Genomic DNA, 57,021 nt, shown 5'->3' on the forward strand with positions numbered 1-57,021 from the left:
TTATCCTTCTCACTGTTTCCCTTCCTCCGAAGCGGGATGCAAAAGTAGGAAAAATATCGCTACAGCCAAACATTATCGGCAATTCATTTGTATGCGTGTGATAACACCCTAATTTTCAGACAGAAATATTTCAGGACAGGCAGACTTGAAACAAATCCATGTCTAAAATGATTCGCGCTTTCTCCTGACTTTGGTTTGGGTAAGTCCCCGTGTAACTACCGCTTGCGATAAAAATCACCTTGTTTTTCCACTGCCACTGCAAAATATCTGGCAAAATAGGTCTTAATTGTACATCAGAGCGATATAAGTAAGAAATCCGTACATTGTTTTTCCGCCTTTTACGCCAAAATAGCGCAGTCGCAGCGCAGATATAGCGCACAGATAGCGCTGTGATGTATAACTTTAGATAAATATCCTATAGACTTCATTGCAAATCAATCAGTTTATACACAAGAAAATCTTTTAAACTGATTACAATAATATCTTTTGCAATGGGGTAAGTCTCACTTTGCGGCGTAATGATGAATTTATATTTAGGTTATAAATCCTGAACACAACTTATAGATCCCTTAGAAACCACAGGAGAGTTTGATAATTTAATTTCAATACAAGCCACCGCTGTTACTCCCTGAACAAGAACCAAATCACATTCAGCTCCTGTTTGAGTGCGATAAAAAAACATTTCTGTATAATCTGGTTTACACTGATAGATCTGTTCAATGACATATCCTTCCCATGACCCACCGGCTACCGGATGCCCTAATAAACTATCTATTGAAGGGATATTTAATAACCTGTGCAGTATACCCGTATCCCTGATATAGGTTTTGGGCGATTTCACCAGCCTTTTTTTAGCATTCACGAACCATGGCTGCAATCGCCTCACCATATTGAATTTCGTCTATAATCACTGTGGAGTTTTCAAATTCCGTTAAGTAGGCATAGGCATCCTGCAGCTTAGCTTGATCTATAGGATTTTCCAAATCATGATAGACAGTCCCATGATCGGTTGTGCGCAGTTGTCTCGCCAGGGTTGTTTTGCCAACCTAACGCGGGCCCAGTATTGCTATCGCGGGTGACTTATTTAATGTTCGCTGGATTTCTGATTGAAGATTTCTCTTAAGCATCATCAAACATTACAATCGAACCTAGTAAATCCAAACTCAAACTTTGGATTTACTAGGTTAACCCCATTCAAAATAGATTTAAACGAAGATTGATAATCTTAAGTAAGTAGCTATTGGTTTTTCGGATTGGCCTGTAAACAGGAATACACAAGTTTTAATTCGATTCTTGGTTAATGGAAAAAACACCTTGTATAGTATAATGGAAGGCATTTCTTAGCCGTTTGATAGTCCAGGGGGCTATCAAACCCCTATCGAACCCCTACCAAGTAGTTACCGAATGTCTTCTGAAGATACTGTAAGTGCCTATTTGAACAGATTTAAGCAGTCCCTTCCATCGCTTCGCGGTTAATCAGGATCACTGCATCATCAAGCTCTCTCGACGAAACAGCAAGCAGGTCTATCAACTGACGTAATTCCTCATTCTCCACTTCAGAACCTTTGATCAAAGCAATCAAACCAAGAATATTGCTAAGCGGCCGCCTCACCTGGTGAGAATGTATCCAGGCAATTTCCTTGAGCTGCTCATTCTGACTGAGCAGCTGCTGCTCAAATTTTTTCTGCTTGTCTATATCCTGCAGCGCGCCAATCATCCGCACAGGTTCTCCCGCGGGACTAAAGATGACATATCCCCTGTCTCTGATATATTTCACTGTACCATCTGCACAGATATACCTGTATTCTGCAGACCAGTCTTTTCTTTTATGATCAAGAACCCGTTTAAACTCCTCCTGAACATAATCACGGTCATCAGGGTGGATTTTTTGCATCGCCCAAAAAGAATTGGCACTTGATTCCTTCGTATAACCGTAAGTTTCAAAATACCCCTGCATCCAGGTGAGTTCGTCCGTAACGATATTATAGTCCCAGATTACATCATTGGTAGCCCTGTTTACCGTCTCGTACAAATGCAGCAGGTCGCTGATCTTCTTCTCATCGTTAATAGACTTATCTATATCCGTGATCATCACCAGATATGCACCTTTTTCAATCAATGGTATATAGTGAAAAGTGATCTGTACGAAAAAACAATCGCCATTCTTTTTCTGGTGCAGCCATCTGCCGGAGTCATTTGTCAGTTCCCCAAACTCATCCAGGAAAGCTTTCACCCGCCCCCGCTCCTCACTTGGCCGGATATCAAATGCCGTCATCCTCAAAAACTCCGCCTCAGTAAATCCGTAAAGCTTAACCATTGCGTCATTCACTGCAAGAAACTGAAGCGTATCTTTAGTCATCACATACATCGGCAGCGGACTGCCATTAAAAAGCTGCTGGTAATTAAGTTCAGTGCCGAAGTGGATTTTCTTATAGAACCCTACTGAAAAATAGACAATAATAGCAGCTACCGACAGAAAAAGAAGATCTTTGAACAAAGAATACCTTCCAATCCCACCTTCAGGTGTTGAAGCAGCTGATAAATCTCTTATACTGTCAATTATCAGAAGGCAAATCACACCAACCATCAAATAAAAAAAGGTTATTTTGAATTTGGATAAGTTTTTCATGAGCATGAGATCCCTTATACCCCAACTTTATGCAAACAAAAATTAATGCACAATTAATATTAGCAGGAATATAAAAAACAAACATACCTAAAAGATACCAATTCATCACAAGCAGAACAAAAATGCCGGTTTTTTGCACCAACATTTCCTTTAGGTGCTAAAGGCAATTAATATTGCCCGGTAGCAAGTAAAACCAGAGTGCAGGCATTCATAGTCTCAATGCCGCTTGCCTTTAAAATAGCTTTCAGTTCGTCATTTTCTGTTCCGGGGTTAAAAATCACCCGCTTAGGCTTGGTCTCAAGGATGTAGTCGAAATACCCCGACTGCAGTGCAGGACCAATATATAGGGTAACTGTATCCACATCATGATGGATATCAACAGGCTTTTCAATGGCAACGCCGGCAACTTCGCCACTTTTTATACCAATATTCACGATAGAGTGACCTTTTGATTTCAGCATATGTGCTGCACGGTAAGCGTATCTTTCAGGGTTAGGACTTGCACCTATAATCAATGTATTCTTCATCACAGTAAGTTTAAATTTTGATACTCAATCATTCAATATCATATGAAGTGGAGATCATAAACAATCAGTGTTAAACCTAACAACAGCTTCAGCTTGCAAAATGTTTAATTAAAGTTGAGCACTGCGTTGGCACAGTTTACCCCATCGATCGCAGCAGAGACAATTCCGCCGGCATATCCTGCGCCCTCTGCACATGGATAAAGTCCCGCGACCTGCGGATGCTGAAAGGTTTCTCTGTCCCTTGGAATCCGGACCGGCGACGAGCTCCTGCTCTCCACGCCCACCAGGATCGATTCATTTGTGTAATAACCTTTGATTTTTTTACCGAAAACAGGCAAGGCACTTTTTAAGCTGGAGGCGATAAAGTCTGGCAGGGTTTCTTTGAGCATCACACTTCGTGTACCGGGCAAATAGGAATTGCGGGGCAGATCTACTGACACCCTGCCTTCAACAAAGTCTACCATACGTTGTCCCGGAGCAACTAAATTCCCTCCCCCCAGTGCAAAGGCTGTTTGTTCTATTCCGTGCTGGAAATCCATCATCCGCAGCGGATCATCGCCCGGAACATCTTCCAGGGTAACCTGCACCACTGTCCCTGAGTTTGCAAATGGGTTGTTCCTCTTGGAGGGCGACCAGCCATTCACTACAATTTCATTTTCATGAGTGGCGCAGGGCGCGATAATCCCACCCGGACACATACAGAATGAAAAGACGCCCCTGCTGCCCACCTGCTCAACCAGGCTGTAGTAAGCCGGGGGTAAAAATTCACTTCTCACTGCACAATGATACTGGGCAGCATCAATAATTTCCTGTGGGTGCTCAATACGTACACCCAAAGCAAAGGGCTTTGCTTCTACCAGGATGCCCTTTTTATTTAATAGTGTATAAATATCACGTGCCGAGTGGCCAGTAGCCAGAATTACGGCTTCGGCAGTGAGGCTTTCCTCATTGTTGACCACAACGCCTTTGATCCTGTCAAATTCGATCATCAGGTCTGTTACTTTTTTATCAAAATGGACCTCTCCCCCGGCATTTAAAATGGTTTCCCTGATAGCTGTTATAATATGGGGAAGTTTATTGGTACCGATATGCGGTCGGGCATCCACCAAAATATCGTCTGTTGCGCCATGCTGAACAAAAATCTGAAGAACCTTATTGATATCCCCCCTCTTATTGGAGCGGGTATACAGTTTTCCGTCAGAATAGGTTCCGGCACCACCTTCACCATAACAGTAGTTGGATTCGGTATTCACAATGCCTTCCTTGTTGATCAATGCCAGGTCTCTTCTGCGTTGTTTTACATCTTTACCGCGTTCAAGGACTATGGGTTTCATGCCGTTTTCAATACACTGCAAGGCAGCAAACAGACCAGCCGGGCCGGCGCCTACAATGATTACGCGTTTTTTATCACTTACGTTCTGATATTTAAGTGTAAACACCTCCGGGACCCGGGGCTCATCAATAAACACTTTCACCTGCATCCTGAAGATCACTTTGCGCGAACGTGCATCAATCGACCGTTTCAGGATTTGATATCCTTTAATGTGCAGCTGATCTGTTTTAAGTGCGATGGAGAGTTGTTTTAAAATATGCTCTTCCTGTCCCGCATCCTCAGGGGCGATAGTGATTTCTATTTCTTTCTGCATAAAATTCATGTCAGGTTTCTATCCTGAACACAGCAAAGATAAGGAAATACCAGGAAGATTTAATTTTTCCAGCTATTGCAGGCAGGGTACGGACAGCCATATGACCCACCTGTAATCCGGTTATTTAACTGAAGCACAACACAGATCTAAGCAATTCCCATTCATATAACCCAACGACATTGGTAATATAAATTAACATATGTGATATATAAAATTATAAATGAAACAAAAATGTAATTATAAATTTGATTAATAACAAAAAAGTTAACTCCTCTCCAATATTTTGATTTATACAGAATTTTATTTAACCAAATATATTAATTATCAAGCTATGTCAAATCAAATCAATTTCGTAAGAGGAGAAGGAATACATCTCTATACTTCTCAAAATGAGGACTATATAGATGCCGTCTCAGGCACATTTAACATCTCTCTCGGCTACAGTCATCCCGAACTTGTGGATGTGCTAAAAAAACAGGTGGAAGCTTTGATACATGTCTCTTCCTCTTTTACAGGCACCATTGCGCAGGATGTCCTTGATGATATCTTAGCAGTAGCTCCTGATTATCTCACTCATGGCTGGATGCGGGATATTATCGGGTCTACAGCCAATGAGGGCGCAGTAAAGATCGCCAATAAATATAATGGAAAAAGCGAGGTCATCAGCTTATCCCTGTCTCACCACGGGCAAACGCTCTACACTACCGGCATTTCCGGAAACGCCTTCCGGCGAAAGTCATTCCCAAACACCATCGCCATCCAGCACGGGACAGTACCCGCCCCATACTGTTACAGATGTCCGTTTGGGGCCATGGGAGCGCCGGAATGCGGATACCTGTGTGCTGAAGCTATCTATGATTATGCAGATTATGGCAGCTCAGACAATATATCCTGTATGATCATAGAGCCAATCCTGGGAAACGGCGGCAATATCATACCTCCCGAAGGATATTTTGAAAGAATCAGGAGAATTTGTGACGAGCTGGAAATTGTGCTGATTGCCGACGAAGTACAAACAGGGATCGGAAGAACAGGATATATGTTTGCAAGTGAATATTTTGATATCAATCCTGATATCATTACGCTGGCCAAAGGCCTCGGCGGTATTGGAATACCTTCGGCCGCAATCCTTTACAAACCGCAATTTGATGTCCTTGAAAAGTTTGAGCACTCTTACACTTCTGGAGGCAACCTGCTCTCTCTTGCCGCAGCCAGGAAAACAATCGAAGTAATTTCCAGGGAAGGCTTTCTCGAAAGCATTCGTGCAAACGGAGAATTCCTGGGCCGGGGCTTGCAGGAGCTGAAGGAACGTTACGGCCACATCATAGGGGACGTAAGGGGTATCGGCTATATGTGGGGCCTTGAGATTATTGATCAGGACAATGCCCCGGATACGGCGCTGACCAATCATATCCTGGATATTGCACTGGAAGATCAGCATATGATCATGCGGGGCTCACGTTACGGATTTGGCAATGTAGTAAAGGTTAGGCCCGCATTAACCACCACAGTGGAGGAAATTGAAGAAATCCTGTTCAGGCTGAATAAGATATTCGGCAGTTTGTAATTAAATTTTAAAATAAATTGATAAAGGAATGAAAGCGATTGTATATAACAACCCATGGGATATCAGCATTGAAGAAAGAGAAGAACCACTGATCACGTCACCTGATGAAGTGATCGTGGCCATCAGCGCAACAGGCATCTGCGGCACGGATCTGAGCATCGTTTCCGGAGAATATGCTGCCCGGCAGCGGGTAATCATAGGACATGAATCCGCCGGTGTCATTGTAGCAAGTGGCAGCAATGCATTGCACTGGAAAGAAGGCGACCGTGTAATTATTGACCCTACATACTATTGCGGAGAGTGCAGCCACTGCAGAAAGGGGCTGCGCAACCACTGTCTTAAAAAAGCAACCACAGAAGCAGGTGTATCCATAGATGGTACCTTTACCAGCTATTTTAAAACAACCAGCCGCTTCATTTATCCGCTGAATGACGGGATCCCCTTTGAGCAGGGCGCAATGTCTGAACCCCTCAGCTGTGTACTTACTGCGGTAAAAAAACTTGCCGTTAACCCATTCATGCGCACTGCAATCCTCGGCGGCGGCCCCATCGGCCTGCTTTTCTATCTTGCCCTCAGCCAGCATGGCCTCAGGAACGGAACAATCTACGAGGCTTCAAAGGACAGGATCAAGTTGATAGAACAGCGCGGGATATTGCAGGGCGACTGGAAACTGGAACCTGAATTTATCCCTGAGAAAAACCAGTTCGACCTGATCATAGATACTACGGGCAGTTTACTGGAAAAGTCTGTGCAAGCCATTGCAGATGGTGGAAAAATATCGCTAATGGGCTTGCGCAATAATCAGCAAACCATTAATCCAAGAGAGATTGCCGACCGGAGCATTTCTATTATCGGCTCCATTGATTCGCAGGACACCTTTAAACATGCCACCGACCTGATCAATAGCGGATCACTGGGGCTCGAAAAAATAATTACCAATCAATATCAGCTCAGTGATTTCAGCAAGGCCCTGAAAGACCTGGGATGTGATCTGCAGAAAAAACAAAGGAGCAATGAAATTGCCAGCCTGAAATCAGTAATCCTCATTTAATATATCATCACTATGAAATACATCATTTTTGATATCGACGGAACATTAACCGATACCACTGCAACAGACGATCAGTGCTTTACCCAGGCGCTGGAAGAGGTCTTTCATTTCAAAAACTTTAGCACAGAATATGGCGATTATACCAATACCACCGATTCTGGTATCATCGATCAGTTGTTCAGGGAACAACTGGGCCGGTCTTTTACCTGGCAGGAAAGGAACCACTTTATCCGGCGCTTTTGTGAACTGCTGGAGCAAGCCTATAAAAAGCAGCCGGGATGCATATCCGAGATAAACAACGCTGGCAGGACATTAAAAGCCCTGTACCGGCAAACAAATCTCAGCATTGGTTTGGCCACAGGCGGATGGCAGGAATCAGCACAGTTTAAATTGCGCTGTGCAGGTATTCCCATTCAAAGGCACACCGCAGCTTCGTTTGCACAGGATGCCATGGCAAGAAATGAAATCATCAGCGATACAATCAGGAAAATGGACACATATAACGGTGTCAAAATGGAATTATCCGAAATTGTGTACATTGGTGATGGCAACTGGGATTATCTGGCGGCCAAACAGCTGGGCATAAATTTTATTGGTATAGAAAACAAACGTCTTGATCACCTTTCAGAAATCATCAAGATTTCAGATTACGATCATCTCCACCGGCATATTGGTTTACAAACAAATACGATAGGATAAATGAAATTAAACCACAGCTATCGCAGAGCAACAAGCGTATTCTTTTTTATCGCTGGTTTAACCTATTCAAGCTGGGCCTGCCGTATCCATGAACTGCAGGCCAGCTTTCAGCTCAGTAATGCTGAGCTGGGCAGTATCTTGTTTGCCCTGCCCGTAGGGCTCATGATCAGCCTTCCCCTATCAGGATGGATGGTCACCCGCTTTGGCAGCCGCAAAATCCTGGTCGCCGCCGGACTATTCTTTCCTTTGATGTTATGCATGATCGGTTTTACGGTAAAGATCTGGCAGCTTGTGATCGTACTGTTTTTTTTTGGCTACCTCAACAATGTGTTTGAGGTAGCCATGAATACTCAGGCTGTAGGTATTGAAAACCTGTACAAAAGATCTATCATGACTTCCTTTCATGGATTGTGGAGCCTTGCAGGATTCACAGGAATTGCCCTCGGCACCCTCGCTATTGCGCTGAAATACCCGGTATGGCTGCATTTTTCGGCAATCGCCCTGATCTGCTGGACACTGGCCCTGCTCAACCGGAGGTCCCTGTTGCCAGAAGATGAGCCGCAGGAATCTCAGCCGGTTTTTGCTGTTCCGGACAAGAACATCCTCAAACTGGGAATGATCGCTTTTGCCAGCCTGATCACTGAGGGTACGATGTTCGACTGGAGCGGGATATATTTTCACAGAATTGTGATGGCCCCATCCTCCCTGACCACAGCAGGGTATATCGCATTTATGGGCACTATGGCAGCCGGCCGTTTTACGGGCGATCATCTGGTTACGCGTTTTAGCGTAAAACGCATTTTGCAATGGAGCGGCATTATCAGCACTTCCGGTTTACTGCTTGCGGTTGTTTTTCCAAATATTTATGTGGCTACACTGGGATTTCTGCTGGTAGGCATCGGCGTATCTTCAGTGGTTCCGCTTGCTATAGCACTGGCCGGGAAATCCAGCACGCTAGCACCCGGAATGGCAATAGCGGCGGTCTCAACTGTTGGCTTTCTGGGCTTTCTCATAGGCCCGCCGCTGATTGGCTTTATTGCTGAGGCCAGCAGCCTGCGCTGGTCGTTCACACTCATTGCTATTCTTGGTTTGGGGACTACACTTCTTGCTTCACGTATCAAACACTGAACATCATTCTTCTTCCTGCAACTGCCATAATGTAATTAATCTGCATACAATACTGCTGTGCCTGGGTGTTTACATACATCTTGTCAGGTTTTTGTCCCCAGTTGTAACATAGGTATGGAAATTGTATCTTACTCCATAAATTAACACTTGTTAAACCAAAACAGAATAAAAATGAAAAAAGCAATATTAGGAATTATTGGAGCCTTATTTGTCACTACCATGCTGAGCAGCTGTGGCTATAATTCAATGGTTAAGCTGGATGAAGATGTGAAAACAAAATGGAACCAGGTAGAAACCCAGTACCAGCGCCGCTCTGATCTGATCCCTAATTTAGTGAGTACCGTAAAGGGAGCAGCTAAATTTGAACAAAGTACATTAACCGCAGTGGTAGAAGCACGCTCTAAAGCCAGCCAGATCAAGGTAAATGCCGATGACCTTTCACCGGAAAAAATTGCTCAGTTCCAAGCTGCACAGGGACAGGTAGGACAGGCATTAAGCCGTTTGATGGTGCTGACAGAAAATTATCCTGAATTGAAAGCTACCCAACAGTTCAGTGATCTTTCTGTACAGCTGGAAGGAACAGAAAACAGGATTGCCGTTGCCCGCAAGGATTTTAACGATTCTGTGCAGGAATACAATACCAAAGTGAGATCGTTCCCAAACAACCTTACCGCGGGTATGTTCGGCTTTAAACAAAGAGCTGGTTTTAAGGCTGACGAAGGTGCCCAAAATGCTCCTAAAGTACAATTTTAATCTACAGCACAACAAATAAGGGTATCACGTGTTTAATCAGCATGTCATACCCTTATCTGTTTAATTCATATCACATATGTCATTTCTGACTGAACAAGAACAAGACCTGGTTACCAGCGCGATTAGCAATGCTGAAAAGCTTACCTCAGGCGAAATTAGGATTGCAGTAGAAAAACATTGTCCGGGTGAAGCCTTTGAAAGGGCTACTGCCTATTTTGGTAAATTAGGGATGGATAAAACGTCGTTACACAATGGCGTGCTGATCTATATCGCCTATGCTGATCAAAAATTTGCGATCATCGGCGACAGAGGTATCCACCGTGTGGTGCCACCAGATTTCTGGGAAACTACGCAGGTAGCAATGAAAGCACATTTTGCCAGTGGAAACATTCTGAATGGTATTGTTGCCGGGGTACAACTGGCAGGAGAAAAACTGGCCGCTCACTTTCCTCCTCAAAATGGAGATATCAATGAATTGCCCAATGACATTATTTTTATGGACAAAAGGGATGCTAACTAAGAACAAATGAAGAAAATAATCTTAGCCTTATTCCTGACACTATTATATACCGGTGGTTTTGCACAGGATTTCCCCGCAAAACCTGCAACTCTGGTAAATGACTATACAGGTACGCTCACGGAAGTACAAAAACAACAGCTGGAGAATAAGCTTGTAGCTTATGACGACTCCAGTTCTACACAAATTGCCATTGCGATTATCAAAAGTGTTGGTGAGTACGACATCAATGACTATGCGCTCGGTTTGGGCAGAAAATGGGGCGTAGGCGGCGCAAAGAAAAACAATGGCGTGATGATCGTGGTTGCGCTGGGCGACCGCAAGATCGCTATGCAAACAGGATATGGCCTGGAGGGGGCTTTGCCCGATATCATTACCAAGAGGATTATTGACAACGAAATTAAGCCCTATTTTAAGGAGGGCGATTATTACAGTGGCCTTGATGCAGGTACCACTGCGATTATCAAATACAGCAAGGGAGAGTACAAAAACGACAATCCAAAAGCCAAAGGATCTAAAAACGGCACCGGAAACGGAATCTTTATCCTGATTGTCATCATTGTTATCATCATCATTATTATCAGAAGAGGCGGCGGTGGTGGTGGCGGCAGTCAGATTTTAGGTGGCCGCGGTTCAGGATCCGGATTTTTAACCGGTATGCTGCTAGGCAACATGCTGGGCGGAAGAAGTTCCGGCAGCAGCTGGGGCGGTGGCAGCAGCGGAGGCGGCGGTGGTGGCTTTGGTGGTTTCGGCGGGGGTAGTTTTGGTGGCGGAGGCAGCAGCGGAAGCTGGTAACCTATGTACAGACGAGATCTTTTAACCGCAGAAATACAAAAGCTTGCCCAGGCACTGGCAAGGCTGATGGGACTGAAACAGGAAGGCAAACTTGAAGAAGCCGACAAAGGTATTGATGAACTGCTGGAAAATGATTTTGGAATTCTCTTTACAGACGTGCTCAACAGTAGCCTGGAGGACTTTGAACTTTTCCTGCAGCAAAAAGACTTCGCAGCTGAAAAGCTCGACTTCTTTTCACAGTTGCTCTACCTCAAATTTAGTACTGTAAATCTTACCAAAGAGAATAGATCACTGGCACATAAACTGAAGCTAATTTACCAGATCCTGGAAATCAAACATCATGTTGTAAACATGATCAGCATTGGGCGGCAAAAAAGCATAGAGCAATACTTAAACCTTAATTCCTGATGGAGATTTTAAAATGGCAGAAACTTTCATCCAGATATCTGGTGAAAGAGAGATGGGCGACTTTACGTGTAGATACTTGTAAATTACAGAATGGTACTGTCAAAGATGATTACTACGTGCTTGAATATCCAGATTGGGCAAATGCGATCGCTTTGACTGACGACAATAAATTAATCCTGGTACGACAGTACCGTCATGCCGCAGATATCATTTCGCTAGAAGTTCCGGGAGGAGTAATAGAACCGGGTGAAGACCCTGAGCTGGGCGTAAGACGTGAACTACTGGAAGAAACGGGCTATTCTTTTAAAAGCTGTGAGCTGATCGCTACACTTTATCCCAACCCTGCTACATCTACAAACAGAACTTTTACCTATTTGCTGAAAGGCGGTGTAAAAACTCAGGAGCAGCACCTGGATGAGCACGAGATCCTCAATGTAGAGGAATATACTATTGATGAAGTGAAACAGCTTTTAGTGGAGAACAAAATAGATCAGTCGCTCCATGCTGCCGCGCTGTTTTATGGCTTATTAAAGCTGGAGGCAATTAAGTAACAGAATTAGCTCATTTTGAGCTTTTTCTGTATATCATGTACGTAGCCTTTGAATTTCTTATCCGTATCGATGAGGTCTTCTACGGTCTGACAGGCATAAATCACAGTGGAATGGTCGCGGCCACCAAAAAAAGCACCAATCGTTTTCAAAGACGATTTGGTATGGCTTTTAGACAGGTACATGGAGATCTGACGGGCCTGTACAATTTCTCTTTTACGTGTCGGAGATTTCACCATATCCACAGGAACCTCAAAGTATTCACATACCAGTTTCTGGATGTATTCCATGGAAATCTCTTTTGTGGTGTTCTTGATAAAGTTCTTCAGCATTTGTTTAGCCAGACCAAGATCGATATCCTTTTTATTCAGCGTAGATTGTGCCAGCAGGGATACCATCGCTCCTTCCAGTTCCCGCACATTGTTATCAATGTTATGGGCTACATATTCAACTACTTCCTGCGGAAGCTCAATTCCGTCAGCATACATTTTCTTCCTCAGGATCGCAATACGCGTTTCCAGGTCAGGAATCTGAAGATCTGCAGAAAGGCCCCACTTGAAACGGCTCAGCAGGCGCTCTTCCAGTCCGGCTAAATCCTTTGGTGCTTTATCTGAAGTAAGGATAACCTGTTTGCCGGATTGGTGCAGGTGATTGAAAATATGGAAAAATATGTCCTGTGTTTTTTCCTTCCCAGCAAAGTTGTGTACATCATCCATAATGATGACATCCATCGCCTGATAGAAGTTCACAAAATCATTGATCGTATTATTTTTTAAGGAGTCTACAAACTGCTGGCAAAATTTCTCACAGGAAACATAGATGACCAGTTTATCGGGCATGGTCCTTTTGATCTCATTGCCGATCGCCTGGGCCAGATGGGTCTTCCCCAGGCCAACTCCTCCGTATACCATCAGGGGGTTAAAAGAGGTGCCCCCTGGCTTTGCAGCTACGGCATATCCTGCTGAGCGTGCGAGCCTGTTACAATCTCCCTCGATATAGTTTTCAAAGGTATAGTTTGAATTGAGCTGAGGGTCTACATTGAGTTTTTTCAGCCCCGGAATGATAAAAGGATTTTTAATGTCCTTATTGATAGAAACAGGTATTGGCATAGATTGCATTTTTGCTTCCGCGCCGTTACCATTGGAGGGTATATTAGTTGTATATGGCGAACCGCTGTTAGAAGATTTATCCACAACAATATTGTATTCCAACCTGCCTTCTTCTCCCAATTGCTTTTTTACCGTTTTGCGAAGCAGGCCGACATAGTGTTCCTCCAGCCATTCATAGAAGAATAAACTAGGCACCTGTATTGTCAAAACCTTGCCATCCAGTTTAAGGGCAGAAATCGGTTCGAACCAAGTTTTGAAGCTTTGGCCCGGGATATTGTCCTTAATAATCTGCAGACAGTTTTTCCATACTTCGGTACAAGTTTTTTCCATAGGTATTCTATAATTTGTCGGTTTTAGGTAGCTAAAACAGCTTATTGAAAATACTGTTTCGGGAGATCGAAGATTCAAAAAATTATCAACAAAAAAAACTAAAATTTCATTTATTTAGTAAGTACTTAGGCAGCAGAGCAGTACCCCGCTTAACCTCAATTTTTTGTGTGGATAACTATTTCTTAACATCTTTTTAGTGCTCTCCGAAAACGGTTCGCAGTACATCTGAGATTTCTCCAAGCGTACAATAAACCTCAACTGCGCTAAGAATAAATGGCATCAAATTATCCGAAGATTCTGCGGCAGTTTTCAATCTATCAAGCGCAGAAGCCACTTCAACGCTGTTTCTCCCTTCCTTTAAACGTTTTATCTTTTCAATTTGTATTGATCTGATCGACTCATCAATCTGAAGGGTATCGGTAAACACTTCCTCTGTTTGTGCAAATCTGTTCACACCTACAATAACCCGGCCACCATCTTCAATTTCCAGCTGATAATTATAAGCAGCGGCGGCGATTTCATTCTGCATATATCTGTTTTCTATCGCAGCTACCGATCCTCCCATGATATCAATTTTATCAATGTATAACTGCGCCGCGCATTCAATTTCGTCCGTCAGCGTTTCCACAAAATAGGATCCCGCCAGAGGGTCTGCGGTGTCGGCTACCCCGCTCTCATATGCGATCAGTTGTTGGGTGCGCAGGGCAATTTTTGCAGCAGCTTCTGTAGGAAGTGACAGTGCTTCATCATAACCGTTCGTGTGTAAAGACTGCGTGCCGCCAAGCACTGCGGCCATAGCCTGATTGGTAACTCTCACGATGTTATTCATCGGCTGCTGCGCTGTTAAAGTAGATCCTCCGGTCTGGGTATGAAAACGCAGCATCTGCGCTTTTTCATCGGTAGCGCCAAGATCTCTGGTCATCTTTGCCCACATTCTTCGTGCAGCGCGGAATTTTGCAATTTCTTCAAAGAAGTTGTTGTGGCAATTGAAAAAGAAGGACAGCCTTTTTGCAAAAACATTGATATCAAGCCCTTTTGCAAGGGCAGCATTCAAATAGGCCTTGCCATTGGAAAGCGTAAAGGCAAGTTCCTGCACAGCGGTAGATCCGGCCTCGCGGATATGGTAGCCCGAAATTGAGATCGTGTTCCATTTGGGCACTTCCCTGCTGCAATACTCAAAAATATCCGTGATGATCCGCATAGAGGCCTTTGGCGGATAAATATAGGTACCTCTGGCAGCGTATTCTTTAAGGATATCATTCTGGATGGTCCCGGAAATCTGACGGAGGTCTGCACCCTGTTTTTTCGCCAGCGCAATATACATCGCCAGCAGGATGGATGCGGTTGCATTGATGGTCATGGAGGTGGTGATCTTTTGCAGTTCGATGCCCTCAAAAAGTATCTCCATGTCTTGTAGTGAATCAATAGCCACTCCTACCTTGCCTACTTCCCCCTCAGACAGCTCATGGTCGGAATCATAGCCAATCTGTGTAGGCAGATCAAAGGCCACTGATAAACCTGTTGTGCCCTGCTGTAACAGGTAATGGTACCGCTGATTGGATTCCTCAGCAGTACTGAAACCGGCGTACTGCCGCATGGTCCATAACCGGCCTCTGTACATATCCCGCTGTATTCCCCTTGTAAAAGGAAATTCACCAGGCTTCTCAGTGATCCTGCGGGCTTCCGTATAGAGCGGTCTGATCTCTATGGCAGAGCTTGTAAAGCACTTCTTTTCTTCCATACGTAGAATACAAATAATTTATATTTGGTTTACAGTTTAAAACAACTGATGAATATCCTGTTTGATCAGCTCTATCGTCAGATCGTACGGGTTTTCGGCTATCCCTGCCAGGTGTTCCAAAACTGTCCTGCTCAAATCCCTGCCACTGGCCTCTGCCGGCAGTGTCCCAACAGCATTATTGACCATCGCAATGGTATCGTCTTTCAATTTACGCAATACATTCCAGCTTGCGGCATTTATATACAATTGCTGACTTACATTGTGCTGGTACTCCGTCCGCACTTCATTCAGTATCCGCGCCTGCAATTCTACAGCGGGAACACCCGGCTCATACAGCCTCAGGAACAGGTTTGAGGGATTAAGGCGCTCTATAAAAACAATCATGCGCTCATGTGCCTGCAGGCGGAGCTGAAGCAGCCGCCCCCCCTCTTCTTTCCCGCTTTCAGCAGCCTGTGGCAGAAAGTATTTCAGGATATCATTTTTGAGCAGGAACCAAGATACGGTAAGCATGATAATTCCACCTGCAGCATGCACAGCAACCTGTGCAAAAAAATATTGTATGTTCATTTTATGATTGTTAATTGCTAACAAAAATGTGTTTTTATTATGAATAAATTCAATTCTTTACGTCAAATTGACGATGCGCAGGATTTAGCTGTATGCAGTATAAACCATTTGTTATTATCTTTGTGAAACCTAATTAGATATATCATGAGCATAGTTGAAACAGCATTTGCACCGGTTTCATTTACTGAAACGGCCGTAAAAGAACTTTTAAAGTTAAAAGACCAGCAGGAAATATCTGACGATTTTGGTTTGCGTGTTGGTGTTGAAGGCGGCGGATGTTCAGGAATGAGCTATCTGCTTGGTTTTGATCAGAAGAAAGACGGCGATCAGGAATTTATCATTGACGGAATTAAGATTTATATGAATAAAGCGCACCAAATGTATCTGCTGGGAATGCAGGTAGACTGGCAGGACGGGCTAAACTCCAGGGGCTTTACTTTCAGCAACCCAAATGCAGACAGTACCTGCGGTTGCGGAACCAGTTTCTCAGTTTAAGTTTTTTTCGTTCGCGTGTAACATTTTGCAGGTCCCGTTGTCATAGCAGCGGGACTTTTTTAGTTCTGTTAACTCCATCTAAATCGATTTGAGGAAATGACCTATACCGAAAATATCAGGCTTGCCCTGCAGGCGATACAAAGCAACCGTCTCCGTACGATGCTCACCGCATTGATCATTGCTATTGGCTTGTCGGCACTGGTGGGAATCCTCACTACACTTGATGCCGTAAAGAAAAGCATGACGGAGGCCTTCTCAAATATGGGGGCCAACTCGTTCACCATCAGAAACAGGGGAACAGGTATCCGTATCGGAGGGCCAGGTGAAGGTCCCAAACCATTTAAATCGATACGTTACGAAGATGCCTTTGCATTAAAAAACCGGCTGGATGCTCCTGCATCGGTTACCATCAGCGTAACAGCCACGCGTGGCGCTACTGCCAAATACAGCAAGGAGAAAACGAATCCAAACATATCTATACAGGGAATTGATGAAAACGGACTGAAAGCACAGGGACTTGATCTGGCGCAGGGCAGAAATTTCAGCAGTGCCGAAGCAGAACTTGGCAATAACCTGTGTATTATCGGCAGTGAGATTGCCACCACCTTATTTAAACACGAATCCCCTATAGACAAAGTGCTCACCGCCGGTAACAGCCGGCTCAAGGTAATAGGGGTACTTGCCAGCAAGGGCTCCAGTATGGGATCCAATACCGACAGGGCTGTATTTATACCCCTGTACAAAGCCAAGGTGATCAACTCCAGCAGCAATCCTTCCTATACGCTGACTGTTACTGTAAACAGCAACGAACAGATGGAAACAGTGATTGGTGAGGCTACAGCTGAATTCAGAAAGGTGCGGAAAGTGAAAATTACGGAGCCAAACAATTTTGAAATTACCAAGAGTGATGCCGTTGCACAAACTTTATTCGAAAACCTGGCCATGATAGCCATCGGGGGTATCACGATCGGTGTGATCACGCTGGTTGGCGCCTCTATCGGGCTCATGAACATCATGCTGGTATCCGTAACCGAAAGAACGCGCGAGATAGGCATCAGGAAAGCTATTGGAGCTAACCCTTCGGTGATCCGCAAACAGTTCCTTATAGAGGCTGTAATGATCTGCCTGATGGGGGGTACAATGGGCATACTCTTCGGGATTTTGCTGGGAAATGCAATTTCACTGGCCATGGGCGGATCATTTATCATTCCATGGCTGTTTATTTTTGGCGGATTTGTGCTCTGCGTACTGGTTGGTGTGCTGTCAGGCTATTATCCGGCAAGAAAGGCATCAAAGCTGGACCCTGTAGAGGCCTTACGGTATGAGTAAAAAAAAGGGAGCACATCTCAGATACGCTCCCTTTTTATAGTTAAAAACAAGACAATACTATCTTGCGCTGTATTGCGTTTCGTAATACTTCTGGTAGTTACCAGAGGTTACGTTGGTTAACCACTCTTCGTTCTCCAAATACCATTCAACTGTTTTCTCCAATCCTTCTTCAAACTGAAGGCTTGGTACCCAGTTTAATTTTTCCTGCAGTTTCGTAGAATCAATTGCATAACGCAGGTCGTGCCCTGCACGGTCTGTTACAAAAGTGATCAGACTGGCAGATTCACCTTCTGCACGTCCAAGCTTCTTGTCCATGATCTTGCATAGCAGATGGATCAGGTCAATATTTTTCCATTCATTGTGACCACCAATATTGTAGGTCTCCCCTGTTTTAGCTTCGTGGAAGATCACATCGATAGCCCTTGCATGATCCTCTACCCATAACCAGTCGCGGATATTCTCTCCTTTACCATAAACCGGTACCGGAAGACCATTTTTGATATTATTGATGGCCAGGGGAATCAGTTTTTCAGGAAAGTGGTGAGAACCGTAATTGTTGGAACAGTTAGAAATCACCACATCAATTCCATAAGTATCATGGTATGCCCTTACAAAGTGGTCAGACGAAGCTTTTGACGCCGAATACGGACTGTGCGGATCATAACCGGTAGTTTCAGTAAACATACCTGTGTCACCTAATGCACCATACACCTCGTCGGTAGAAACATGATAAAATCTTTTTTTGTCATAATCACCCTTCCAGAACTCACGTGCCGAATTCAGCAGGTTAACAGTTCCGATTACGTTAGTCATTACAAAAGCAGTAGGATCCGTTATAGAACGGTCTACATGCGATTCTGCCGCAAGGTGTATCACTGCATCGAAATTCTCTTTTTCGAAGAGCTCATTGATTTCTACAGCGTCAGTAATATCGGCCTTTACAAATCTGTAATTCGGGCTTGCCTCAATATCAGTTAAATTGGCAAGATTACCTGCATAAGTTAGTTTATCAAGATTTACGATTTCGTAATCAGGATATTTATTCACAAATCTGCGCACTACGTGAGAGCCTATAAATCCTGCTCCGCCGGTTATTAAAATTTTTTTCATCAGTAGATTGTTTAATGCTAATCTTTATATTTCTTCTGGCAGGCCAATTTCGCGTGCGGCCTTTGTCAATCGCTGTTCTCCCAACTTTGCGAGTATGGCGTTAAATTCATCTTTAAGGTCGTACTGTAAATCCTCATGCAGCTTGATATACTTTTTATACAGTGCAAGGGCAGTCCTTAAATAATAGGTTTTTAGTCGCTCGTTAAACTTTGCGAGGGGCGAAAAAACGCTCTCATTATAGTCCAAAGGTACAATATTTAACAAATGTAAACGAAGTTCAACTTCAGTATTGGGATCTTTGGTTACTTTATAGTGATGATTTACCCTTCCGTTGAGTTTTCTGAATGCGGTCATTGCGTCTTTAGAAGTATGCTTCTTCAGTTTTAACAAGGCTGAAATGGACTCGTCAATTTCCTCAGTAAGTAAAACAGCTCTCTCCTCCAGGTCTGTTTCGTTCTCCAGCAGTTTAAAATGAAGGTGCTCAGTGAGCACCTTATCTTTTGCGATCAGACGAAGCAATAACTTATCCTTTTCTTTAGGAGGGATGGCCGTAATGGCAGCCTTAAGATCTTTATGATCCTTTAACAGCATTTAGAAAGGGTTATCTTTAAGATATTTTTCCCAGTTCCAGGCAGAGCGCATCATCTCGTTTACATCGAGTTCTGCAGTCCAGCCCAGGTCCTTTGCCGATTTAGTCACATCGCCCCAAACCTGTTCAACATCTCCATCCCTTCTCGGGCCTATGGTATAGTTCAGCTTTTCATCTGTAGACGCTTCAAAAGCCTGGATAATCTGCAGCACTGATGAACCTTTACCTGTACCCAGGTTAAAAACTTCATAGTTACTTTCAGCCTGTCCGCCTTCAAGACGTTTGATTGCAGCAACATGCGCTTTTGCAAGGTCTACTACATGGATATAATCCCTTACCGCACTGCCGTCCGGCGTGTTGTAATCGCTTCCAAACACAGTGATCTGGCCACGCTTTCCTATAGCAGACTGCGTGATAAAAGGCACCAGGTTCTGAGGAACACCGATCGGCAGTTCACCGATTAATGCCGAATCATGCGCACCAACCGGGTTAAAATAACGGAGGGAGATGACTTTCAGATCAGGAGAAACCGCGCAGGTATCCGTCAGGATTTCCTCCGCGATCTGTTTCGTATTTCCATATGGAGATTCGGCTCTTTTTACCGGTGCATCTTCTGTTACAGGCAGCTGGTCTGGCTGGCCATATACCGTACATGAGGATGAAAACACCAGTTGCACATTGCTGTTAAAAGCATTGATCACATTGATCAGCGAGTAGAAATTATTCCTGTAGTATTTGAGCGGAAAATTTACCGATTCGCCCACAGCTTTAAAAGCCGCGAAATGGATCACGCCTGTAATATCCGGATGGGCGGCCACAAATTGCTGTACCTTTTGCTCATCGCAGAGATCAAGTTCAGTAAAATCAGGCTTTTTACCCGTAATTGTTTCCAGCTGGGTTAAGATCTTTGGATTGGAATTTGAAAAATCATCCACCAGGATCACCTCGTAGCCAGCATTGATGAGCTCAACTGCGGTATGAGAACCAATAAAACCAGTTCCACCGGTAACTAATATCTTCCCCATTGCTGATTAGCGGTTATAAGTTGTAAAATCTTTATGTTCTTTGTTCACCAGTGCTTCTGCAGGCAGGCTTTTGAAATACTCGTAAGTAATTTTTAAGCCTTCTGCACGGTCTACCTTTGGCTCCCAGCCCAGCAGGGCGCGGGCTTTGGTAATATCCGGCTGGCGTTGCTTGGGATCATCTACAGGAAGTTCCTTATAGATTACCTTCTGCGTAGTACCTGTCAGTTTAATAATCTCTTCAGCAAACTGGCCAATCGTGATCTCATCAGGGTTTCCGATGTTTACCGGCTGTGCATAATCACTCAGCAGTAATCTGTAGATACCCTCTACAAGGTCGTCCACATAGCAGAAAGAGCGTGTTTGTGAACCATCCCCAAAAACTGTAAGGTCTTCGCCTCTCAGTGCCTGTCCGATAAACGCAGGTAAAACGCGTCCGTCATTGAGGCGCATCCTTGGTCCGTACGTATTGAAGATACGAACGATACGGGTTTCCAGACCGTGGAATGTATGATAAGCCATAGTAATGGCTTCCTGGAAACGTTTAGCTTCGTCATACACGCCCCTTGGCCCTACAGGATTTACGTTGCCCCAGTATTCTTCGGGTTGCGGATTAATGTTCGGGTCGCCATACACTTCAGAAGTTGAAGCAATGATCATCCTTGCATTCTTATTTTTGGCAAGCCCAAGCAGGTTATGTGTTCCCAGTGAACCTACTTTTAAAGTTTGAATAGGAATTTTAAGATAATCAATCGGGCTGGCCGGAGAAGCAAAATGAAGGATATAATCCAGCTTTCCGGGAACATATACATATTTAGAAACATCATGGTGGGCAAACTCAAAGTTCTCCAGCGCAAACAGGTGTTCTATATTTTGCAGGTCGCCCGTGATCAGGTTATCCATTGCAATCACATGGTAATCTTCTTTGATAAACCTGTCGCATAAATGCGAGCCCAGGAAACCGGCAGCACCGGTTATTAATACTCTCTTACGCTCCATTTTCTACCAATTTACGGCCAATACTGTTATAATAATATCCCAATTCAATCATTTTATTGAGGTCATATAAGTTACGCCCGTCAAAAATAACTTTGTTCACTAATTTTTCTTCCATTTTATCGAAATCAGGATTACGGAAAACAGACCATTCAGTGGCGATCAGCAAGGCATCAGCGCCTTCCAAAGCATCATACTGGTTTTCTGCATAAACAACCTTATCACCGATCACGTTTTTCACATTCGCCATTCCTTCGGGATCGAAAACTGTAACCGTAGCGCCTGCTTTAACCAGGTCATCAATGATATACAATGCCGGAGCTTCGCGGATATCATCCGTTTCAGGTTTAAATGCAAGTCCCCACAGTGCAAAATGCTTTCCTGTAAGATCGCCTTTGTAATATTTGGCAACCTTTTCTACCAGTACAGTTTTCTGTTTTTCATTGATTTCCATTACTGCTTTCAGTATGGCGAAATCATATTTGTTCTCTTCTGCGGATTTGGCAAGTGCCTGAACATCTTTAGGAAAACATGAACCACCATAACCAATACCCGGGAAAAGGAAGCGTTTTCCAATTCTTTCATCAGAACCAATTCCTTTACGGACTGAATCTACATCAGCACCTACAAGCTCGCAGAGGTTAGCCACTTCGTTCATGAAAGTGATTTTAGTAGCAAGGAAAGAGTTTGCTGCATATTTTGTCAGCTCAGAAGATTTCTCATCCATAAACAGGATTGGATTTCCCTGGCGTACATATGGCCCGTATAATTCGCCCATCAGTTTTTTAGCGCGGTCGCTGCGTGTTCCGATTACCACACGGTCAGGTTTCATAAAGTCGTCTACAGCGACACCTTCACGAAGAAACTCAGGGTTTGAAACCACGTCAATTTCGATATCAGTATGTGCAGCGAATACGGCTGCTACTTTATCTGCCGTACCTACTGGCACGGTTGATTTATTTACGATCACCTTGTACTCGGTAACCAGTTTAGAGATGTCTTTGGCAGCGCCAAGAATATAAGACAAATCTGCGGCACCATCACCACCAGGAGGCGTTGGAAGCGCCATAAAAATAATTTGAGCATCTTTCACTGCTAAAGCAAGATCAGTAGTGAATGTCAGTCGTTTTTGCTCGATATTACGCAAAAACAAAACATCCAGGCCTGGTTCATAAATGGGTATCTCACCATTCTGCATTTTCAAAACCTTAGCTTCATTGATGTCTACGCATATCACAGTATTACCTGTTTCTGCAAGACAAGTTCCAGTTACGAGTCCAACATACCCTGTTCCGATTACGGCAATTTTCATATGAATATATTTTTAATAATTAAGTAGCTTAAATTAAACAAGTATGAGTTCATAACGCTATGACATACCGTCTTAGCGAATAATGGACAAATTTTAAAAATTAATCGACTATCTTCGGCTAAGATAATAAATAAACGTACAAAATGCTCTGGCTTTATAATTTTGGAATTTTTTTATACACAATAGTTCTCCACATAGCTTCGATATTTAATAATAAAGCTAAATTATTTTTAAATGGCAGAAAAAATATATTTACCATTATTAAGAATAAGGTTGATATTACAAAAAAGCACGTTTGGTTTCATTTTGCCTCACTCGGAGAGTTTGAACAGGGAAGGCCGGTTTTAGAGGAATTAAAGCATAAATATCCTGACAAACTTATCGTAATTACGTTTTTTTCACCTTCTGGATTTGAGATCCGCAAAAATTATCCGCTGGCGGAGGGTGTGTTTTATTTACCGCTTGACACCAAGAAAAATGCCGCAGAATTTGTCCGCCTGATCAATCCTGAGATTGCCATTTTTACCAAGTACGAATTCTGGCACCACTATTTCAGCGCCCTGCATCAGCAAGGGGTTCCGCTCTTTATCATTTCAGGGATTTTCAGACCGGAGCAGGCCTTTTTTAAGTGGTACGGAGATTTTTACAGAGGTATTTTAAGGAATGTAAGCTACTTCTTTGTACAGAACCAGCAAAGTGTAAACCTGTTAAAAGCTTTAGATCTGAACAATGTATCCCTGAGCGGCGACACCAGGTTTGACAGGGTGGCCGAAAATGCAAAGCATCCAAAAGAGCTGCCACTGATCAGCAAATTTTGTGGTGCAGCACCTGTATTTATTGCGGGAAGCACCTGGCTGCCAGACGAACAATTGTTAAAAGAAGTAATTTTAAAATTCCCGGAATGGAAGTTTATCATCGCGCCGCACGAAACACATACAGCACATATCAGCGAAATATTAAAACTGCTGCCCGCTGCAGCCAGATACACACAGCTTGGGGAATCAGCTGCAGCTTCTGCTGATCAGGTATTGATCATTGATAACATCGGCATCCTTTCATCAGTTTACCAGTATGGAAAGATCGCTTATATTGGCGGGGGATTTGGAACCGGCATCCACAATACGCTGGAGGCCGCAGCATTCGGGCTTCCGGTAATCTTCGGACCCAAATATGATAAGTTCCAGGAAGCAAAAGATTTACTTGCGCTGCAGGCAGCAATCACTGTACAATCTGCTGAGGAGCTTTCTGCAGCTTTTATCAGGCTGCAGAAAGATCATGCCGCAGGAGCTGCAGCAAAGAAATATGTTGAAGATAAAACCGGGTCAACGGCACAAATCATTAAACACTTAGGGCAGTATATTTAGGCATGTGCTGGTCTCTGATCATCTGAACCAGTCCGCCAATCCATTTTGGAGAATCATTTAAACTAGGCACCAGCTGTACTTCTTCGCCTCCCAGCGCTTTAAATTCCTCGCCGTATTCAACTGTTACTTCATACAAGGTTTCCAGGCAGTCGGCCACAAAAGCAGGGCAAAATACCAGTAACTTCTTTTTGCCTCTGGCAGCAAGTGCTTTCAGTGTATCCGTAGTGTAGGGCTGCACCCATGGTTCTTTTCCTAACCTGGATTGAAAACATACAGAATATCTATCTGCCGGAATATCCAGTCGTTCTGCAATTAAACGGGCCGTATCATGGCACTGTGCAGAATAACAGAATTTATTTACATCGGTCAAAGTCTCGCAGCAGTTTGCTGTTTTAAGACAGTGGCTGCCGGAATGGTCGCATTTCTTTAGCTGGCGTTCGGGCAGGCCGTGAAAGCTGAATAAGATCTGGTCATAAGTTTCGGGCTGGAATTTCCTGGCGTTGTCTGCGAAGGTATCGATCATCACATCATTATCGTGGAACGAGTTTACAAATGATATCGGCGGGATAGTCTGCCATTTTCCCACGATCTCCATCACATTCTGAATAACCGAGCCGGTACTGGCCGAGGCATATTGCGGAAAAAGAGGGATTACCTGGATACTTTCTACCAGTCCGGCTTTCATATTGGCAAGAGCAGTATCAATAGAGGGGCTCTGGTAGCGCATGGCCAGCTCTACATGGTATTCAGGGCCAAGCTGTTCCTGTACCATTGCCGCCTGGATCTTACTGTAATACAGTAACGGTGATCCATTTTCATCCCAGATTTCTTTATACAATTTTGCGGTCTTAGGGCTCCGGAACGGAACGATAATACCTTTAACCAGTAATGTCCTGTTAAATGCCGGGATATCTATTACCCTTTCATCCATTAAAAACTGATCCAGATATCTTCGTACATCACTTACTTCAGGACTATCGGGAGTCCCCAAATTCACTAATAAAACACCTTTTTTTCCCATAACTACAGATAGAAACCAACCTGACAAAATAACTCAGGCCAATAACTGAAACAAATATACATTTAGCTAAACTGCCCGCGAAAAGGGCAATTAATAATTACTTTTTAATGATGAACAGCGGTTCCTGATCAGAATGATTCCAGTTCTGCTTTAACCTGTTCCATCAGCCACATAGGCGTCGATGTAGCACCGCATATCCCGACTTTGTCATTTGGATTAAACCAGCTCAGGTCGAGCTCATCGGTACTGGAAATAAAATACGACTGATCATTATGTTTTTTGCACACATCATATAACACCTTGCCATTGGATGATTTCTTTCCGGATACAAAAATAATCCTGTCGTAATTCACTACAAACTGCTCCAGGTCTTCGTAGCGGTTAGACACCTGTCTGCAGATGGTATCATTGGCCTTTACTTCGTAACCTCTGCTCAGCAGCTGGTCTTTGATATGATAAAATTTCTCAGTGCTTTTGGTGGTCTGGCTGTACAGTGTAAATTTAGCCGGCAGATCTACGTCGTCCAGTTCTGCAAGATCCTGGAAAACGATTGCATTGCCATCAGTCTGTCCCTGCAGGCCAATCACTTCGGCATGGCCGTGTTTACCAAAAATCAGGATCTGCTCCCTGTCGTCATAAGAATTTTTAATCCTGTTCTGCAGTTTCAATACCACAGGGCATGAAGCATCAATTAAAATCAGGTTGTTGTTGAGGGCAAGCTCATAGGTAGAAGGTGCCTCCCCATGTGCCCTGATCAGTACTTTCTCATTGCGAAGCCCCTGCAATTGCTCATGATCGATGATCCTTAAGCCCTTATCGGTTAAACGCCTTACCTCTTCGTCATTATGCACGATATCACCAAGACAATACAAATAATCTTCTTCAGCCAGAATATCTTCGGCCATCTCTATTGCATAAACTACTCCAAAGCAAAAACCTGAAGCTTTATCAATAGTAACAGACAAGTTGTAGTTCATATCATTTATTTTATCAGCGGCCATTATGTCCATGCATGTACACTACAAAATTACACAAAAAGAGTTTGATACGCATGTCTGTTGAGTGTTATATTCAAAACTCTTATCCGGGATTACAAATTCTTATTTCTGATCATCCTTATCAAACGGAAATACGATTCACGGATAACGGCAACCATCATAAAAACCATCTGTACAGGATGGAGCAGTACGTTCCAGAAAGGGTTCTGTCCTGATAAAAAGGAAATCATGATCCTGCTCAGGAAAATGAGCCCTACAGGAAGCACCAGCAGGCTGTACTCATAGTTGAAGAACATCACCAGCGGACCCATCACCACCAGCAGCACATATACTACTGCGGCAAAAATATTATTGCCAAAAGCTTTTAGCAATTGTACGCCGGTTTTACTGAATAAACGTTTCGATGCTGCGGGGGCAGACAAAGAAATGAGCCGGTTGCCGATCAAGGTTTCTACCTTAAAGCCTTCCTCCTTTACGGCCCTCACTACATCCACTGCTTCGGGAACTTTCCTGTTTACCTTCTGCTGCCAGTGGTACGCTTTATAGGTTTCGGCATCAAAGAACATACATTCACTGCCACCTGCGGCAAAAACAGGGCTGGAAAAAAGGCGCACCAGGCGCAAGGGGATCAGGTTAAACAGCACAAAGCTGTTTAGAGGCAGCAGGATATGGTTTACCAGGCCCCGCAGCGAAACCATCGGGATAATGTTGAGCAGGGTCAGGTTAAAAACTTTAGTCCGGTAGATCAGGCTATTGATCAGACCATTGTGTACCACTACCTGAGGTTCAAGAAAAAGAAGATACTCACCAGTGGTGTCTTCAATACTAAAAGAATTTCTTTTCCTGAGCTGAAAGCGGGGGTCACTGTCAATAAGTGCTTTCAGCTCAGCACTGCTCTTTAGTTTTACTGGCTGCGTAACGATCACTTCTATATTCGTGTAATCCTGTTTTTTAAACGAGTTCAGCAGATTGATCAGGCTGTACGAATCAGTAGTTACCTGGATCACAACAGATACCTTACTGGTAAAATGCTTTCCGTACTTGCCCAGCTTGGGGTTGGATAAAAAATTAAAAAGAGTAACAGAAAACCGAAGTACCAGGAAAATCAATACGATATAAATGAACGCCAGATTAAGCATAATCAGCTCAGGTAAACGCCATCCTCCTGCCCTTCAACATCCAGGACCACATCCACATGTTCCTTTAGTACCGTAGCCATCTGCAGGCCTACAAAATCGGTGGCTACAGGGAAGATCTTGTGGCTTCTGTCTACCAGCACCACAGTGCGTATTTTTTTATGGGGAGTGTTAAGGAATACACCAAAACCATAGGCCAGTGTTTTGCCGCTGTTGAGCACATCATCAACAAGGATGATCACTTTGTTCTTCACTTTTACGGGCTCAGGATCGGTAACTGCTTTGAGGCTGCTTGTATCTTTTTCCAATTCAATTTTAAACATGGTTACTTTCAGATCTGATATTTCAAGCAGGATATCTTTTAATCTCAGCGCAAGTTTATATCCCCTGTCCCAAACACCCGCCAGCACGATTTCCTTTTCATTCAGGTTGTCTTCCAGTATCTGGTAAGCCATACGGTTGATTTTTTGCTGGATTTGTTTTTTATCGAGGATCAGTAATCGTGAATCGGCCATTTGTAAATGTTTGTTAGCGTACAAAAAGAAGGATTTTAAGCTTCAGAATCAAATATCTGAAAAATAATTTCAAATCGCTGCAACGTTTGGCCATGTCTGGCGTCTAATTTCTGTAAACCTAAAGAATATATAGATATGAAAACTCTCTCCCTGATAAAACCCGCAGCTTTATGGCTGATTGCTATGGCAGTCGGCAGTTTAAATTTACAGGCGCAGGAAACCAAAAATGTAGCAGTAAACAATTTCTCAGAAGTGGCCGTAACTGCGGGCATCGACCTGCATATTATACAAGGCACATCAGAATCGGCCAGGATTGTTGCTGATGACGATGTGATCAATGATGTTGTCCTTGAAAAAAGCGGTAACCGCATCAAAATAGGCTGGAAAGAAAACTGGGGCATTAAAAAAATGTGGAAAAACAGAAATGCCAAAGTATACATCACTTATAAAAGGTTAAACAGCATCTCTGCCAGCAGCGGAAGCTCCCTGATAACCGACAACACGTTGAAAACCGATCATTTGGATGCCGCCGTATCTTCAGGTGCAAGCATGGATGCGAAGATATCGTGTAATGAACTGCAGCTGAGCACCAACAGCGGCGCTTCAGTATCGATTGCCGGTACGGCCACGAATATGGAAATTAAATCCAGCTCAGGAAGTTCTGTCAATGCACTTAACCTGGCTACCCAGTATGCAAGGGCGGATACCAATTCTGGCGCCGATATCAAAATCAATGTGGCAAAAGGGCTTGAAACCAACACCAGCAGCGGGAGCAATATCAGGTACAAAGGTACTGCTTCATTAAAGAACACCAGCAATTCAAGAAGTTCGAGCGTATCGAGGATAGATTAAACCAGGAACTATCAGAAATAATGCTGAACGGCATTCTGCTGCCAATTGGAACAAAAAGATTTGAGGACAAAATCGCGCAAACCCTTGTTTATACAAAAACGAGGGTTTGTGCGTTTTAAATCACATATTTGAAACATTGAAACAAATCATTCATATGAAATCATTGCGCCTGGTTAAATCTTTTCTATTCTTATTTGTCGTTACCTCAATAACTGCTTCTGCTACCATTGCGCAAGTCCAGGTATCCCGCGAAATAGCCTTAAAAGACTTTTCAGAAATCCACGTCACTACGGGCATAGAACTCATCATTACGCAGGGCGCGGCAGAGCATGCCAAAATCGTTGCAGACGATGCGCTGATTGATGCAATCGTAGTAGAACAGTCGGGAAACAGTGTAAATATCAAATGGGAGCTCATTAAAAGTACAAGAAAAAGATGGCTCAACAGAACGGCAAAGGTTTTTATCAGCTATCAGAACCTTAACCTGATTGAAGCCACCGAAGGCAATTCAGTAAAAACGGAGAACACCTTGAAAAGTAATATCCTGAGCATCTTGGTAACATCAGGTGCCATTGTAACTGCCGGGATAGACTGTCCTGAATTGCAAATGAGAACCAATAGCGGAGCATCGGCTCTACTGAATGGAAATGTGGGCAAACTGAAACTGGAATCGAGCAGCGGCAGCCGTGTAAATGCTGTTGAAATGACTTCGGGCTACGCCAGCGTAACGGCAAGTTCAGGTGCTGATGTAAAGATTAGCGTAAGCAAGGAACTGCAGGCCACAGCCAGCAGCGGCGGCAATATCAGATATAAGGGAAACCCTGTGGTAGAGAATTCTGCGGGTTCCAAAAGCGGAAATGTAAAAGCCATCCAGTAATCAGGATGGCTTTTGCTATTTATCTTTTACCTACGTTATAAGGGTAGTAAATGAAATTCGCCCCTTCAGGAACAATCACAAATACACACATATAATCTTCGGGCTTTTTGTAAGCTTTCAAAAACAGCTCTTTATATGCGGGCTGAATAATTCCCTTTTCTACAAACTCCTCAAACATCGAAGCCTGGATTGTCCAGTTGGTATTCAGTTCCTCCCTGTTCAGGATCATCTCCCCTATTGAAACCGTATGCTGGTGTGCAACAAATATCGGGTTCTTTGAAATGCCCTCTGCGATAATCTCAATAGCAATCTCATGAATTGAATCTTTATAGAGCTCAAGATCTTTTTCGAGGCTCACCAGCGGACTTACCTTTTTCTCTTTCCCTGCATCTTCCGGCTGCTGTGGCATTAACTCTTCTATATCCATCTTCTTAATTTTTGATCAGGTTTAACAACACTACATTTTCCACATGTTGTGTATGCGGGAACATATCAACAGGCCTGATACGGCTCACTTCATATTTCTCTTTCAGCAAAGCAAGGTCTCTTGCCTGCGTGGCTGCATTACAGCTTACATAAACGATTTTCTCTGCTTCCATCTCAAGTAAGCGCGCTACCACATCAGCATGCATCCCGGCCCGTGGAGGGTCGGTGATCACTACATCTGGTTTACCATGCGCATCAATAAATGCAGTAGTTAAAATATCCTTCATATCACCTGCATAAAACAAGGTGTTATCGATGCCATTTAGTTCAGAGTTGAATTTTGCATCTTCAATGGCTGTTGGCACATATTCAACACCAATTACCTTCTTTACACTGCCGGCGATAAAGTTGGCAATCGTACCTGCTCCGGTATAGAGATCATACACCAGCTCATCACCGCTGAAGCCTGCAAAATCTTTAGTGATTTTATACAGCTCATGGGCCTGTAAAGAGTTGGTCTGATAAAATGATTTGGCACCGATTTTAAACTTAAGCCCGTTCATCTCTTCAAAAATGTACTCCCTGCCGGCATACGTGATCACGTCCTGATCAAAGATCGTATCGTTCTTTTTCTGGTTGATGATATAAAGCAGGGAAGTAATTTCAGGGAAGTTAACTTTCAGGTATTCCATCAGTCCGTCTACCTGTTCCTGCTCCACATACGCAAATACCACCACCACCATTACCTCACCGGTTGAGGAAGTCCTGATAATCAGGTTACGCAGATTTCCTTCATGGTTACGGAGGTCATAAAAGCTCAGGCCTGTCCTCAGTGCATAGCCCCTCACCTGGTTTCTTAAGGTATTTGATGGCTCTGCCTGCAGGTAGCAATGCTGGATGTCAAGTATTTTATCAAAGCGCAGCGGCACGTGGAACCCAAGGGCATTCATTTCCAGGTCATCGCGATCCGCCATATCCGTAGAATTCAGCCAGCGTTTATTGGAAAAGGTATATTCAAGTTTATTACGGTAATATTTATTTTCTGCAGATCCCAGGATAGGCTCCATAGAAGAAGTATCTACTTTTGCCAGTCGCTGTAAAGCGGCTTCAACATTTTTCTGTTTGAAGTGCAGCTGTGCATCATATTGCATGTGCTGCCATTTGCATCCGCCGCAGGTGCCAAAATGCTGGCAAAAAGGGTCAGTCCTCAAATCAGACGCGGTGTGCAGCGTTTCAATCACGGCCTCGGCAAAATTCTTTTTCTTTTTTACAACTTTTACATCAACGATATCGCCTGGCACGGCTTTATCTACAAACACGACTAACTCGTCTGCTTTTGCTACTCCTTTGCCCTCTTCAGCAATATCAATAATACTTAAGTTGGGAAGGATAGTAACTGTTCCAGCTTTTCTATTTCTACTCATTCTGCTGCAAAGCTAAAGCTTGTATTTAACAGTTCCTATTTTTTAGGCACAGGGATTTCAGGGGTATGCGAATTACACCCTTAGGGAGATGATGTAGAATCAGCTTTATTTTCCAAAAACCTTTAGGATTAATCCAAAAATGCCTTGAACAAGATTAAAGCTTACATCAAATTTTTCATCAACCAAAATAGAAATTTCCAAGATCTCTTTGCTCATTTCAAACGACGTTATACGTAAATATAACCGTTTATATACCGAAAACCAAAACGGTATACAAAGAAATGACAATAATTTATCACTTCGATAATATACGCGGGGGCTTAAAGTGCGGCCTTCACCAGGAAAGGCAATATTTCCTTTTGGAAGCTCACAAAGTTTTTGCGGACATCAGAATCGCTGACCGATGTAAATGCGAAGGAGAAGACAATGCTTTTGCTTGCCTTGAGCAGGAATGCCAGGCCTTCTCTTCTGGAAGGATTGTTTTTAAAGTGGTCCAGCCCAAGGTAGGCAGACAGCAGCAGTGATTCCAGCTGATCCGACAGGTGTTTAAGGAATTCCTGTGAGTTTGCATTCTCGCGGACAAAGTCCCAGCCAATAAACTCATTGCACACGGTGTAAGTGAGCCTGCAGGTTTTCATCACCAGGGCTTTGAGGTGTTCTTCCTCATCTGTAAACTGTGCTTTGTTTTTTAGGATCTCATGCAGGTTGAGATCAAGATAATCCATTAAAATGGCATCCAGTACCTGTTCTTTGCTTTCGAAATATTTGTATATGGTAGCTTTAGCGATCTTTGCTTTTTTAGCAATCTCATTTACGCTGGTCTTATGATAGCCATATTTCCTGAATAACTCTTTAGCAGCTCTAATGATGCTCTCTTTGATCTTTTCTGGTTCCATCAATTAGTTACTTGTAACGTAATACCCGACACTCTTACAGTATACTGCTTTAAAGAAAGTGTAGCCGGGGCTTTTGCCGGGCTTCCATCTTCCAATAGAAATTTTGCTCCTGAACACGGATCCGTTACTGTAAAAGCACCTTCATCCAAAACCACGGCACATCTGTTCTCCGGATTAACGGTGCTGCAGCGGTCATATGCCACGTAGCCGTTTAGGATTGTCCTGTAAAGCACCAGACCGGAAACACCATAACCATTAATAATTACAGCGCGGCCGGAACTGCTTAAATTGATCAGCCGGGGATCTGTCAACGGGAGATTAAGATTTACGGCAACATCGGGAACCACATTTGTAGCTTTACCGCATCCGCTCAAAATCAATACCAGTACAATCACCCAGGCTGCTCTGACCATGCTTAGATCAATGAGGTTTTAAATTGTTTAAGGAAACGTGCGTCATTTTCCGAGAACAAACGTAAGTCCTTTATTTCAAATTTAAGATTTGCAATTCTTTCTATTCCCATACCAAAGGCAAAACCACTGTATTTCTTGCTGTCTATACCACAGTTTTCCAATACATTGGGATCTACCATACCACAGCCCAGGATCTCTACCCAGCCACTGTATTTACATAACTGGCATCCATCTCCTTTACAGATCGTACAAGAAATATCCATCTCTGCTGATGGTTCAGTGAATGGGAAATACGAGGGACGGAACCTTACTTTGGTACCTTCTCCGTAAAGCTCCTGCACAAAATAGAACAGGGTTTGTTTCAGGTCTGCAAATGAAACCTTCTCATCTACATACAATCCTTCAACCTGGTGGAAAAAGCAGTGTGCCCTTGCAGAGATGGCTTCGTTACGGTAAACACGTCCGGGCATCAAAGCCCTGAAAGGTGGTTTACCGGCTTCCATCATCCTTACCTGTACAGAGGAGGTATGGGTCCTCAAAGCGATATCACCATGTTCTCCGCCTTTTTTGATAAAGAAAGTATCCTGCATATCTCTTGCCGGGTGTTCTTCAGGAAAATTCAGGGCAGAGAAATTGTGCCAGTCGTCTTCTATTTCGGGGCCTTCAGCTACTACAAATCCAAGTTTGCTGAAAATCTCAACAATCTCTCTTCTTACCAATGCCAGGGGATGTCTTGTGCCTACTTCAAATCCAGCACCAGGAAGTGTAAGGTCAAGGCTTGCATCTTTTCCGCCTGACACTGCAGTATCCAGCTCTTTTAATGTCTGGTACCTATTTTCGGCCAGCTGTTTAAATTCATTTAAAACTTTCCCCAGTGTCCTTTTCTCTTCTGGTGAAACCGCTTTAAATTCGTCAAAAATATCTTTTATAATTCCTTTTGTACCAAGGAATTTTATTCTAAATTGCTCTAATTCATCTGCATTTTCAGTAGAAAACGCATTAATTTCAATGGTATACTGTGTGATCTTATCCTGCAACATAATGCCAAATATACAGCTATTTTTTCATAGCTTATAATTGTCTTTTTTCAGCTGATGAAGCTTCCGCCCCATTCCTTTATATCAAAAGGCCACCTTCTGAAAAATCAAAAGGCGGCCCCGGAGAAATGAAAGATCATTATGCTGGTATCACTTTTAGTTCTTTACCAATTTTTACGAATGCAGCAATCGCTTTATCCAGATGGTGCTGCTCGTGTGCTGCTGAAAGCTGCACCCTGATGCGCGCTTTTCCCTGCGGAACTACGGGATAGTAAAATCCTATTACATAGACGCCTTCTTCCAGCATTTTTGCGGCAAATTCCTGGGCCAGTTTAGCGTCATAAAGCATCACCGGAACAATCGGGTGCACACCTTCCTTGATATCGAAGCCGGCAGCAGTCATTTGCTGACGGAAATACATTGTATTTATTTCAAGTTTATCTCTCAGTTCTGTAGTTTCCTGCAAAAGATCAAGTACTGCGATAGAGGCACCAGCTATGGCAGGGGCCAGCGTATTTGAAAACAGATAAGGTCTTGAACGCTGGCGCAGCATATCAATGATTTCCTTTTTACCGGCAGTAAACCCGCCGGATGCACCGCCCAAAGCTTTTCCTAAAGTGCCTGTGATAATATCGATCCTGTCAATTACACCACAATGTTCATGCGTTCCCCTTCCGGTTTTGCCCATAAAGCCAGAGCAGTGAGACTCGTCGATCATCACCAAAGCTTCATACTTATCCGCCAGATCACAGATTTTATCCAGCTGTGCGATCGTGCCGTCCATGGAGAAGGCGCCATCCGTTACAATGATCCTGTGCCTGTTGGCAGAGGCAGCTTTTAGCTGTTCTTCAAGATCGGCCATGTCATTGTGTTTATAACGGAATCTTTTCGCTTTACACAGGCGTACCCCATCAATAATGGAAGCATGGTTCAGTTCATCAGAAATAATTGCATCCTGATCATTGAACAAGGGCTCAAACACACCGCCATTTGCGTCAAATGCTGCTGCATATAAAATCGTATCCTCAGTTCCCAGAAAACGGGATAATTTTTCTTCCAGCTCTTTATGTACATCCTGGGTTCCGCAGATAAACCGAACAGATGACATCCCGTAACCATATTTGTCTATCGCAGTTTTAGCGGCAGCAGTAACCCTTGGGTCTGAAGACAGCCCCAGATAATTATTAGCACAGAAATTAACTACTTCCTGGCCCGTACTTACTTTAATATCCGCTCCCTGGGGGGTTACAATTATGCGTTCACGTTTATAAAGCCCGTCTTTTTCTATTTGTTCGAGTTCCTGTTTAAGAACAGGTTGCAGTGTTTTGTACATAACTTAGTTTATAATTGATCGGTCAAAGTTATAAAATTATCATATTATGCCGGTAAAAGTTGGGCGATCTTTATTTGTGCCGCGCGCTGGCTGAGCTTCAGGATTTTGGATGTCCTCTTGAAAAGTGTCCTCAGCAGAGGCTCGCCCGGAGAAAATCCCTGATCGATCAGCGATAAATTCAGCACATCCAGAAGGATGACTTCCTCGTCAGTGTTGCATGGGAAAACCTCAGTGAGCACATCCCCGGTATTGAGGGTAAATTTTAACAGCTCTTTGAGATCCCCGCTTACTTCAGCCCCACAGCAGGCCCCGATAAAATACCGGAGGGAAAAACCCACACTTTCATGAAGCAGGCCCAGCGTTGCCTGTAAACTGCTGATCCCGTTTTTCAAGTCCCGCTCTGCACGGAGCAGGCCTTGCTGTGCAAGCTGTAAGAACAACGAAAGTTGTTGCTTTTCATGATAAGTAATAAAGGCCACTGAGGGCAGCGGAAGGGGAAGCTGCTGCATTATATTTTTATTTCTGAAGAGCAATATTCCCTTTCTAAAGACAGAAGAAAAAAATCTGCTCCTGTTTTTCAGCTCAGAAAGCACTTCCTGCAATCTGAAAACTATAATGTTACCAGCAATATCTTCAGCAAAACAACGTTTTGCAATTTCAAGGACTGTGGCATCTGACAGCGCCTCATCATCACTAATCATTAAAAAAATGTCAAATACTGACGTATTGGTTTTCACAGTTCCGGAATTCAGAAAAGCAGAGCTTTGAAAATTTATGCTGGACCTGTGGCCGTAGCAAATAATGGTTAATGGGTTTAAAGCTCTTTTCAGCGCTTTGTTCAGGTGGTGGAGGCTGTTCTGCTGCTCTCCGGTAAGATTTGAAATTGATGTTCTCATAACAGCTTTATTTGGTGAAATTAACGATGGTGAATAAAAAATAATTTAAACTACATACAGATTCAAATAATTATGTCGTATATTGCAATAAATTATAAGGTAAAGATAATAAATCGTTACTATAATAAAGCTATATATTAATAATTAATTTTCGTAATTAGATAAATGACTGATAATCAAAGAGAAAATTTCGGACCTCGATTAAAAGAGATACGGCTGGCAAAGAAAATGACCCTGCAGGAATTCTACGGGGTTATCGCCAAACATGTAAACAACTTCTCGCCTATCGAAAACGGCGCAAGAAAAATTGGTAAACGGCTTTCAGAAGATGTGATCAGACATTATCACATCAATGAAAAATGGCTGGCTACCGGCACAGGCAATATGTTTACAGACGAGGAACTTCATCAGAATGATTTCGCAGATAAAGCAGGGTCAAATGAAGGCGTTCCTTTTATCAACATCAATCCCTCGGAGATTTCTTCGGGCCAGTTTAACCTGTTAAGGGAAAAACCGGAGTACTATGTAAATTTCAGGCCCTTCAATGACTGCGATGCCTATTTACCGGTATACGGAGACAGTATGTACCCAAAATATGCTAGCGGGGAAATTATTGCAGTACGTGAAGTGATCAACAAGGACATCATTCAATGGGGCGAGGCCTATCTGGTGATTACTGATGAATATGCCAACAATATCACCACAGTGAAGCTGCTTTTTGAACACCACACCAACAGCAAAATTGTACTCCGGGCATCAAATCCAAATTATAAGGGAGATACAATCCTGGACAGGAATGCGATTAAACGATTGTTTATTGTAAAGGGCAAAATAACCAGGAATCAGCTTTGACATCCCTGCGGGTATATGGTTAAACAAGAAAGGGATGATCCATCCAGAGTCATCCCTTTTCTAACCAAATATAAACCTGTATGAACGGGTTTTTCTTTTATGATAGTCTCAAAAAAATGCAATATCCAACAGATAATTGCAAGAATTTGATATTTATCGTATCAATCTATTTAATAATTAAACATTCAACATCTAAAGATGGCTATTCCAATCATTCACTTCACAATATTAACACTTTTTAACAACTTTACATGAACCTTTACCACTTTTACAAACGAAATGTCAAAAAGTTAACGTGAAATACCATAATTTATTATTGCCAGCATACAAAAACATAAGCCGAACCGCGGAATAACCTGAAACTACCGCTATTTAAACAAATACCATCCATTTTTCACATTTTCAGCCACAATTTAACCTCATCTGCATAACTACCGCTGATCGGCAATTCTACATCGCTCAGCCTCATCTTCCTGTTCTGCACGGATTGTACCTTTTTAACAGGGACTATAAAACTGCGGTGGATCCTTTTAAAATCCGCAGCAGGAAGTTTTTCGAGTATACGTTTCAGCGGCATCAGGGTAAGAACAGGCGAAAGGCCTTCAAGATGGATTTTCACATAATCTTCCATACTCTCCAGATACTCTATGTTCTTCAACACAATTTTAACCATTCTGTATTCTGAGTGTACATATATACAAGCGTCATCAGACGAGGGCTGAACATTGTTTTTGTAACGGTAATAGTCTAAAGCCTTGTTCACCGCTTTTGTAAATCTGTCAAAATCAATTGGCTTTAACAGGTAATCTACGGCCTGAAGTTCAAATCCTTCATAGGCAAACTGTTTATAAGCCGTGGTAAATATGATCATCGGCTTTTTATCCAGTGCCCTTGCAAGATCAATCCCCGATATATCGGGCATATTGATATCGAGAAAAAGCAGGTCGATCTCATTCCTGTTCATATATTCAGCGCCCGAAACCGCATCTTCAAATGTCTGTAAGATTTCCAGATCAGGAAAACGGGAAATATAGGTACTGATCAGTTCCACTGCAAGCGGTTCATCATCAATTGCAACACATTTTAGACGCATATCATTCGTTATGTTTGCCTAAATATATAAAATATGATCAAGACCGGAGTACCAGGTCAACAGTAAATAACTGATCTGCCTGATCAATCCCGAGGGTATACTTATTTGGGTACAAATGCTCCAGACGTTTCCTGGTGTTGGCAATACCTATGCCCGACCGTTCAGGATGTTTCTTATGGTCAAAAACTGTATTCTGGCTGTGAAAGAAAATATTTCCCTTTTCCATTCTGATATAAATCACGATCAGTGCCGGCACATGATTGCTCAATCCGTATTTAAATACATTTTCTATAAAAGTCATCAGTACCAGGGGGCAGATCTGGTACTCGGCAGGATCCCCTTCTACGGTATATTCAAGTGTCACCATTTTCCCCAAACGGAGTTTCTGCAGATCAATAAAATTTCCTATACAAATTAACTCGCTGGACAGGGGGACAAAATCAGCTTCGGCCTCATCAGTCACATAGCGCATAATATTGGACAGCTTCATGATGCTGTCAGAAGTCTTCTCGCTCCCTATAACAGAAAGGGTGTAGATATTATTCAGTGTATTATACAGAAAGTGCGGGTTGATCTGTGCCTTTAAAAAAGACAGTTCTGCGATAGCTTTATCGGCCTCGGCAAGAAGCGCACGCTTTTCGGTAATCTGCCATTGCTCAACAGACCTGATGGCCATTCCAAAGGCCATTACCAATACAAATATGAGCAAACTGTTGATATCGATACGCCTGGCCATCCGCCGCGGCCCTCCATTCATCTGCGTCCCCGGCCCAAAGGCCTGTCCCGGCCTGCCATAACGCTGGTCCATATCGGGCCTTCCTGGCGGAGGCATTTCCCCGGGACCTCCGTGGTACGGCATTCCACGCATCTCCATCCTACGGAAATTATGGTCTCTGCTATTCATAAGTTTATCAAAAGGCCTTAAATAAAATACCCCTACAAACAGCAGGATTACACATGAAAAGTAGGTAACATATTTTTTCCGGATAAAATAATCCGGAATAAGGAAATAGCTGTTGATATAAAAAAGGGATATATAACAAACGCAAAAACGCAGAAAAGGCAAAGAATAAAGTATACCAGGCCAGTTCCCCTCCTGCCCGCTCTCCATAAACAACAGGGGCAGCATCAGAAATAACAACCAACCGGCAATATGCAAAAGAAAAGAAAATGCCTTTGGACGTAACATATACAAATTAACGCCTATTTCCCGGCATGAACGGCATTTTATCGGTGAATAGCTTATTTATATAGATAAGCAGGCAAATGCCGATTGCATGAATCCTTTATTTGTTTATCCTGGCCACGGCAGCAGGAACACGATTGTTATGACTGTGGTTTTTCTTTTTAGCCATTTTATACGTACCAATTACAACCATTGAAGCTGCAACAAGTGTAAAAAGTAAATTGAATGATCTCTTATCCATATTTTTTGAATGATTATAAAAAAATACAAATCTCATGCCTGATTATTCTCAACCTCGTTTCAAGAACAGTAAGGCACTGATTATTAGTCCTAATTTAAAATAAATTAAGAATAGTTACAAATAATTCAACAAAATTTAGAAAATTTATTTTGAGATAAGAGAGGGCTCCTCTGCATTGATCGCTTTCCAGATCATATCCTTTAATTCAGTGATGCCCTTTTGTGCTACTGAAGAAATAAAAATTGAAGGAACATTTGCAGGAAGATCTTTCTCCATTTCTGCGGTAAGTTCGTCATCCAGCATATCAGATTTAGTGATAGCCAGCAGGTGAGGTTTCTGCATCAGTTCTGGATTATACTCCAGCAGTTCCGTTTTAAGGATATCGTACTCTGCTTTTATCGACCGGTTTGTATCTGCAGGAACCATAAACAAGAGCACAGAATTACGTTCGATATGACGTAAAAAGCGGTATCCGAGTCCTTTTCCTTTAGACGCACCTTCGATGATCCCGGGGATATCAGCCATCACAAAGGACTGGCTGCCACGGTAAGAAACAATACCCAGATTTGGGACAAGTGTAGTAAAAGGATAATCTGCAATTTCCGGTTTCGCAGCCGAAACTACAGACAGCAGCGTTGATTTACCGGCATTTGGAAAACCTACCAGGCCTACATCCGCCAGTACCTTCAGCTCAAGCACGATCCACTGCTCAATCCCTGATTCTCCGGGCTGTGCAAAACGTGGGGTCTGCAGAGTAGAAGTTTTAAAATGCCAGTTCCCTAATCCGCCTCTTCCACCGGGGGTAAGGATTTCTGTTTGTCCGTCTTCAGTAATTTCGAAAAGTACTTCGCCGGTTTCAGCATCTTTAGCGATAGTGCCCAGCGGCACTTCCAAAAACTCGTCCTTACCAGACTTACCGGTACTGGTAGAGCTTGAACCGGGACCGCCGTCAGAGGCGAGAATATGTTTGCGGTATTTCAGGTGAAGCAGTGTCCAGAATTGCGCGTTACCTTTTAAGATCACGTGCCCTCCCCGTCCACCGTCTCCGCCATCGGGACCGCCGGTTGATGTCATTTTATCACGGTGCAAATGTGAAGATCCTGCCCCTCCTTTACCGGAACGGCAGCATATTTTAACATAATCTACAAAATTTGAACCCTGTGACATAAATCTTTTTTAATGTTGGTCTACCACTCCGCACAGCTCAGCAAAAATATCATCGATATTACCGATGCCATTGATTTTACTCAGTTTATGCTGTGCTTCATAATAAGGCAAAACATGAATTGTCTTGCTGAAATACTCTTCTATACGCTTTTGTAATTTGTCTGCCTGGTCATCCGCCCTGTTGGTCAGTTTCTGACGCTCAGCAATTCTTTTTGTCAGTTCTTCCTGATCCACATCCAAAGCAATAACTGCTGTGATCGAACTTCCCTTACTTTCCAGGAACTCATCCAGTGCCGCAGCCTGCGCTACTGTTCTGGGGAAACCATCAAAAATAAAGCCTTTGGCACCCGGATTTTTATCTACTTCATCTTCCAGCATGGCAATGGTAATTGCATCAGGAACAAGCTGTCCATCGGCAATCAGTGCACTTACCTGTTTACCAAGCGGCGTCTGGTTGCTAATATGTGCTCTGAAAATGTCACCTGTAGAGATGTGGTTCAATTGATAACGTTCTATCAATTTTTCTGATTGGGTGCCTTTACCTGCACCCGGTGGGCCAAAGAGAACAAAATTAAGCATTTGGGTTGTCTTTAAAATTTCAAAAGCCTTCCTGCCACAGGCAACAAGGCGAAAATTTCTTTTCTGCTGACTCTTCAAACAGAAGAGATCATTGAATTCAGGCCCTGTTTAAAAAACTCAATCGACCAAAATCCTTTCAAGGCTGCAAATATAGAATTATTAATCTGGTTCGTTCAATTTTTGGCAAAAAAAATAGTTTCAGAACCCATTCTGCCAATGCATGGCTGCTGCTTTTCCTTTGATGTCTTTCCTGATTATTTTAAATGCCCGCTAAAAAAGCCCAACATCGCTTTGTAATATTCAATCTGGTATTCTTCTCTGCTAAACCCGTGTGCTTCATTGTACTTCAGCTCCGTAAAAGATCAAATTAAAGCAACAAAGCCGTCCCCAAAAACAGCTTTGCTGCAGCAAAGAATTTATTTATATTTTATAAATGTTGCTCTGATCTTCTTTTCTTTCAGGTCTGTAGTAGTGCTGTTTGAAAAAGCTGTTGCTTTATTTTCCTTTTTCTTACTTACAGTGCCGCTACCGGAACTGGTTGTAGCAAAAACTTCTTCTTCCATCGTAAAGATTATGCCATCAGCACCTTTCTTTTTTGCCAGTTCGATGATTTTTTCCTGGGTCTTTTCCAGCGAACGGAAACCTTTGTCAAGTTCCGTTTTTCCCATCACTGTATATCCCTTTGATACGTCGGCAATGTCATAAAACTGATCCACAGTTTGTGTGGGTGTATACGTCTTTCCAAAATACTTCTGTGCGTAGGTATTACTAAAAAAGAGCATTCCAGATAGCAAGATTAAAATTACCTTTTTCATGTTTTCAATATTATTTTTTTTTAATTTATAACTCAAAGGTAAGCCGGCCTTTACATCGGAATATCGCTTTTTTGCTGAAGTGATCAAATTTGGGATTGAAGCAGCCAATTGCCCGCATTGAACTGAGAACAGAATAATTTATTCAGCCTTTCCCGGTATTAGCGCTCCATCCATTTTAGAAAAGGTTGTGCTTTGATCCTGCTGACAATGATTTTCTCTGGTGATTCTACCTTTGTGGTGATCAGCAGCTTTCTGTTGAAGTAATATTCAATGTCGTCTATAAATTCCCTGTTGACGATAAACTGTCTGTTGGCACGAAAGAACAGCTGGGGATCGAGCGTCAGCTCAAGCTGTTCAAGTGTATAACGAACCATAAAGTTCCTTTTGTCCGCAAGCTGAAGAAACACGGCTCCCTCTGATGAATAGATCAATCCAACATCGCTAAGCTTAACGGGAATGATTTTCTCCCGGTAATCTACCAGGATCGTCTGCTTGTAGGGAGGTTCCATTTGGCTGATTACCCGCTCCATATTACTCAATCGCTGCCCGCCAGCTATGAGATGCTCTTTAAAACGCAAATATTTCTCAACGCTTTTCTGAAGCGTGGCCTCATCTACGGGCTTTAGGAGATAGTCTATGCTGTTGGATTCAAATGCCCTGATCGCATACTCATCAAAAGCAGTACAAAAGATTACCGGAACGTCTATACTTATCTTTTTAAAGAGTTCAAAACTGAGGCCATCGCCCAGCTCAATATCCGAGAAAATAAGTTCCGGCATGGCGTTATGCTCAAACCAGTCGAGTGCGGCCGAAACAGTTCCAAGAATGGCTTCAACCTGAATATCAGCATCTATCGCCAAAAGCATACTTCTCAGCTCGTTGGCGGTACGGATCTCATCCTCAATTATAATTACTTTCATGAGTAAGCAATGGTAAGGTGACCGTGAATTTCCCATTGTTGCTGTCCACCTCTACAGGTTTGTCAACCAACAATTTATAACGTTCAATAATGTTTTTCAAACCCGTTCCCGGCCGCTCCAGCCTTGAACGCTTTGGCTGCAAATTGTTCTCCACTTTTAACGCGGGTAAATCGGTAGTGGTAATGGAAATGTACAGCGGGTGTTCTTCAGAACAAACATTGTGTTTGATTGCGTTCTCGATCAGCAGCTGCAGGGAAAGTGAAGGCAAAAGCAAGGCTGTATGCCGCTGCTGAATATCCATATCTACCCTGAGCATGTGCCCAAAGCGCTCATTGAGTATGTGGAGGTAGGAACTGATGAACTTCAGCTCATCATCCAGCCTGGTAAGATAATGCTCATTAAAGCTCAGCACGTACCTGTAGACCCCGGCCAGATGGACAATATACTTCTTTGCTGAGGGGTCGTTAACCATCGTCTTTAGTGTACTGAGCGAGTTGAACAGAAAATGCGGGCTGATCTGCTGCTGCAGCGAGATCAGTTGTGCCCTGAGGTGGGCACGCTCAAGCAGGCCTTTTTCTATCATGGTTTTCTTGAGTGTGGCACTTGTATACCTGTTTGAAAAAACAAAATAGCATATCAGGCTCAGGAAGCTATTACCGCCCAGGTGCAGTAAAATATCTTTGGAGGTCTGATATCCGATTTTATTTGCATAAAAATAGTTTTCAGGATTTATCTGGTCTATAAGATAGCTAAGGACCAAAAGGGCAACTATCCCTAACAGGATGCTCAGCAAATATTTGGGATAACCCGAGAGCCGGCGGAAATTATTGGTAAGAAAATAGCCATCGATCATCCAGCAACCCGCAATTGGAACAAAGATCTTAATGGAATGGTCTAAAAAATGACACCATTTAGTCCTGGAAAGATCTGCTTGCCCAAGAAATGAAGTGCAGATGATCATGATTGCTGAGAGGATCAGCAACCATTTTATCTGGTATTTTTTGTACATATGTAAAGGTAACACAAAATATTTTAAAGATTTACGACAAAAGAAAGGGAGAAATTGATATAGGATAATCTTTCTCCCGCTTCGCTGCTGGGCCAGAAGAAGATTTATTACTAAAGACTACATAGCAGGTTTACCATCAAATTTTTTATTTTTGAGATCTCGTAGATTTAATCCCGATACATACTTCATGAACTTTATTAGCCGTAAAACTAACTCCCGCTTTTCAGCCCTTATCCTTAGATCATTTTTAATTCTTCTGCCCGCTGCATCTTTCGCACAACAAACAAGCTACAATATCGAGAAGCTTGGTGCCAGGGGAGACAACAAAACTGTAAATACCATTATCATCAATCAGACGATTGCCAAATGTGCCGCTGAAGGTGGTGGAACGGTGATTGTGCCTCAGGGCATTTTTCTAACTGCTACGCTCTATTTGAAAAGCAATGTAAATCTTCATTTAAACAAGGGGGCGGTTTTAAAAGGCACATCTGATATGAAGCTTTATCGTTCATTTGTTCCTGAAACGGACCTTACTAAATACAATACGATAAGTACAACCGGGAATAATTCCAATAGTGCCTACGATACCGTATGGACCAAGGCTTTAATCATCGCACAAGGTGTAAATAGGGCGACAATTTCCGGAGAAGGACATATTGACGGAGACCATGTTTTTAATGCCAAGGGCGAGGAAGGTATGCGCGGTCCGCATACCATCGTGATCGCAAACTGCAAAGACCTCAGGTTTGAAAACATTACTATTGAAAAAGCTGCCAATTATGCTATCCTTGCTTATGACCTGCAAAATTCGATTTTTCAGAACGTAAAAATCCAGCAGGGCTGGGATGGAATCCACATCCGCGGCGGCAGGAATATACTTTTGCAACAATGTAATCTGCAAACCGGTGATGATGCCATTGCCGGTGGCTTCTGGGAAAATTTCCGGGTGCAAAACTGCAGTATCAATTCAGCCTGTAATGGTATTCGTGTGATTATGCCTGTTAACGGTTTCTTTGTAAATGACTCGCGTTTTACTGGGCCTGGAAAATATGCGCACCGTACTTCTGGTGCAGCTCACCGTACCAATATGCTGGCAGGCATCTATATCCAGCCAGGAGGCTGGGGTTTGGTGAAAGGCAATATCGAAGGTGTTCGTATTTCGAACCTCAAAATGCATAATATGAATAATCCTTTTATTTTTGAACTGCATGAGGGTAATAATGCAAAAGATATTGTTGTTGAGCAGATAAAGGCAGACTCTATTAAGAATCCTATAGCTATACACAGTGACAGCGGATACAATTACAAGAGCGTTCTCTTTAAAAATGTATCAGTTCATTATATTACTGATTCCAAAACAGCAGCACCATGGGCTTTCGGAGCATCAAATGTAGAGCAGCTGCGTTTAGAAAATGTTAAGTTCTATGCCAGCGGTGTCAAACCGAAAACCGCTGTTCAACTGAAAAACATCAGCGCTCCCTCCCTTTCCAAAACTAATGTTTACAGTGCCGATCATACAGATGAGGTAGATGCTGTGAACAGTGGAATGATAAAATTGAACTGATACCTCGATGTAAAAAAGCTTGTAAATTAAAGATTTGCAAGCTTTTTTTTTTAAACTGCAAATCACCTGGTTTTTTAACAAGGCTTCGCCACGTAAATTTTTACGTTTAATTTACCGCTGGGGTCAATTAAAAAGTTTTTGAGGTAGCTAACCCAGATCGCAGATATATAATGTTCGCATTACGTTAACTGTTCGCCTGTCGCGTTCCCGTAGCCTTCCGGCAGCACTCCCCTAGCGTTCACCTAGCTTCTGGGTAGAATCAGCAAGGGAAACGATCGGCGATGACAGGGTACTTTAGCGGACTTGTTAAAACATGGATCAAACTCTCTCCTAAAAAATCAGAACAACATTCGATTGATTTACAATGACTCAAAATTATTAAAAGCATAATATGGGCTCTTTGCTAAACCTAACAGGGAGACCAGTACTCTATCTTTAATAACTTCCCTTTGGAGAATGTAAAAATGTACGCGTCATCTGTCCCCTTATTATAAATCACCTTTTCAGAACCACTTACTTTCACACCAACATGGATTCAAAATCTGGTATAGTCGTCTGATGAGAGAGCGGTGTATTTCTAAAGGTAATGTTCCTTTTTAAAGCAGGTTTAAATACAATTTCTTCGAGCAAATATCCTTCCTTGTTGTTCCCGGTAAACTTCAAATCACCATAATCGAGCGAGAAGAACTTCATCCCTTGCTCGTCTTCAGAAAGAAACCCGCACTCATATTTCGGCTCAAAAATCCTGATAGGTTTACCGTATTTTCTTAAGATTACTTCCTTCTTCAACGTAAAGGATTGTCCGTCGATCCTGAAAGCAGAACCATCCATGGTTTCATAGTCGGTTTGCGCACATAAATTTGACACGATCAGAAGAAGGGGAAAGATTATCATTCGAAATTTCATAAGGTTAAGATACTAAACAAAGTTGAAATATTTACCCTAAACAACAGCATACGGTTTCGAAACAGACAAACACAAAAAAGCAATTGACAACTAAATTAATCTAAACAATAACCATGGTAAGTTGTTGAATCTATATAGATTTGAATATGGATTTGGAACAGCTAAAATCAAGATTTACATTTATTCAGGGCAAAAAATTAACAGGTGGAATAGTGGGCACCCATCTGAGAATTGCAGACAATGGCAATGGAGAACTGACCTTTTCTGGCGATATCTCTATAACGATAAAGTTGATTGATCTTACAAGCACATCTACAGACCGGTTGACGAGTCTAATAAGTTTTACCCAACAGGCTATCGCGAATAAACTCAAAGGCGGAGCCTATGCATCCGGCTATCAATATTTAAGTATAGTCCATCAAAAAACATTTTTACAAATACACCTGCTAGCTACAGTATACGTTACAATTTCAATTATACAGTAACCCTTCTACAAATTAGCAGTCAAATTCAACTTCTCGGTAATGACTTCGTAATTGCTGTTGTAGATGACATTGGGTTTCAGCGTTCAACTTATGGAGTCGGTGGACTGACTGACAGAGAAAGTGGACCAGTAGTGATAAAGTATACTTCCTGGGTAAAGGATCCTTATATTGCCGTACATGAATTCTTTCATACTTTAGGACTAGATGATATAGAAAAACTAAACTTAAAAAATAGATTGATGTACCATCTAAATGATAGATCCGGAACCGAGATTACTGCTCTTGAACGTGAAGATATGAACAGATATTTAATGCATGACATCACTGATATGACACGCGGATCCTATGCTAATCCTTCCATGAATACAGTAAATAAACTGCGAACTTTCTTAAATAATTCTACCAATGGTTTTAAATACAATAAAGCAAAGTTTAGGTAGTGTTATCATTTTATTAGCCATTGCTTGTACTAATGGCAATATTAGAGTGGAGAACTCTGCAAAGTCGAAAATTAAACTTTCCAAAGATTCTTGCAACGTCATATTGGGAGACGGACGTAAGAGCATTAACACTTTAGGCTGTAGAAATTGCCATTCCATAAATGATTACGGGCCACGATCAAAACCAAATATTCTTCTTTTTATAGAAATCTCGGCTTTGGATAGCGTTAAGTTAGCTGATTACATATTTAAAGACAAACATAACGGTATGTACACAAGGGATTTAAAAAAGATGGTCAACGAATCGATAGCCTTGATAATTGTCAAAAAAGAGCTATAGTTGCTTATATCAAAAGCTATAGCCACTCCAATCCAAAAGATTAATTGTGGGCTTTACTGCCTTCTTTTCAATTTTTAATTCAATAAAATGTGATGATTTTGCTAATTTATAAAAACTTTAAAACTTGAAAACTTGAAACTTGGTTTGAGCATTATTAAGATCTTGATCCCATATTAAATTAATATGCTAATTTCAGATGATTTTTCACGTGCTTACTTTCCATACGTCTCAAATCCTGATTAGTCATAATCTCGTGTTCTTTATCCTTTTGAACCAGTTTAAACCAGCTGATTGCAGGGATCATACCGTTGGAATGTAACTCCAGCCTGACTACAAATTTCTCGGTTGGTTTACGATGGTTATTAATATACTGGCTGAGCACTGCTGGCTTTATATCCACTTCACTCGCAAATTGCTTGTCTTTCTTCTCCTGCCTGGAAACATACTCATTCAGGAAGTAGCCAAAATTTAGAGCCTCTTCATATTTATAATTACCAATGTATTCTTCCAGCTGAAATTTGAGTTGTAGTAATTTAGTATATATCTTTTGTTCGGACGTCCTGTTTTCAAACTGCTTTCTGCGGTCCGACCAAAATTCCGCTTCTTCTCGTTTTTCTTCCGCGGAGCTATTGGTTGTTTTCGGAAAAACAAAAGCATCTGCCAGATCCTGATCGCTAATTTTTGAAATATCAACTACCTGATAATTTTTACTTTTCTTTTCCATCCTGATAATACGCTTTAATGAGGTCGAGTGAGTTATTTCCTTCAGAAACCAAAAACAACTTCGTGGACTGTAAATTATATTTTTCTCTATGATGATCTTTAATCAAGGTCTTTGGTTTCAGGCATATGAAGCCATTATAACCTGCCGCAAAAGATTCTTTACATGCAAATGCAATCATACTCCCGGCAATCCTATCATATCTCCGTTCTTTTCCTTTATTATCTTTAGAAACAGCTATGAGGCGTATCTCTATTGCGAAATCCTCTGGCCTGTCAACTAATGACATTAAACCTAAAGGTTCACTGATTCCCTCAGCAGCTAACTTGTATACGTCCTTTAGTTTTTCAGCGTTCCAATTAAAATCGAAGCGCTTGGATTTATTGATCAATGCGATTTCCTTGAGGTCAATTCTACTGACCGCCGCCGAAATGTGTTCACCTGTTATCGTATCTATGATATACATCGCTTAGTCAAATATATAAAATGTTTACAAGAAATGTAAACAAAAAAATTTAATCATAAAAGTTTTCCAAATTGGAGTAAGCGGGAATTGGCTATAAAGGGGTTGTTCGGACACTCTGATCAACTGTGTAAGATGAACTAAGCAAAAAAAGAAAAGGCTTAAAACCTTCAATGATATAGTCGCCAGTGAAACATCACCCATTAATCCAGGAAAATTTAAAATCGCCATAAGTCATTTTCCTGTGTTCAACAATGCGGTTTAACCTTTGCGGAAGTTTCATTAGATAATCCCTGCTTTTTTCAGCGGCATCACTCAAACCAGAAAGGTCAGCTATCTTCCAGTTCTTAATCAATGTATTCAGAATTTCAACATAATCCAGGGCTGTATATACGTTCAGGCGCTGGGCTACATCAGAAAAGTGGGCAAATGCCAGACCTTGTGGTTCACCAAACTCCCGTAAAAAATGCGCCGGCATCACAATTTTCTTTTGCATCATATCCGCAAAAGCAAGCATACCTCCGTTGGGATCCACTTCAAAGATCTTTTCCATGAAAAACTGATATGCTTTAGCATGCCGTGCTTCATCAGAGGCTATTGTACCACAGATTTTTGAAAGCACCGCGTCCCCCTGTAACTTAGCCAGCGTAGCTGTACGGCGATGTGATACATTCGTGGCTATTTCCTGAAAAGAGGTATAAATAAAATTCCTGTATGGATCGCTGCCAGTACCAATGTCAAAACCATCTGCTATCAGATGCTGAGTTGAGACTTCCATCATTCGCATATTTACCCTGCCGGAGAGATATAAGTATTTGTTCAATATATCCCCATGCCGGTTTTCCTCAGCTGTCCAGTGTCTGATCCAGCGCATCCATCCGCCAGCTTCATCCATATTTACATCTTCAACCATTGATAACCAGGATTCATACGTGGGTAGAGCTTCTTCTGTGACCGTATCCCCTACTAACACTGCAAGCAAATCATAAGACAGTCCCGCCGCTCTTTCCTGTATTTCTTCAATTTGCTCAAGGAAGTTATGCTGAACAGGATCAGGCAACAGATCCGAAGGCTGCCAGTTCTCATCGATAGGTTTTAGAAAGTCCCACATCTTCTCCAGCATCACTGGCTCAACATATTTCATTACTTCCCGTCTTTTCTCTATAAAGTAATCCATTAACTATGTTTAAATCGAATGTTATTTTTTCTAAAGCTACCGGGGGTGATGTCGGTTGCCTTTCTGAAGAAACGGTTAAAATATTTAAAATCAGAATAACCCAGCGATATGGCAATTTCTTTAACACTTAGCTCTGAATAGTAAAGCAATCGCTGTGCTTCGCGGATGATTTCCTGTTGTATAAAATAAGACATAGGAAATCCGGTTACCTCTTTTACGGCATCGTTCAGATAACTTGCCGATAAGTTCAGTAAATCAGCATACTCTGATGGCTTTTTCATCGTCTTGTATCTTCGGCGTAGCAATTGCCGGAATTCTTTATTAATGGAGACCAGTCTGCCAGAATGCTGATGCGTGATGCTATGTTCGCGCTGCTGGTAGGTATCTGTGACCTGATAGATGAACGACGTAAGCAAAGAATGCAGCACATGTGTATTTCCTGAGATGTGATGGTCACCTTCAGTCAGATCAAGCATGAGTTCAATCAGGCGTTTAAACCATGACGCCTCTTTCTGGTTAAGTACCAGGGTCATTACTTCAGACAGTGACTGTTCAAATGTATTCCGTACTGTCTGGTCTACTAACTTTGTATCAAAAGATAAAAACCATCCAGACACAACAGTTGAGGCTATAACCTGATTAACCTGGCCCGGATAAGATAAAATCAGGCTATTGGTTTTGACAGTTGTTTCCTTAAAATCAATCAGAATATCTATCCGTCCCTTCTCAAGCAGAAAACAATTAAAGTACTCATGCCTGTGGGGTTCATAGGATCCCCTTGGATCTTCCAGCATATTGCCTGTAAATCTTTCTACTTTAATACCCTGATTTGCTTGCCCAAGTTGTCTTAATAAGATTCCTTCACTATTCTTCATTCTGCAATCTATAAGTGTTCTGCCATTATATTTTTAAGGTATTGTTTAACCATCTCATCAGGTACCACTTCAATAATTTCAGCAGCAAAAGCCTCCATCAGCATTTGTCGGGCTGTATTTTCGCGGATTCCCCTGCTAGTCAGATAAAACAAAGCTTCTGAATCAAACTGGCCCATCGTTGCACCATGACTACACTTTACATCATCTGCATAAATTTCGAGTTCCGGTTTGGTATTGATCACAGCGTCGTCGGACAGTAGCAAATTGCTGTTCTTCTGAAAGCTATTAGTACGCTGCGCATCCGGATGAACGATCACCTTTCCATTAAACACCAGGGTGGACTGGTCTTTTACAATGCATTTATAATGCTCATTGCTGATACAATCAGGCACCGAATGGTCTACACAGGTATGGTTATCAACCAGCTGTTTTTTTGAAGTGAGCACCATACCATAGAGAGTTGTTTCTGCCCCAGTGCCCCGCATTGATACATGAAGGTCATGTCTGATGAAAGGCGATCCCGGTAATGCAAAATTATAATTGCTGTATTTACTGCCCTCATCCAGAATCACCCTTGCATACTGCAGGTTTACAGAGAGTTCGTTCTCCGTATGGATATAATAATGTTCCATTTCTGCCCCATTTTCAACAACAACCTCACTTACACTGTTATTCACCGTATAAATCGAAGTGTCACTCACCACAAACTTTTCAATCAGCGTAACTTTGGTATGTTTTTCAGCAACAAAAAGCATACGTGGGTAAAACATCGGATTGATCTCGCCCATAGAAATATGAACCAGATAAATTGGTTTCTCCAGCAGCACACCAGTTTTTACCCTGATCATGATACCATCAGAAAACAATGCGGTATTTAGTGCTGCAAAAGGATGTTCAATATCTGCATGAGCGCCAAGATGAGCAATTTTTGCAGTTTCTGAAGATACCTGGTCCAGTGATGCAATCTCGAGGCTGTCCGTCAAAATCGGATCGGATAGATGTGGCCACCACTTACCATCAATGATCACCATGATATAGCAGCTTTTCTCCAATTGCAAGGCATCTGCAGCGGATGAAGAATACTTGGGATAACCATCCTTCACCCTTAATATTTTTTCAACAAAAGCCCTTACCGGTGTATACTTCCAGTCTTCCATTCCGCTATGCGGTATCCCTTTAGATCTGAAAGATTGCCTGGCCATATCTCTTAACGAATAAAGGTTCGGATGAACCGGGTCTCCCAGCAGAAGATCAATTTGCTGCTGTTCTTTGAGTACTTCATCAAAATACTGATCAAGCAGCTTAGTTTTTTCTAATAGCATACTTAAGCAGTTATATAATCACGGGATTCGCTTTTCAGCCAGTCATATCCTTTTTCTTCCAGTTCCAGGGCCAGTTCTTTTGTACCTGATTTCACGATACGCCCGTTATACAGCACATGCACAAAATCGGGTTCTATATATTCCAGTAAGCGTTGATAGTGCGTAATGATTATAAACGCGTTATCTTTTGATCTCAAGCTATTGACACCATGAGCTACAATTCTCAGGGCATCAATATCAAGTCCGGAATCCGTTTCGTCAAGGATAGCAAGTTTGGGCTCCAGCATAGCCAGCTGGAAGATTTCGTTTCTCTTTTTCTCGCCACCAGAGAAACCTTCATTCAGCGAACGTTTTGCAAGATCATTGCTAAACTGAACCAACTCCTGTTTTTCTTTAATTCTGTTAAGAAACTCTTTTGCAGGCATCGGTTCCAATCCATGATATGCCCTGATTTCATTAACAGCGGTTTTCAGGAAATTGATATTTGATACACCTTTGATCTCTACCGGATATTGAAATGCCAGGAAAATTCCTTCGGCTGCACGGTTTTCAGGAGCCATTCCGTTTAAGTTTTCACCCTGAAAGATGATTTCTCCCCCGGTTATTTCGTATTCTGGTTTGCCTGCCAGAACAGATGCGGTTGTACTTTTACCTGAACCGTTTGGCCCCATGATCGCATGTACTTCACCAGGATTGACCTGAAGGTTTAAGCCACGTAAGATTTCTTTCCCATCTATTGAAGCATGCAGGTTATTTATTGTTAACATGATATGATTTTTTATTAAATGATGATGATCAACTACCCTACACTACCTTCCATCGAAATAGCAAGCAACTTTTGAGCTTCTACTGCAAATTCCATTGGCAATTGTTTCAGCACTTCCATGGCATAGCCATTTACAATGAGCGCCACTGCTTTTTCATTGTCGATACCCCGTTGGTTGAGGTAGAAGATCTGATCTTCCCCAATTCTTGAAGTGGTAGCCTCATGCTCCAGCTGGGCAGTACTGTTTCTCGATTCGATATAAGGATAGGTATGCAAACCACACTTATCACCAATCAGCAAGGAATCACACTGCGTAAAATTCCTGGTATGCTTTGCATTTTTTCCCACGTGGACTAAACCGCGATAAGTGTTTTGTGCAACACCGGCAGAGATTCCTTTGGAGATAATCCTGCTTTTAGTATGGCTGCCCAAATGATAAATCTTTGTACCGGTGTCTGCCATTTGCTTGTTTTTCACTACAGCAACAGAGTAAAATTCACCGGTACTGTAATCTCCTTTAAGGATGATACTTGGATACTTCCAGGTAATTGCTGATCCTGTTTCTACCTGTGTCCAGGATATTTTAGCGTTACTGCCTTTACAGATACCGCGCTTGGTCACAAAATTATAGATACCACCTTTACCATCTGCATCCCCAGGATACCAGTTCTGCACCGTAGAATATTTGATCTCCGCATCTTTTAAGGCGATGAGTTCAACCACGGCACCATGCAATTGATTTTCATCTCTTTGCGGAGCTGTGCATCCTTCCAGATAACTTACATAACTTCCTTCATCAGCAATGATCAGTGTCCGTTCAAACTGTCCGGTGTTGATCGCGTTGATCCTGAAATAAGTAGACAATTCCATCGGGCACCGTACTCCTTTTGGTATATATACGAATGAACCATCAGAGCACACTGCAGAATTAAGGGCCGCAAAGATATTATCCGTCGCCGGCACGACACTGCCAAGATATTTCCTTACCAATTCCGGATATTCCTGAACAGCTTCACCAAAAGAGCAGAAAAGAATGCCCAGTTCTTTTAGTTTGGCCTTATAAGTGGTAGTAACCGAGACGCTATCAAAGATTACATCTACAGCAACACCAGCCAGCATTTTTTGCTCAGTAAGTGGTATCCCTAATTTTGCAAACGTTGCGAGCAGTTCAGGATCTACCTGATCCAGGCTGTCCAGCAATGGTTTGCTTTTGGGAGCTGCGTAATAGGACATAGATTGAAAATCAAGGTCAGGCATATCAAAATGTTGCCAGCCGGGCATATCCTTTTGTGCAAGCTTCATAAAGTGGTGGTAAGCTGTAAGCCTCCATTCCAACAACCATTCCGGCTCGTCTTTTTGATCCGAAATAAACCTGACCGTATTTTCATCCAGTCCGACCGGGGCTACATCAGTTTCAATATCAGTACTGAAGCCAAATTCATAGCTACTATCTAATAGTGTGTCTATTACTTCATTATTATCTTTCATATGATTTGCATGAAGTCTTAATAAGTTAAAACTACCACACAAAGGTCGGGGCCTCATCCCGATAATCTATCCGATAGATCCCGGCAGTTATCGCACAATTCGCGTTAAAATTCTGTAGTTTGATATCTTGCAGTACTATCAGTGCTTCCATTTTTATAAGTCCTGTAGATAATCTGTCATCTTATTTCTTAGCCTGCTATCAGGAAAGGCACCAAATCCGGCATTAAAATTTTCCTTTGCATGTACAGGATCGTTAGTTGCAGGGATAATGCATGTGACAGCGGGATGCATCAGGATGTATTTCAGGAAATAATCACTCCAGTTATCTATCCCTAAATCGTAACACCAGTGAGGAAGCCGCTTACCATGCACTTTTTGAAAAAGGCTACCCTCGCCATACGGACGATTAATCAGCGTAGCTACACCAAGATCTGCCGCTGCATCAAGCAAACGTTTCTCGGCATGACGCGAATCAATAGAATAATTGAACTGAACAAAATCTATGTTTTCAGCTTTCATGATATTTTCCAACTCGGTATGGCTGGAATCTGTATAATGTGTAATCCCTATATACCGGATCCTGCCTTCCTCTTTCCATTTCTTTAACTGTGGCAAATGGGTTTTCCAATCCTGCAGGTTGTGTATCTGCATCAGGTCCATTGTCTTTACCCTCATCTTGACCATAGAATGTTCCATCTGTTGAATACCTGCCTGCAAACCTGTAGTCCACACTTTAGTGGCATAAAAATAATCCTGCGGATTTTCAATTTTTGCCATCAAGTCACCAATCAACTGTTCTGAGAGGCCGTACATCGGTGAGCTGTCAATCAGGCTGCCACCGTATTTATTTAACTTCCTTAATACATTCTCCAGCAAAGGATTTAACTGGTGATTGGAAATATCAAATGTCTGCCATGTACCAAGCCCTATTACAGGGAGTTTTTCACCTGTAGAAGGTATTATTCTCTTTATCATATTGTTTAAAGTCAAAATCCAATAGCTGATCTGATGACACCCAATTTACTGGAACAAAATTACGGCAAGCGATATCGTGTGATTATTCAGATCCGGATGGAAATTGGCACTTTTAGTACGACCGAGTAGAATTCTGATACTTCTGATACATCTGCCTGCGGTATTCTGCAGGTGAAGAACCCTCCTGACTCTTAAATTGACGGGAAAAATAGGAGAAATCTTTAAAGCCCAGTTCTTCACTTATTTGTCCGATAGAGAAGCGGCTATGTACAAGCAAACGCTTGGCCTCCGTTAAAGCGCGGTCACGGATCACTTCCCCAGCCGTCCGGCCGGTTACTTTTTTTACAATTTCATTCAGGTGATGTACAGACATAGAAAGTAAACCGGCATAGTATGAAAGGCCTGTTTCTCTCTTGTAACTTAACTCAATAAACTTTTTAAACTTTTTAAAGGTAATTACCTGATAAGAATCCAGAATATCTGATCTCTCAACTGCACCTAACCGCTGAATATGATTAAGAAGAACAAAAAGCAAATGATTAAGAATTACCAGTGATTTATTATTTCGATTGATCTCCTCAACAATCAGCTTTATTACAGGTTCTATCTCCTGGATTGCCTCTTGTGTGAGCGCAAGGAAAGGATTAGCGTAACTATCGTCTAAAAATGTAAGCGCAAGAACAGCATCCTGATTAAAGTTGTTCATTAATAAAAACTCCCAGGTGAAAGCAATGCTGTAACCTACTACATTTTCTGACTGGCTAAGCAAGTGGACCTGTCCCGGAGAAATAAAAAAAAGACTATTTGGTTGTATATCAAAGTCGTGGTAATCAATAGTATGTTTTGAAGTACCTTCCTTTACCCATATAATTTCATAAAAACTATGCAGATGTGGAAATTGCCATTTTTTTGGCCTGGCTAAATCCTCGAATCTTTCCAACATGAACTGGCCCTGAATTGCTCTTGGTGAAGCGAAATCTTCGATGGTATATGTTGGAAACATAGGGTTATTTATTATTTGGCTTTTGCGTTGCACTTGATTCCCACTACAGACTTTTTCAACTCGTTATAACGCATGGTTCCGTGGATCAATTGACTCAAAATCGCCGGTTTCCACCGTCCTCCCATTACATTTGGTAAGTTCGCCATACCGCAAGCATCATTAATTGTCTGTTCATTTATGGCATTAATTGATGTTTCTTTTCTCATACTTACTTTGTTATCAGTAACTAACAATTTTTGCATGACTCACAAATTTAATAATTACCGATTAAGTTTGTCCAAATGTTGAACAACAATATATACAAATTGAAAAATTAGCAAATAAAATTGCGCTTGTAACTGGTGGTAGCCGCGGTATTGGCGCCGCAATAGTAAGACGGTTAGCAGCATAAAGGGACAGGAAATCAAGCCAATAAAATTTCGCTGCATCTGTTATTCTTAGAAATTCCATCCTGACAGGCAAACATATCCCCCGTTGCCGGAGAGTATGAGATTAAAAACGTGCAGGCGATGAAGATCATGGACAGCTTTGGTTCAGGCAGTTCTTTTACTGAATATTATGCCATGGATTTTGCCGAC

Annotated in this window: 61 protein-coding genes and 1 pseudogene (1 of these 62 only partly in view); 18 read left to right on the forward strand and 44 right to left on the reverse strand. The window is 42.4% G+C overall.

Annotation, left to right across the window (positions count from 1 at the left end):
• Positions 1-538: 538 nt before the first annotated feature.
• The 5 genes and pseudogenes from FN831_RS18730 to FN831_RS18745 all read right to left on the reverse strand — a co-directional run bounded on the left by FN831_RS18730 (position 539) and on the right by FN831_RS18745 (position 4,802).
• Complete coding sequence (locus FN831_RS18730) at positions 539-889, reverse strand: DUF4143 domain-containing protein (protein ID WP_142529729.1); 351 nt, start codon at positions 887-889, stop codon at positions 539-541.
• Positions 852-1,034, reverse strand: a pseudogene (locus FN831_RS28460) (hypothetical protein); the annotation flags it as partial. The gene FN831_RS18730 and the pseudogene FN831_RS28460, both read right to left, overlap by 38 nt.
• 410 nt (positions 1,035-1,444) lie before the next feature.
• A complete protein-coding gene (locus tag FN831_RS18735) occupies positions 1,445-2,497 on the reverse strand; it encodes a PAS domain-containing protein (protein ID WP_221931357.1) in 1,053 nt (350 codons plus the stop codon).
• Positions 2,498-2,796: 299 nt separating this feature from the next.
• Positions 2,797-3,156 (reverse strand): CoA-binding protein, encoded by a 360-nt coding sequence (locus FN831_RS18740; RefSeq protein ID WP_142529731.1) that lies wholly within the window; start codon positions 3,154-3,156, stop codon positions 2,797-2,799.
• A 104-nt stretch (positions 3,157-3,260) separates the two neighbouring features.
• Positions 3,261-4,802, reverse strand: a complete 1,542-nt coding sequence (locus tag FN831_RS18745) for an NAD(P)/FAD-dependent oxidoreductase (protein WP_142529732.1) — start codon at positions 4,800-4,802, stop codon at positions 3,261-3,263.
• A gap of 331 nt (positions 4,803-5,133) precedes the next feature.
• Here FN831_RS18745 and FN831_RS18750 point away from each other — a divergent pair, with 331 nt between their 5' ends.
• The 9 genes from FN831_RS18750 to FN831_RS18790 all read left to right on the forward strand — a co-directional run bounded on the left by FN831_RS18750 (position 5,134) and on the right by FN831_RS18790 (position 12,271).
• Entirely contained in the window at positions 5,134-6,369 is a 1,236-nt protein-coding gene (locus FN831_RS18750) for an aspartate aminotransferase family protein (protein ID WP_142529733.1), read from the forward strand.
• 28 nt (positions 6,370-6,397) lie between these two features.
• A complete protein-coding gene (locus tag FN831_RS18755; RefSeq protein WP_142529734.1) occupies positions 6,398-7,420 on the forward strand; it encodes a zinc-dependent alcohol dehydrogenase in 1,023 nt (340 codons plus the stop codon).
• 12 nt (positions 7,421-7,432) lie between these two features.
• Positions 7,433-8,119, forward strand: a complete 687-nt coding sequence (locus FN831_RS18760) for an HAD family hydrolase (RefSeq protein WP_142529735.1) — start codon at positions 7,433-7,435, stop codon at positions 8,117-8,119.
• Positions 8,120-9,247: an MFS transporter gene (locus FN831_RS18765; protein WP_142529736.1), complete on the forward strand. Its 1,128-nt coding sequence runs from the start codon at positions 8,120-8,122 to the stop codon at positions 9,245-9,247.
• A 171-nt stretch (positions 9,248-9,418) separates the two neighbouring features.
• The gene (locus tag FN831_RS18770; protein WP_142529737.1) at positions 9,419-10,000 is read left to right on the forward strand and encodes a LemA family protein; all 582 of its coding nucleotides are present in this window, start codon (positions 9,419-9,421) and stop codon (positions 9,998-10,000) included.
• Between the two features lie 76 nt (positions 10,001-10,076).
• A complete protein-coding gene (locus FN831_RS18775) occupies positions 10,077-10,520 on the forward strand; it encodes a TPM domain-containing protein (RefSeq protein WP_142529738.1) in 444 nt (147 codons plus the stop codon).
• 6 nt (positions 10,521-10,526) lie between these two features.
• Positions 10,527-11,312, forward strand: a complete 786-nt coding sequence (locus tag FN831_RS18780) for a TPM domain-containing protein (protein WP_142529739.1) — start codon at positions 10,527-10,529, stop codon at positions 11,310-11,312.
• A 3-nt stretch (positions 11,313-11,315) separates the two neighbouring features.
• Positions 11,316-11,720 (forward strand): hypothetical protein, encoded by a 405-nt coding sequence (locus FN831_RS18785; protein ID WP_142529740.1) that lies wholly within the window; start codon positions 11,316-11,318, stop codon positions 11,718-11,720.
• Positions 11,720-12,271 carry an NUDIX hydrolase gene (locus FN831_RS18790; RefSeq protein ID WP_185960538.1) on the forward strand — a complete coding sequence of 184 codons (552 nt, stop codon included), beginning with the start codon at positions 11,720-11,722 and terminating at the stop codon, positions 12,269-12,271. Before FN831_RS18785 ends, FN831_RS18790 begins: the two co-directional genes overlap by 1 nt.
• 5 nt (positions 12,272-12,276) lie before the next feature.
• Here the strand turns inward: FN831_RS18790 and dnaA are convergent, their stop codons facing one another.
• The 3 genes from dnaA to FN831_RS18805 all read right to left on the reverse strand — a co-directional run bounded on the left by dnaA (position 12,277) and on the right by FN831_RS18805 (position 16,015).
• Entirely contained in the window at positions 12,277-13,707 is a 1,431-nt protein-coding gene (dnaA, locus tag FN831_RS18795; RefSeq protein ID WP_142529741.1) for a chromosomal replication initiator protein DnaA, read from the reverse strand.
• Positions 13,708-13,900: 193 nt separating this feature from the next.
• Positions 13,901-15,448, reverse strand: a complete 1,548-nt coding sequence (locus FN831_RS18800; protein WP_142529742.1) for an acyl-CoA mutase large subunit family protein — start codon at positions 15,446-15,448, stop codon at positions 13,901-13,903.
• A 36-nt stretch (positions 15,449-15,484) separates the two neighbouring features.
• Complete coding sequence (locus tag FN831_RS18805) at positions 15,485-16,015, reverse strand: DUF7935 family protein (protein ID WP_142529743.1); 531 nt, start codon at positions 16,013-16,015, stop codon at positions 15,485-15,487.
• 144 nt (positions 16,016-16,159) lie between these two features.
• Here FN831_RS18805 and FN831_RS18810 point away from each other — a divergent pair, with 144 nt between their 5' ends.
• Both FN831_RS18810 and FN831_RS18815 read left to right on the forward strand, forming a co-directional pair.
• Positions 16,160-16,510 carry a HesB/IscA family protein gene (locus FN831_RS18810; RefSeq protein ID WP_142529744.1) on the forward strand — a complete coding sequence of 117 codons (351 nt, stop codon included), beginning with the start codon at positions 16,160-16,162 and terminating at the stop codon, positions 16,508-16,510.
• A gap of 96 nt (positions 16,511-16,606) precedes the next feature.
• Positions 16,607-17,839 carry an ABC transporter permease gene (locus FN831_RS18815; RefSeq protein ID WP_142529745.1) on the forward strand — a complete coding sequence of 411 codons (1,233 nt, stop codon included), beginning with the start codon at positions 16,607-16,609 and terminating at the stop codon, positions 17,837-17,839.
• A 57-nt stretch (positions 17,840-17,896) separates the two neighbouring features.
• Here the strand turns inward: FN831_RS18815 and rfbB are convergent, their stop codons facing one another.
• Genes rfbB through FN831_RS18840 form a run of 5 tightly spaced genes read right to left on the reverse strand, consistent with a single transcriptional unit; the run spans position 17,897 to position 22,868 of the window.
• On the reverse strand, positions 17,897-18,949 hold the full coding sequence (gene rfbB, locus FN831_RS18820; protein WP_142529746.1) for a dTDP-glucose 4,6-dehydratase: 1,053 nt from the start codon (positions 18,947-18,949) through the stop codon (positions 17,897-17,899).
• 24 nt (positions 18,950-18,973) lie between these two features.
• Positions 18,974-19,540, reverse strand: coding sequence for a hypothetical protein (locus tag FN831_RS18825; protein WP_142529747.1), 567 nt, complete (start codon positions 19,538-19,540; stop codon positions 18,974-18,976).
• Complete coding sequence (gene galE / locus FN831_RS18830) at positions 19,541-20,563, reverse strand: UDP-glucose 4-epimerase GalE (protein ID WP_142529748.1); 1,023 nt, start codon at positions 20,561-20,563, stop codon at positions 19,541-19,543. It abuts the gene before it with no gap.
• 6 nt (positions 20,564-20,569) lie between these two features.
• On the reverse strand, positions 20,570-21,559 hold the full coding sequence (locus tag FN831_RS18835) for a UDP-glucuronic acid decarboxylase family protein (protein WP_142529749.1): 990 nt from the start codon (positions 21,557-21,559) through the stop codon (positions 20,570-20,572).
• Entirely contained in the window at positions 21,549-22,868 is a 1,320-nt protein-coding gene (locus FN831_RS18840; protein ID WP_142529750.1) for a UDP-glucose dehydrogenase family protein, read from the reverse strand. Before FN831_RS18840 ends, FN831_RS18835 begins: the two co-directional genes overlap by 11 nt.
• 143 nt (positions 22,869-23,011) lie before the next feature.
• Between FN831_RS18840 and FN831_RS18845 the strand changes: the two genes are divergently transcribed.
• Entirely contained in the window at positions 23,012-24,232 is a 1,221-nt protein-coding gene (locus FN831_RS18845; protein WP_142529751.1) for a 3-deoxy-D-manno-octulosonic acid transferase, read from the forward strand.
• Here the strand turns inward: FN831_RS18845 and hemH are convergent.
• From hemH to FN831_RS18865, 4 genes are all read right to left on the reverse strand, one after another.
• Positions 24,207-25,253 carry a ferrochelatase gene (gene hemH / locus FN831_RS18850; RefSeq protein ID WP_142529752.1) on the reverse strand — a complete coding sequence of 349 codons (1,047 nt, stop codon included), beginning with the start codon at positions 25,251-25,253 and terminating at the stop codon, positions 24,207-24,209. The genes FN831_RS18845 and hemH overlap by 26 nt on opposite strands.
• 128 nt (positions 25,254-25,381) lie before the next feature.
• Positions 25,382-26,230: a 4-hydroxy-3-methylbut-2-enyl diphosphate reductase gene (locus tag FN831_RS18855; RefSeq protein ID WP_142529753.1), complete on the reverse strand. Its 849-nt coding sequence runs from the start codon at positions 26,228-26,230 to the stop codon at positions 25,382-25,384.
• A gap of 113 nt (positions 26,231-26,343) precedes the next feature.
• Positions 26,344-27,390 (reverse strand): glycosyltransferase family 2 protein, encoded by a 1,047-nt coding sequence (locus FN831_RS18860; RefSeq protein WP_142529754.1) that lies wholly within the window; start codon positions 27,388-27,390, stop codon positions 26,344-26,346.
• Between the two features lie 2 nt (positions 27,391-27,392).
• Entirely contained in the window at positions 27,393-27,902 is a 510-nt protein-coding gene (locus FN831_RS18865; RefSeq protein WP_142529755.1) for a phosphoribosyltransferase family protein, read from the reverse strand.
• A 135-nt stretch (positions 27,903-28,037) separates the two neighbouring features.
• Between FN831_RS18865 and FN831_RS18870 the strand changes: the two genes are divergently transcribed.
• Both FN831_RS18870 and FN831_RS18875 read left to right on the forward strand, forming a co-directional pair.
• Positions 28,038-28,754 carry a head GIN domain-containing protein gene (locus FN831_RS18870; RefSeq protein WP_142529756.1) on the forward strand — a complete coding sequence of 239 codons (717 nt, stop codon included), beginning with the start codon at positions 28,038-28,040 and terminating at the stop codon, positions 28,752-28,754.
• A gap of 154 nt (positions 28,755-28,908) precedes the next feature.
• Positions 28,909-29,631 (forward strand): head GIN domain-containing protein, encoded by a 723-nt coding sequence (locus tag FN831_RS18875; RefSeq protein WP_142529757.1) that lies wholly within the window; start codon positions 28,909-28,911, stop codon positions 29,629-29,631.
• A gap of 19 nt (positions 29,632-29,650) precedes the next feature.
• Here the strand turns inward: FN831_RS18875 and FN831_RS18880 are convergent, their stop codons facing one another.
• The 8 genes from FN831_RS18880 to FN831_RS18915 form a co-directional block, all read right to left on the reverse strand.
• Entirely contained in the window at positions 29,651-30,058 is a 408-nt protein-coding gene (locus FN831_RS18880) for a hypothetical protein (protein ID WP_142529758.1), read from the reverse strand.
• A 4-nt stretch (positions 30,059-30,062) separates the two neighbouring features.
• Positions 30,063-31,481 (reverse strand): 23S rRNA (uracil(1939)-C(5))-methyltransferase RlmD, encoded by a 1,419-nt coding sequence (rlmD, locus tag FN831_RS18885; protein ID WP_142529759.1) that lies wholly within the window; start codon positions 31,479-31,481, stop codon positions 30,063-30,065.
• A gap of 105 nt (positions 31,482-31,586) precedes the next feature.
• A complete protein-coding gene (locus FN831_RS18890) occupies positions 31,587-31,697 on the reverse strand; it encodes a phenylalanyl-tRNA synthetase subunit alpha (RefSeq protein WP_142529760.1) in 111 nt (36 codons plus the stop codon).
• Between the two features lie 104 nt (positions 31,698-31,801).
• On the reverse strand, positions 31,802-32,377 hold the full coding sequence (locus FN831_RS18895) for a TetR/AcrR family transcriptional regulator (RefSeq protein ID WP_142529761.1): 576 nt from the start codon (positions 32,375-32,377) through the stop codon (positions 31,802-31,804).
• Entirely contained in the window at positions 32,377-32,790 is a 414-nt protein-coding gene (locus tag FN831_RS18900) for a Rieske (2Fe-2S) protein (RefSeq protein WP_142529762.1), read from the reverse strand. Before FN831_RS18900 ends, FN831_RS18895 begins: the two co-directional genes overlap by 1 nt.
• Positions 32,791-32,792: 2 nt before the next feature.
• Positions 32,793-33,830 carry a phenylalanine--tRNA ligase subunit alpha gene (pheS, locus tag FN831_RS18905; RefSeq protein WP_142529763.1) on the reverse strand — a complete coding sequence of 346 codons (1,038 nt, stop codon included), beginning with the start codon at positions 33,828-33,830 and terminating at the stop codon, positions 32,793-32,795.
• A 136-nt stretch (positions 33,831-33,966) separates the two neighbouring features.
• Positions 33,967-35,160, reverse strand: coding sequence for a glycine C-acetyltransferase (gene kbl / locus FN831_RS18910; RefSeq protein ID WP_142529764.1), 1,194 nt, complete (start codon positions 35,158-35,160; stop codon positions 33,967-33,969).
• 44 nt (positions 35,161-35,204) lie between these two features.
• A complete protein-coding gene (locus FN831_RS18915; RefSeq protein WP_142529765.1) occupies positions 35,205-36,056 on the reverse strand; it encodes a hypothetical protein in 852 nt (283 codons plus the stop codon).
• 165 nt (positions 36,057-36,221) lie between these two features.
• Here FN831_RS18915 and FN831_RS18920 point away from each other — a divergent pair, with 165 nt between their 5' ends.
• Positions 36,222-36,908 carry an XRE family transcriptional regulator gene (locus FN831_RS18920; protein ID WP_142529766.1) on the forward strand — a complete coding sequence of 229 codons (687 nt, stop codon included), beginning with the start codon at positions 36,222-36,224 and terminating at the stop codon, positions 36,906-36,908.
• 394 nt (positions 36,909-37,302) lie between these two features.
• On the opposite strand, the gene FN831_RS18925 is transcribed toward FN831_RS18920, so the two are convergent.
• From FN831_RS18925 to FN831_RS18955, 8 genes are all read right to left on the reverse strand, one after another.
• Positions 37,303-38,001, reverse strand: coding sequence for a LytR/AlgR family response regulator transcription factor (locus FN831_RS18925; protein ID WP_142529767.1), 699 nt, complete (start codon positions 37,999-38,001; stop codon positions 37,303-37,305).
• Positions 38,002-38,038: 37 nt separating this feature from the next.
• Complete coding sequence (locus FN831_RS18930; protein WP_185960539.1) at positions 38,039-38,905, reverse strand: sensor histidine kinase; 867 nt, start codon at positions 38,903-38,905, stop codon at positions 38,039-38,041.
• Between the two features lie 382 nt (positions 38,906-39,287).
• Positions 39,288-39,428, reverse strand: coding sequence for a hypothetical protein (locus FN831_RS27770; RefSeq protein WP_185960540.1), 141 nt, complete (start codon positions 39,426-39,428; stop codon positions 39,288-39,290).
• 144 nt (positions 39,429-39,572) lie between these two features.
• Positions 39,573-40,595 carry a GTPase ObgE gene (gene obgE, locus FN831_RS18935; protein ID WP_142529769.1) on the reverse strand — a complete coding sequence of 341 codons (1,023 nt, stop codon included), beginning with the start codon at positions 40,593-40,595 and terminating at the stop codon, positions 39,573-39,575.
• Between the two features lie 9 nt (positions 40,596-40,604).
• On the reverse strand, positions 40,605-41,174 hold the full coding sequence (locus FN831_RS18940) for an adenylate kinase (RefSeq protein WP_142529770.1): 570 nt from the start codon (positions 41,172-41,174) through the stop codon (positions 40,605-40,607).
• Between the two features lie 416 nt (positions 41,175-41,590).
• Entirely contained in the window at positions 41,591-41,989 is a 399-nt protein-coding gene (locus tag FN831_RS18945) for a hypothetical protein (RefSeq protein ID WP_142529771.1), read from the reverse strand.
• 158 nt (positions 41,990-42,147) lie between these two features.
• Positions 42,148-42,909, reverse strand: a complete 762-nt coding sequence (locus FN831_RS18950; RefSeq protein ID WP_142529772.1) for a LytR/AlgR family response regulator transcription factor — start codon at positions 42,907-42,909, stop codon at positions 42,148-42,150.
• Entirely contained in the window at positions 42,890-43,918 is a 1,029-nt protein-coding gene (locus tag FN831_RS18955; RefSeq protein ID WP_142529773.1) for a sensor histidine kinase, read from the reverse strand. The genes FN831_RS18950 and FN831_RS18955 overlap by 20 nt, the downstream gene beginning before the upstream one ends.
• A gap of 187 nt (positions 43,919-44,105) precedes the next feature.
• On the opposite strand from FN831_RS18955, the gene FN831_RS18960 reads away from it, so the two are divergent.
• The gene (locus tag FN831_RS18960; protein ID WP_142529774.1) at positions 44,106-45,482 is read left to right on the forward strand and encodes a glycoside hydrolase family 28 protein; all 1,377 of its coding nucleotides are present in this window, start codon (positions 44,106-44,108) and stop codon (positions 45,480-45,482) included.
• Between the two features lie 519 nt (positions 45,483-46,001).
• Here the strand turns inward: FN831_RS18960 and FN831_RS18965 are convergent.
• Positions 46,002-46,376, reverse strand: a complete 375-nt coding sequence (locus tag FN831_RS18965) for a hypothetical protein (RefSeq protein WP_142529775.1) — start codon at positions 46,374-46,376, stop codon at positions 46,002-46,004.
• Positions 46,377-46,534: 158 nt separating this feature from the next.
• Between FN831_RS18965 and FN831_RS18970 the strand changes: the two genes are divergently transcribed.
• Positions 46,535-46,873, forward strand: coding sequence for a hypothetical protein (locus FN831_RS18970; RefSeq protein WP_142529776.1), 339 nt, complete (start codon positions 46,535-46,537; stop codon positions 46,871-46,873).
• Positions 46,874-47,831: 958 nt separating this feature from the next.
• Here the strand turns inward: FN831_RS18970 and FN831_RS18975 are convergent.
• The 10 genes from FN831_RS18975 to FN831_RS19020 all read right to left on the reverse strand — a co-directional run bounded on the left by FN831_RS18975 (position 47,832) and on the right by FN831_RS19020 (position 56,685).
• The gene (locus FN831_RS18975) at positions 47,832-48,377 is read right to left on the reverse strand and encodes a hypothetical protein (protein ID WP_142529777.1); all 546 of its coding nucleotides are present in this window, start codon (positions 48,375-48,377) and stop codon (positions 47,832-47,834) included.
• A complete protein-coding gene (locus FN831_RS18980; RefSeq protein ID WP_142529778.1) occupies positions 48,361-48,840 on the reverse strand; it encodes a hypothetical protein in 480 nt (159 codons plus the stop codon). Before FN831_RS18980 ends, FN831_RS18975 begins: the two co-directional genes overlap by 17 nt.
• A 193-nt stretch (positions 48,841-49,033) precedes the next feature.
• Positions 49,034-50,014: an acyl-ACP desaturase gene (locus FN831_RS18985; protein ID WP_142529779.1), complete on the reverse strand. Its 981-nt coding sequence runs from the start codon at positions 50,012-50,014 to the stop codon at positions 49,034-49,036.
• Complete coding sequence (locus FN831_RS18990) at positions 50,014-50,889, reverse strand: helix-turn-helix domain-containing protein (protein WP_142529780.1); 876 nt, start codon at positions 50,887-50,889, stop codon at positions 50,014-50,016. The genes FN831_RS18985 and FN831_RS18990 overlap by 1 nt, the downstream gene beginning before the upstream one ends.
• A gap of 8 nt (positions 50,890-50,897) precedes the next feature.
• Positions 50,898-52,211: a Fe-S cluster assembly protein SufD gene (gene sufD / locus FN831_RS18995; protein WP_142529781.1), complete on the reverse strand. Its 1,314-nt coding sequence runs from the start codon at positions 52,209-52,211 to the stop codon at positions 50,898-50,900.
• A gap of 2 nt (positions 52,212-52,213) precedes the next feature.
• A complete protein-coding gene (sufC, locus tag FN831_RS19000) occupies positions 52,214-52,978 on the reverse strand; it encodes a Fe-S cluster assembly ATPase SufC (protein WP_142529782.1) in 765 nt (254 codons plus the stop codon).
• A gap of 32 nt (positions 52,979-53,010) precedes the next feature.
• Positions 53,011-54,465, reverse strand: a complete 1,455-nt coding sequence (sufB, locus tag FN831_RS19005) for a Fe-S cluster assembly protein SufB (protein ID WP_142529783.1) — start codon at positions 54,463-54,465, stop codon at positions 53,011-53,013.
• Between the two features lie 153 nt (positions 54,466-54,618).
• A complete protein-coding gene (locus FN831_RS19010; protein WP_142529784.1) occupies positions 54,619-55,440 on the reverse strand; it encodes an aldo/keto reductase in 822 nt (273 codons plus the stop codon).
• A 112-nt stretch (positions 55,441-55,552) separates the two neighbouring features.
• Positions 55,553-56,443 carry an AraC family transcriptional regulator gene (locus FN831_RS19015; protein ID WP_142529785.1) on the reverse strand — a complete coding sequence of 297 codons (891 nt, stop codon included), beginning with the start codon at positions 56,441-56,443 and terminating at the stop codon, positions 55,553-55,555.
• 11 nt (positions 56,444-56,454) lie between these two features.
• Complete coding sequence (locus FN831_RS19020; RefSeq protein WP_246101623.1) at positions 56,455-56,685, reverse strand: winged helix-turn-helix transcriptional regulator; 231 nt, start codon at positions 56,683-56,685, stop codon at positions 56,455-56,457.
• Between the two features lie 267 nt (positions 56,686-56,952).
• Between FN831_RS19020 and FN831_RS19030 the strand changes: the two genes are divergently transcribed.
• Positions 56,953-57,021, forward strand: partial view of a hypothetical protein gene (locus FN831_RS19030; protein ID WP_246101625.1) — the beginning only. 180 nt of this gene lie beyond the right edge of the window; the window shows 69 of its 249 coding nt (coding positions 1-69); the start codon lies at positions 56,953-56,955; the stop codon falls past the right edge of the window.

Origin of the sequence: Pedobacter westerhofensis (assembly GCF_900182595.1) — a bacterium.
Taxonomy (GTDB): Bacteria; Bacteroidota; Bacteroidia; order Sphingobacteriales; family Sphingobacteriaceae; genus Pedobacter; species Pedobacter westerhofensis.

What these genes read in the sequence shown, in the direction of transcription:
- FN831_RS18730 (WP_142529729.1), bottom strand. Translation starts at nt 889, where the DNA reads ATGGTGAGGCGATTGCAGCCATGGTTCGTGAATGCTAAAAAAAGGCTG.
- FN831_RS18740 (WP_142529731.1), bottom strand. Translation starts at nt 3,156, where the DNA reads ATGAAGAATACATTGATTATAGGTGCAAGTCCTAACCCTGAAAGATAC.
- FN831_RS18745 (WP_142529732.1), bottom strand. Translation starts at nt 4,802, where the DNA reads ATGCAGAAAGAAATAGAAATCACTATCGCCCCTGAGGATGCGGGACAG.
- FN831_RS18750 (WP_142529733.1), top strand. Translation starts at nt 5,134, where the DNA reads ATGTCAAATCAAATCAATTTCGTAAGAGGAGAAGGAATACATCTCTAT.
- FN831_RS18755 (WP_142529734.1), top strand. Translation starts at nt 6,398, where the DNA reads ATGAAAGCGATTGTATATAACAACCCATGGGATATCAGCATTGAAGAA.
- FN831_RS18760 (WP_142529735.1), top strand. Translation starts at nt 7,433, where the DNA reads ATGAAATACATCATTTTTGATATCGACGGAACATTAACCGATACCACT.
- FN831_RS18765 (WP_142529736.1), top strand. Translation starts at nt 8,120, where the DNA reads ATGAAATTAAACCACAGCTATCGCAGAGCAACAAGCGTATTCTTTTTT.
- FN831_RS18770 (WP_142529737.1), top strand. Translation starts at nt 9,419, where the DNA reads ATGAAAAAAGCAATATTAGGAATTATTGGAGCCTTATTTGTCACTACC.
- FN831_RS18775 (WP_142529738.1), top strand. Translation starts at nt 10,077, where the DNA reads ATGTCATTTCTGACTGAACAAGAACAAGACCTGGTTACCAGCGCGATT.
- FN831_RS18780 (WP_142529739.1), top strand. Translation starts at nt 10,527, where the DNA reads ATGAAGAAAATAATCTTAGCCTTATTCCTGACACTATTATATACCGGT.
- FN831_RS18785 (WP_142529740.1), top strand. Translation starts at nt 11,316, where the DNA reads ATGTACAGACGAGATCTTTTAACCGCAGAAATACAAAAGCTTGCCCAG.
- FN831_RS18790 (WP_185960538.1), top strand. Translation starts at nt 11,720, where the DNA reads ATGGAGATTTTAAAATGGCAGAAACTTTCATCCAGATATCTGGTGAAA.
- dnaA (WP_142529741.1), bottom strand. Translation starts at nt 13,707, where the DNA reads ATGGAAAAAACTTGTACCGAAGTATGGAAAAACTGTCTGCAGATTATT.
- FN831_RS18800 (WP_142529742.1), bottom strand. Translation starts at nt 15,448, where the DNA reads ATGGAAGAAAAGAAGTGCTTTACAAGCTCTGCCATAGAGATCAGACCG.
- FN831_RS18805 (WP_142529743.1), bottom strand. Translation starts at nt 16,015, where the DNA reads ATGAACATACAATATTTTTTTGCACAGGTTGCTGTGCATGCTGCAGGT.
- FN831_RS18810 (WP_142529744.1), top strand. Translation starts at nt 16,160, where the DNA reads ATGAGCATAGTTGAAACAGCATTTGCACCGGTTTCATTTACTGAAACG.
- FN831_RS18815 (WP_142529745.1), top strand. Translation starts at nt 16,607, where the DNA reads ATGACCTATACCGAAAATATCAGGCTTGCCCTGCAGGCGATACAAAGC.
- rfbB (WP_142529746.1), bottom strand. Translation starts at nt 18,949, where the DNA reads ATGAAAAAAATTTTAATAACCGGCGGAGCAGGATTTATAGGCTCTCAC.
- FN831_RS18825 (WP_142529747.1), bottom strand. Translation starts at nt 19,540, where the DNA reads ATGCTGTTAAAGGATCATAAAGATCTTAAGGCTGCCATTACGGCCATC.
- galE (WP_142529748.1), bottom strand. Translation starts at nt 20,563, where the DNA reads ATGGGGAAGATATTAGTTACCGGTGGAACTGGTTTTATTGGTTCTCAT.
- FN831_RS18835 (WP_142529749.1), bottom strand. Translation starts at nt 21,559, where the DNA reads ATGGAGCGTAAGAGAGTATTAATAACCGGTGCTGCCGGTTTCCTGGGC.
- FN831_RS18840 (WP_142529750.1), bottom strand. Translation starts at nt 22,868, where the DNA reads ATGAAAATTGCCGTAATCGGAACAGGGTATGTTGGACTCGTAACTGGA.
- FN831_RS18845 (WP_142529751.1), top strand. Translation starts at nt 23,012, where the DNA reads ATGCTCTGGCTTTATAATTTTGGAATTTTTTTATACACAATAGTTCTC.
- hemH (WP_142529752.1), bottom strand. Translation starts at nt 25,253, where the DNA reads ATGGGAAAAAAAGGTGTTTTATTAGTGAATTTGGGGACTCCCGATAGT.
- FN831_RS18855 (WP_142529753.1), bottom strand. Translation starts at nt 26,230, where the DNA reads ATGAACTACAACTTGTCTGTTACTATTGATAAAGCTTCAGGTTTTTGC.
- FN831_RS18860 (WP_142529754.1), bottom strand. Translation starts at nt 27,390, where the DNA reads ATGCTTAATCTGGCGTTCATTTATATCGTATTGATTTTCCTGGTACTT.
- FN831_RS18865 (WP_142529755.1), bottom strand. Translation starts at nt 27,902, where the DNA reads ATGGCCGATTCACGATTACTGATCCTCGATAAAAAACAAATCCAGCAA.
- FN831_RS18870 (WP_142529756.1), top strand. Translation starts at nt 28,038, where the DNA reads ATGAAAACTCTCTCCCTGATAAAACCCGCAGCTTTATGGCTGATTGCT.
- FN831_RS18875 (WP_142529757.1), top strand. Translation starts at nt 28,909, where the DNA reads ATGAAATCATTGCGCCTGGTTAAATCTTTTCTATTCTTATTTGTCGTT.
- FN831_RS18880 (WP_142529758.1), bottom strand. Translation starts at nt 30,058, where the DNA reads ATGGATATAGAAGAGTTAATGCCACAGCAGCCGGAAGATGCAGGGAAA.
- rlmD (WP_142529759.1), bottom strand. Translation starts at nt 31,481, where the DNA reads ATGAGTAGAAATAGAAAAGCTGGAACAGTTACTATCCTTCCCAACTTA.
- FN831_RS18890 (WP_142529760.1), bottom strand. Translation starts at nt 31,697, where the DNA reads ATGAGCAAAGAGATCTTGGAAATTTCTATTTTGGTTGATGAAAAATTT.
- FN831_RS18895 (WP_142529761.1), bottom strand. Translation starts at nt 32,377, where the DNA reads ATGGAACCAGAAAAGATCAAAGAGAGCATCATTAGAGCTGCTAAAGAG.
- FN831_RS18900 (WP_142529762.1), bottom strand. Translation starts at nt 32,790, where the DNA reads ATGGTCAGAGCAGCCTGGGTGATTGTACTGGTATTGATTTTGAGCGGA.
- pheS (WP_142529763.1), bottom strand. Translation starts at nt 33,830, where the DNA reads ATGTTGCAGGATAAGATCACACAGTATACCATTGAAATTAATGCGTTT.
- kbl (WP_142529764.1), bottom strand. Translation starts at nt 35,160, where the DNA reads ATGTACAAAACACTGCAACCTGTTCTTAAACAGGAACTCGAACAAATA.
- FN831_RS18915 (WP_142529765.1), bottom strand. Translation starts at nt 36,056, where the DNA reads ATGAGAACATCAATTTCAAATCTTACCGGAGAGCAGCAGAACAGCCTC.
- FN831_RS18920 (WP_142529766.1), top strand. Translation starts at nt 36,222, where the DNA reads ATGACTGATAATCAAAGAGAAAATTTCGGACCTCGATTAAAAGAGATA.
- FN831_RS18925 (WP_142529767.1), bottom strand. Translation starts at nt 38,001, where the DNA reads ATGCGTCTAAAATGTGTTGCAATTGATGATGAACCGCTTGCAGTGGAA.
- FN831_RS18930 (WP_185960539.1), bottom strand. Translation starts at nt 38,905, where the DNA reads ATGAATAGCAGAGACCATAATTTCCGTAGGATGGAGATGCGTGGAATG.
- FN831_RS27770 (WP_185960540.1), bottom strand. Translation starts at nt 39,428, where the DNA reads ATGGATAAGAGATCATTCAATTTACTTTTTACACTTGTTGCAGCTTCA.
- obgE (WP_142529769.1), bottom strand. Translation starts at nt 40,595, where the DNA reads ATGTCACAGGGTTCAAATTTTGTAGATTATGTTAAAATATGCTGCCGT.
- FN831_RS18940 (WP_142529770.1), bottom strand. Translation starts at nt 41,174, where the DNA reads ATGCTTAATTTTGTTCTCTTTGGCCCACCGGGTGCAGGTAAAGGCACC.
- FN831_RS18945 (WP_142529771.1), bottom strand. Translation starts at nt 41,989, where the DNA reads ATGAAAAAGGTAATTTTAATCTTGCTATCTGGAATGCTCTTTTTTAGT.
- FN831_RS18950 (WP_142529772.1), bottom strand. Translation starts at nt 42,909, where the DNA reads ATGAAAGTAATTATAATTGAGGATGAGATCCGTACCGCCAACGAGCTG.
- FN831_RS18955 (WP_142529773.1), bottom strand. Translation starts at nt 43,918, where the DNA reads ATGTACAAAAAATACCAGATAAAATGGTTGCTGATCCTCTCAGCAATC.
- FN831_RS18960 (WP_142529774.1), top strand. Translation starts at nt 44,106, where the DNA reads ATGAACTTTATTAGCCGTAAAACTAACTCCCGCTTTTCAGCCCTTATC.
- FN831_RS18965 (WP_142529775.1), bottom strand. Translation starts at nt 46,376, where the DNA reads ATGATAATCTTTCCCCTTCTTCTGATCGTGTCAAATTTATGTGCGCAA.
- FN831_RS18970 (WP_142529776.1), top strand. Translation starts at nt 46,535, where the DNA reads ATGGATTTGGAACAGCTAAAATCAAGATTTACATTTATTCAGGGCAAA.
- FN831_RS18975 (WP_142529777.1), bottom strand. Translation starts at nt 48,377, where the DNA reads ATGGAAAAGAAAAGTAAAAATTATCAGGTAGTTGATATTTCAAAAATT.
- FN831_RS18980 (WP_142529778.1), bottom strand. Translation starts at nt 48,840, where the DNA reads ATGTATATCATAGATACGATAACAGGTGAACACATTTCGGCGGCGGTC.
- FN831_RS18985 (WP_142529779.1), bottom strand. Translation starts at nt 50,014, where the DNA reads ATGGATTACTTTATAGAGAAAAGACGGGAAGTAATGAAATATGTTGAG.
- FN831_RS18990 (WP_142529780.1), bottom strand. Translation starts at nt 50,889, where the DNA reads ATGAAGAATAGTGAAGGAATCTTATTAAGACAACTTGGGCAAGCAAAT.
- sufD (WP_142529781.1), bottom strand. Translation starts at nt 52,211, where the DNA reads ATGCTATTAGAAAAAACTAAGCTGCTTGATCAGTATTTTGATGAAGTA.
- sufC (WP_142529782.1), bottom strand. Translation starts at nt 52,978, where the DNA reads ATGTTAACAATAAATAACCTGCATGCTTCAATAGATGGGAAAGAAATC.
- sufB (WP_142529783.1), bottom strand. Translation starts at nt 54,465, where the DNA reads ATGAAAGATAATAATGAAGTAATAGACACACTATTAGATAGTAGCTAT.
- FN831_RS19010 (WP_142529784.1), bottom strand. Translation starts at nt 55,440, where the DNA reads ATGATAAAGAGAATAATACCTTCTACAGGTGAAAAACTCCCTGTAATA.
- FN831_RS19015 (WP_142529785.1), bottom strand. Translation starts at nt 56,443, where the DNA reads ATGTTTCCAACATATACCATCGAAGATTTCGCTTCACCAAGAGCAATT.
- FN831_RS19020 (WP_246101623.1), bottom strand. Translation starts at nt 56,685, where the DNA reads ATGCAAAAATTGTTAGTTACTGATAACAAAGTAAGTATGAGAAAAGAA.